This window comes from Streptomyces sp. PA03-5A, assembly GCF_033792725.1.
Taxonomy (GTDB): Bacteria; Actinomycetota; Actinomycetes; order Streptomycetales; family Streptomycetaceae; genus Actinacidiphila.
The window spans coordinates 1-56,103 of sequence record NZ_JARAVL010000033.1; the positions used below are offsets into that span (position 1 = coordinate 1).

Here is a 56,103-nt window from a genome sequence, read left to right on the forward strand (position 1 = left end):
GGAAACGCCCGGTTACATTCCGAACCCGGAAGCTAAGCCTTTCAGCGCCGATGGTACTGCAGGGGGGACCCTGTGGGAGAGTAGGACGCCGCCGAACAAATTTTGAGCCTCAGCCCCCGAGTTTCGACTCGGGGGCTGGGGCTTTTCTGCGTTGTCCCGCAATACGCAGAGCCGGCCGGATCCGGTGCCCGACTACAGTGGGGCGGTGCGCTACGACCTGGTCATCTTCGACAACGACGGCGTGCTCGTGGACAGCGAGCCGATCGCCAACCGCATCCTGGCGGGCCTGCTGACGGAGTTGGGCCACCCCACCACGTACGAGGAGTCCGTCCGCGACTACATGGGCTCCGCGATGCACCGCGTCCACGACCTCGTCGCCGAGCGCACGGGGCAGCGGCTGCCGGAGGACTTCGACGCCACGTACTACGCACGGGTCTTCGAGGGCTTCCGGCGTCAACTGGAGCCGGTACCGGGCGTGGCGACCGTGCTGGGGAAGCTGGCGGCGGACGGGGTGGCGTACTGCGTCGCGTCCTCGGGCAGCCACGAGCGGATCCGGGTGGCGCTGAAGAAGACCGGGCTGTACGGGTACTTCGACGAGGAGCGGATCTTCAGCGCCCAGGACGTCGGGTGCGGGAAGCCGGCACCCGACCTGTTCCTGCACGCGGCGCGCACGATGGGCGTGGCGCCGGAGCGGTGCGCCGTGGTGGAGGACAGTCCGCTCGGGGTGCAGGCCGCGGTGGCGGCCGGGATGGACGCGTACGGCTTCACGGCGATGACGCCGGCGGAGAAGCTGGCGGGAGCGGGAGCCGGGGCGCGGGAGTTGTTCGCGGACATCGCGGAGCTGCCCGCGAAACTGTTCGTGTGATCGATCTACCCGTCCGTAGCCTGCGGCCCTACGCTGCACGCTCATGGACGGCATCGACGGCGGATTGCGCCACGGACGGGCCTCGTTGGCCGTCAGTTTCTTCGCGCAGGGGGCGGCGTTCGCGCTGCTGGTGACCCGGATCCCGGCGCTGCAGGACCGTTACGGCATCAGTGACGCGCTGCTGCCCGTGTTCCTGGCCGCGGTGCCCGTCCTGGCGGGCGTGGGCAGCGTCGTCACCGAGCACCTGGTCAAGCGGGTGCGGCCGAGCGTGGTGCTGCGCTGGGTGCAGCCCGTGGTGTGCCTGGCGCTGCTGGGCGCCGGCGCAGGGGACGCGCTGTGGCAGCTGGCGACGGCGCTGGCCGTCTTCGGGATATGCGTCGGCGCCCTGGACGCGTCCATGAACATGCTCGGGGTGAGCCTGCAGCGCGCGTACGGGCGCAGCATCATGCTGGGCTTCCACGCCGCGTACAGCTTCGGCGGCATCCTGGGGGCGTCGCTGGCCTGGGCGGGGGCGCACTGGCACCTGTCGCTGGCGGTGCTCTACGGGCCGGTGGTCGCGGTGCTGATCCCGCTGACGCTGGTGGGCAGTCGCTGGTACGTCGACCAGAAGGCCGATGCCCCGGACGGGCAGGACGGGGCGGCTTCGCCGGCCGCGACCGCGGTGGCGATGCGGCTGCTGCTGCCGCTCTGCATGGTGATGGCCTTCGCGTACATCGGGGACTCCACCGTCTCCAACTGGAGCGCGAAGTACTTGCAGGACGTGCTCGGCAGCTCCGAGCAGTTGGCGACCGTCCCGTACAACGTCTACATGGTCACCACGCTCCTGGGCCGCGCGGTCGGCGACCTCGGGGTGCGGCGCTTCGGGGCGGCGGCGGTGGTGCGCGCGGGCGCGCTGGTGGCGGCGGCGGGCTTCGCGGTGGTCGCGGGCGCGCCGGGCGCGTGGGTGGGGATGGCAGGGTTCACGCTGCTGGGCCTGGGGCTGTGCGTGATCGTGCCGCAGACGTTCGCGGCCGCCGGGCGGCTCTTTCCGGGGGCGTCGGACACGGCGATCGCGCGGTTGAACATCTTCAACTACGTGGGATTCCTGGTCGGTTCGCCCCTGGTGGGCGCGCTGGGCGACGTGTGGAGCTACCGGGGGGCGATGCTGGTCCCGATGCTGCTGGTGACGGCGACGCTGCTGTACGCCCGCTCGTTCGGGGCGGAGCCCGCCCGATACGGTGTCGACCATGAGCGGCCGCGCACAGCTGATGTGGGACGAGCAGGTAACGGGCTATGACTTCGGTCGCGGCCATCCGATGGACCCGGTGCGGCTCGCACTGACCATGGGGCTGGTCCGGGCCTTCGGTCTGGACCGGGCGGTGACCGTGGCCGCGGCCCCCGCGGCCGGCGACTCGACGCTGCGCCTGGTGCACGACGCGGAGTACGTGGCGGCGGTACGCCGGGCCTCCGCCGACCCCAAGGGCATGACGGAACTGGCGTACGGCCTTGGCACCGAGGACACCCCGGCGTTCGAGGGCATGCACGAGGTCTCGGCGCTGATCGCGGGCCAGTCGGTGGGGGCGGCCGAGGCGGTGTGGCGCGGCGAGGTGACGCACGCCGTGAACTTCGCGGGCGGGCTCCACCACGCGATGCCCGGGATGGCCTCGGGGTTCTGCGTCTACAACGACGCCGCGCTGGCCGTCGCCCGGCTGCTGGAGCTGGGCGCGGAGCGCGTCGCGTACGTGGACGTGGACGTGCACCACGGGGACGGCGTCCAGACGGCCTTCTGGGACGACCCGCGCGTGCTGACGATCTCGCTGCACGAGCACCCGCGCACGCTCTTCCCGCAGACCGGCTGGCCGGAGGAGACCGGCGGCCCGGAGGCGGAGGGCGGCGCGGTGAACGTGGCGCTGCCGGCCGGCACCGGGGACGAGGGCTGGCTCAGGGCGTTCGACGCGGTCGTCCCGGAGCTGCTCGCGGCCTTCCGGCCGCAGGTGCTGGTGACCCAGCACGGGGCGGACACGCACTTCGAGGACCCGCTGGCGCACCTCGCGGTGAGCCTGGACGCGCAGCGGGCGGTCGCGGAGGCGCTGCACGGCCTGGCGCACGAGCACGCCGAGGGCCGCTGGGTCGCCCTGGGCGGGGGCGGTTACGCGGTGGTCGACGTGGTGCCCCGGACGTGGACGCACCTGGTGGGCATCGCCGCCGGGCAGCCGGTCGCGCCGGAGGCGGCGACGCCCGAGGAGTGGCGGGCGGAGGTGTACCGCAGGACGCGGCAGATGGGGCCGCTGCGGATGACGGACGGCCGGGACGCGGCGTTCACCGGCTTCCACGACGCGGGGTACGACCCGGCGGACCGGCTGGACCAGGCGATCCTGGCGACCCGGCGGGCGGTCTTCCCGCTGCACGGGCTGCTGGCCTAGGTGTACTCGGTCAGGCCTTGGGCACGGCCGGGCCCTGCGAGGGGCGGTCGGGCGCCGGCCCGCAGCAGCTCCGCCGCACGTTCGGCGATGGCGTAGACCGTGGCGTTGGTGTTGGCCGAGACCGGGGCCGGCATCACCGAGGCGTCGGCCACGCGCAGACCGTCGACACCGCGCACCCGCAGGGCGCGGTCGACGACGGCGTACGCGTCGGTGCCGATGCGGCAGGTGCCCGCGTAGTGGTTGCAGGAGCGCAGGTTGCGGCCGAGGTAGGCGCGCAGCTCGGTGCCGCCGGTGGTGTCCGGGCCGGGGAGGACCTCCTCGCCGTACCAGTCCGCCAGCGCGGGGCCGGAGGCGAGCTCCCGGGCCGCGTCCAGGCCCCGCACCATCGTGTCGAGGTCGCGGATGTCGGCGTAGTAGCGGGGGTCGATGAGCGGTGGGGCGCCGGGGGCGGTGCCGGAGAGCCGGACGGTTCCGTGGCCGTACGGCGCCATGAGGGCGACCGTGATCGTCCAGCCTTCGCCGACGGCCGGCCCGGGCAGGCTCTCCTCGCGGATCGGGACGTCGACGACCTGCAACTGCACGTCGGGGCCCGGTGCGTCGGGCCGGGTGCGGATCAGGCCCTGGACCTCGCCGTGGTTGTTGGCGCCCGGCGGGACGGGGCGGGGGGCCCGTACGACGACGCCGCAGGCCACGTGGTCCAGCAGGTGGGAGCCGACGCCGGGCAGGTGCACGGCGGTGGGGATGCCCCAGTGGCGCAGGTGGTTGCGGGGGCCGATGCCGGAGAGCATGAGCAGTTGCGGGGTGCCGACCGCGCCCGCGGCCAGGACCACCTGCCCCGACGGGGAGCAGCGGGCGGTGCGCAGCCCGCCGTCCACGGCGTACTCCACGCCCGTGCAGCGTTCCCCGGTCAGGAGGACCCGGTGCGCCAGGGCCCCGGTCAGCACGTGCAGGCCCGGCCGGTGCCGTGCCGGGCGCAGGTAGGCCGTGGCGGCGTCCTGGCGTACGCCGTCGGCGATGCTGAGGTCGCCCCAGCCGAACCCCTCCTCCAGGCCGCCGGCGAGGTCGCCCGCCTCCGGGTGGCCGGCGTCGACGGCGGCGCGCAGGAAGTCCCGGGCGACGGGGTGGCGGTCGGCGGCGGGGCCGACCCGCAGGGGTCCTTCCATGCCGCGCAGTTCCGGGTCGCGGCCCGGGACGCCGGTGAGGTCCTCACTGCGGCGGAAGCAGGGCAGCAGGTCGTCCCAGCCCCAGCCCTCGGCGCCCTCGGCGGCCCAGGCGTCGTAGCCGGAGCGGTGGCCGCGCAGGAAGTTCATGGCGTTGATGGCCGAACTGCCGCCCAGGCCGCGGCCGCGGGGCCACGGCACCGCGAGGCCGGTCCCGGTCTGCGGCACGGTGCGGTCCGCCCAGTCCAGGGGGGTGCCGAGCAGGCCGGGCCAGGCCGCGGGGACGGAGACCTCCGGAGGGCGGCCTGCCCCGCCGGCCTCCAGGAGCAGCACGCGGGCCGTGTCGTCCTCGGAGAGGCGGGCGGCGAGCACGCACCCCGCGGATCCCGCCCCCACCACGACGTAGTCGAACTCGCCCGTGTCGGAGGAGATGTCGGCCACGGGGGCTCTCCCATCGCTGTCGCGCGCTATGTCCGTATTGTACGGAGGGTTTCGCCGGGTACGCCGACCCGAACGGCCGCCCCCCGGGAGTGATGTCCGGGTCGTTCCGGCACGTGAGGGGGGCGGGGGAGGCCACCATCGGCGCGTGGTGACTGTCGGCGCGCTGCGGGCGCATCTGGTGGGGGCGGGTATCGCGGGGGTCGTGACGACACCGCGGGAGAAGAGCCTGCGCAGCTATCGGCTGTTCGCCGCGGGTGATCCGCGGCAGACGCTGGGGCTGGAGCCGGCGCGGGCTTGGACGCAGTCCGGTCTCCTGCGGTTGATGGCCGACCGATGTGGGGTTTCGCCTGACCCGGGGCACACTTCCGGGCAGGATGTGATCGACCCGGACCGCACGCTCGCGGGGCTCGAGGCCTTCGCCGGCCGGCTGAAGGAGGCCGCGCGGCGCAGGGAGCCCGTGCTCATCGGTACTGGTCACCCGCATCGGCTGCTCGGCTTCTACGCCGGATTGGCGGCCGGGTTGTCGGCGGCGGGATGTCCCGTCCTCACCCCATCGCATGGCCGATGTATCGACATGGCGACGCAATTCGGCCTACGCACGCACAACCTCTGGTACGTAGGGGGCGTCGCGACGGTCCGGGATGCGCCGGGTGAGGGCGCCCGTGGTGCGCCGGCGGTACACACGCACTCCCCGCTCCCGGTTCGGGCCGCGCTGGCCGGTGCGGCAGGACGCGGGGGACTGCTGCCGAGCCTCGTGGTGGGAGACCACGGCTGGGTCTGCGGAGCAGGTCAGCTGGGCATCGAGGCCATCGGGCTGGCCGATGCGGACGACCCCGCGGTCTTCGTCGCCGAGGCGGAGGGCAGGGTTTCGGTCGTGGTTCCGCTTGATGACGCTGTGCGGTCCGATTACTACCGACCGCTTACGCGCTATGTACTCAATCGAGCGTGTCTGTCACAGTAGTCAACCGATCGCTACTCCTCTTCCCCACTTGCATCACCCGCACCTAATCTGGGGAGGAGCGCACGTGCGAGAGGGAGTCACCGGAGGGGAAGCCGGTGCCCGTCATGTGCGGAAGGTTCAGGTGTGTCATGGCTTCAAGCGAGAGGCCTCTCAACGAGGTCGTGTTCCTGACCGTGGCAGAGGTCGCCGCGGTGATGCGAGTGTCCAAGATGACCGTGTACCGGCTGGTGCACAGCGGTCATCTGCCGGCGATCCGGGTGGGGAGGTCCTTCCGGGTGCCGGAGCAGGCCGTCCATGACTATCTTCGGGAGTCCTACGTGGGGGTGGGGGAAACTGCCTGACGACCGCCTCGGTTTCTACTCGGCGCTTGCGGACGGGTAGGCTGTGCCGACGTAGGTCGTGTGGGCTCGGACGCCCCGCACCGAGTGAAAACGAAGCGAGGGTAGTCGTGGGCTCTGTCATCAAGAAGCGGCGCAAGCGTATGGCCAAGAAGAAGCACCGCAAGCTGCTGAAGCGTACGCGTGTGCAGCGTCGCAACAAGAAGTAAGCGAGCTACGCGTCGCACTTCACTGCCCTCCCGCCCCCACGGACCGTGGGGGCGGGAGGGCAGTCGCGTTCCCGGGGGGACCGCCGGCCGGGCCCTCCTTGACGGTGCTCGTACGTTCGGGCGTCATCACGGCGCAACATCGAACCGATACGGTGCGTACATGCGGTGCGAGGGAAGGCGCTGATCTTGGGCAAAGTGGTGCTCGTGACCGGAGTCGCCCGCCAGCTCGGCGGCCGGCTGGTACGACGCGTGATGCGCGACCCCGACGTCGACCGGGTGATCGGGGTCGACACGATGCCGCCCCCGCACCATCTGGGCGGCGCGGAGTTCGTCCGTGCCGACATCAGGCACCCGATGATCGCGAAGGTGCTGGCGGAGCGCTCGGTGGACACGGTGGTCCACATGGACGTCAGCGGCACGCTGCCCGGCCGGAGCAGCCGGACCGCGGTCAAGGAGACCAACGTCATCGGCACGATGCAGCTGCTGGGCGCCTGCCAGAAGGCCCCGACGGTGCGCCGCCTGGTGGTGAAGTCCACGACGAGCGTGTACGGCTCGGCGCCCCGTGACCCGGCGGTCTTCACCGAGTCCATGCCGCCCAAGTCGCTGCCCAGCGGCGGCTTCGCCAAGGACGCGGTCGAAGTCGAGGGATACGTACGCGGCTTCGCACGGCGTCGCCCGGACGTTGCCGTATCGGTTCTGCGGTTCGCCAACATCCTCGGCCCGCGGGCCGACACCCCGCTCGCCGAGTACTTCGCGCTGCCGGTGCTGCCGACCGTGCTCGGCTACGACCCGCGGCTGCAGTTCGTGCACGAGGACGACGTCGTCGACGTCCTGATGCTGGCCCTGCGCGACGAGCGCAACGGGACGATCAACAGCGGCACGTTCAACATCGCAGGTGACGGGGTGCTCCTGCTGTCGCAGACCGCGCGACGGCTGGGGAAGCCCACGGTGCCGGTGCTGCTGCCCGCCGTCACCTGGGTGGGCCAGATGCTGCGCACCGCCGGCGTCACCGACTTCTCGCGCGAGCAGATCCGGCTGCTCACCCACGGCAGGGTCGTGGACACCACGCAGATGCGCGAGACGCTCGGCTTCACCCCGAAGTACACCACCGCCGAGACCTTCGGCGACTTCGCCCGCAGCCACGGCCACGGCCTGCTGCCGCCGGACCGGCTCGCCGAGGCCGTCGACCGGCTCGCCGCGCTGGTCCCCGCGGGCGGCCCCCGAGGACTGAGCTCGTGAGCAATGCTGCGAGGAGGAACCGCACCATGGCGGACGCCAAGGTCATCCCGTTCGATGAGGACACGCGGACGCGGAGGGGGGCACCGCGGTCGCGTGGGCGGGCCGCGGCCCGCGGAAAGGCGGGCGGCGACACCGGGAACGCGGTGGCCGCGCTGCCGGTGGAGGAGCGTGCCGTACGCGTCGCCGCGGAGCCCGACGCCGTCCAGGACGCCGTGACGGCCTCTGCGGACACCCCCGGCACCGATGGTGCCGGTGAGGCGTCCGAGGGCGTGCAGGCCGCGGCGGAGGGCGCTGAGGGGCACCCCGGCACACCGGGCGGCCCGCTGGTCGCCGCGCTCGGCTCGGCCGCGGACCGGCTGCTGGGCGGGCCCTGGGAGCGCCGGGTGGCGCACGGTCTGGCCTTCCTGCGCCGCCGGATCACCGGCGACTACGAGGTCGACGACTTCGGCTACGACGAGGAGCTCACCGACCAGGTCCTGATGTCGCTGCTCCGGCCGCTGTACGAGTCGTACTTCCGGGTCGAGGTCAAGGGCATCGAGAACATCCCGGCCGAGGGCGGTGCCCTCGTGGTGGCCAACCACTCCGGGACGCTGCCGATGGACGGGCTGATGATGCAGGTCGCCGTCCACGACCACCATCCCGCGGGGCGGCACCTGCGGCTGCTGGCGGCGGACCTGGTGTTCGTGCTGCCGCTCGTCAACGAGCTGGCCCGCAAGGCCGGGCACACCCTCGCCTGCGCGGAGGACGCCCAGCTGCTGCTCGAACGCGGCGAGGTGGTCGGCGTGATGCCCGAGGGCTTCAAGGGGCTCGGGAAGCCCTTCTCCGAGCGCTACAAGCTGCAGCGCTTCGGGCGGGGCGGCTTCGTCGCGACCGCGCTCAAGACCGGGGTGCCGATCGTCCCGTGCTCGATCGTGGGCGCGGAGGAGATCTACCCGATGGTCGGCAACGCCAAGACGGTGGCCCGGCTGCTGGGCTTCCCGTACTTCCCGGTGACGCCGACGTTCCCGTGGCTGGGGCCGCTGGGCATGGTGCCGCTGCCGACGAAGTGGACGATCCAGTTCGGCGAGCCGATCCCTACGGACGGCTACGCGCCGGAGGCGGCCGAGGACCCGATGCTGGTCTTCAACCTGACCGACCAGGTACGCGAGACCATCCAGCACACCCTCTACAAGCTGCTGGTGCAGCGCCGCTCGGTCTTCTTCTGAGGTTCCGGGCCTTCCGTCCGGCCCGCAGGAGCCGGACACGGCGGTGGGCCGGGGCATGGCGCCCCGGCCCACCGCCGTGAGGTCCCCGCTCAGTCGCCCCTGTCGTCCTCGGCGCTGAGCCCGAGACCCGGGAGCAGCCCGGGCAGCAGCGGCGGGAGGGTGACCGACGGCTGGGTGCCGTCGCCGCCCGAGGTGCTGCCGGTCGGCGTGGGGTCGAGCAGATCGCCGGTGCCGCCGATGAGGCCGCTGTCCGAACTGCGCGACGCCGAAGGGCTGGCCTTGTCGCCGCCGCGCTCGTCGGCGGACCCGCTCGCGGAGCCGCTGACCGAGGGCGAGGGCCCGCGGGTGCCGCTCGCGGAGCGGTCGCCGCTGCCCGGGACGCCGTGGCCGTCACCGTGGCCGGAGCCGGTGGAGGGCGGCAACAGCCTCTGCAGCGGGGCCACTTCGTCCTCTATGGCGTCGAAGACGGAGGTGACCTTGTTGCCCACGTCGTCGAGCCGGGAGGGGAGCTTGCCGCGCAGCTCGGTCCAGCCCCTGCGGTGGTTGCTGGAGAACGCGGAGAGCGTCTCGATCGGCTGCAGCGAACCGTCCTTGCGGTACGCGGCGGCGAGCAGCCGGTGGCCCTCGGAGGCCTCCTGCTGCATCCCCGACAGCGCCCTGCGGATCTCGCCCACCGACTCGTCGTCGAGCTCGCCGCCCCGGCCGCGTTCCATGAGGCGGCGCGCCTCCTGGAGCCGGGTGGAGGCGAGGTCGAGGTAGACCTTGCCGCGGTCGGCGTCGTCGTCGGCGAGGTTGAGGCGCATGTCCTCCATGCCCCGTTTGAGGCCGTAGAGGGTGTCGCCGGGCAGCGCGTCCGTGCTCGCGGCGGCGACGCCGCCGAGGGCGCCGGCCGCCACACCGACGGAGAGGCCGCCGGCGGCGAGCCTGCGCGACCACGCGGAACGCGGCTTCAGCTTGCCGAGACCGCGGCCGTCGGCGCGGTGCGCGCCCCGGCCGCCGTCGCGTTGTACGGGAACCGTCAGGGTGCCGTCGGCGAGCGCGGCCTCCATGGCGGCGATCAACTGGGCACGCTGGACGGTCTTGGTCTCCGGGTCCAGCGTCGGTCGCGGTACGTCCCGCAGGGCGTCCGCCAGGGCCAGGAACGCGCCCTGGCCCGGATCCGCATGCCGGTCCGCGGCGTGGGCGCCGTGCTGTACGCCGGCACCCGTCTGGGGGCCTTCGCCCTCGAGGGCGTCGGCGAAGGCGTTAGCCCGCCGGTGCGCCGTTGGATTCGCGATCACGGGCGGCACCTCCTCTCGTCATCCACCTCGACTCCCCGTAGTGCCTTCAAGGTTGTGCACCTTGAGCCTTTCCACCCGATCGAGTGATCGGAAGCGGGCAGAGCACGGCATTGGGGGGTCCGCATGTGATGCAACGAGTGCCGCCCGAGTTGGGTTACGCAGTCATGATGATCGGACCGTGGAGGCAGTCGCAAGATGAAGATCCATCCATCGCGCTATCGCGCGTCGTCGGGGAGGAGCCGGGCGAGGGTCCGTACGGCGCGGTACTGCAAGGTCTTGATCGCGCCCTCGTTCTTGCCCATGATGCGGGCCGTCTCGGCGACCGAGAGCCCCTGCAGGAAGCGCAGCGTCACGCACTCCTGCTGTTGGGGGTTGAGCTTGCGGACGGCCCTGAGCAGCGACTCGTTGGACAGCGCCTCCAGGACGCAGTCCTCCGGGCTGGGCTCGACCTCGTTGGCGTCGAGCATCTCCCCGGTGGTCACCTCCAGCCGGAAGCGGCTGGACTTGAAGTGGTCGGCCACCAGGTTGCGCGCGATGGTGACCAGCCACGCGCCGAAGTCACGCCCCTGCCAGGTGAAGGTGCCGATGCGGCGCAGGGCGCGCAGGAAGGTCTCGCTGGTCAGGTCCTCGGCGGTGGCCTTGCCCCCGACGCGGTAGTAGATGTAGCGGTAGACGGTGTCCGAGTAGTGGTCGTAGAGGCGCCCGAAGGCCTCGGTCTCGCCGGCTTGGGCGCGCTCGACCAGGTCCATCATGCGTCCGCTGTCACTGTCGGCCGCCGGCCGGCGCGGGGTGGCGCCCGTGGACCGGTCGGCCTGCTGGGTGCTGCGGGACCGTCTGCCGACCGTGGCCCGGCCGTCGGCCAGCGCGTAGGCGCGGCCGGCGGGCGCTGCCGCCGTGGCGAGTGCGGGGACGAGCACGGCGTGCGCGGGGACAACGCGCAGCAGGTGCTCGGCCACCAGTGCGCGCAGCGTAGCCAGGCCAGAGGCGTCAACCCCGGTGTGTGGGTACACGGGACTCCCAGAGGCAGAACTTCCATCACGTGCAGTACGGAACCGTTCACCCGTCGTAGGGACGTGTGGGTACCGGCTTGCGTCTGAGGAGAATAACGCTTCGTACAGGCGACGCTACACCGAGTTGCTGAAATCGTCGGTTCCGCCCACTCTCTGGCGGAATGGTGATCGATCAATTATCGAACACCGGAACAGTGTTGACCACATAGCGTCGTGAAATGCTCGCGTGGAGAGCGTGTTGTGGCTGTGTGGCTCACCGTGAACTGACGGGGCGCCAGGGGGGTGACCCGGGCGTGTCGCCCGCGTCCCTAGCGGCGGCGGCGCTGCAGGGCCATCGCGGCGGCGGCGCCGCCCGCCACGGCGCCCACGCCTGCGGCCGCAGGGATGCCGATTTTCACCGCCTTGCGACCGGTGCGGTAATCGCGCAGCCGCCAGCCCTTTTCGCGCGCGTGTTTGCGCAGCCGCGTATCGGGATTGATCGCATATGGATGTCCGACGAGCGACAGCATCGGGATGTCGTTCGACGAATCGCTGTACGCGGCGCAGCGCGAGAGTTCGAGTCCCTCCGCGGCGGCGAGGGCCTTGACGGCCTCGGCCTTGGAGGGGCCGTGCAGGGGCTCGCCGACCAGCCGGCCGGTGTAGAGGCCGTCGACGTGCTCGGCGACGGTGCCGAGGGCACCGGTGAGGCCGAGCCTGCGGGCGATGATCGTGGCCGTCTCCACCGGGGCGGCCGTCACCAGCCAGACCCGCTGCCCGGCGTCGAGGTGGGCCTGGGCGAGCGCGCGGGTGCCGGGCCAGATCTTGTCCGCCATGTACTCGTCGTAGATCTCCTCGCCGATGGACATGAGTTCCTCGACGCGGTGCCCCTTGATGATCGAGAGCGCGCTCTCCCGCACCTCCTGCATGTGCTCGGGGTCCTCGGACCCGGCGATCCGGAAGTACGCCTGCTGCCACGCGAAGCGCGCGAGGTCACGGCTCTGGAAGAACTTCCGCTTGTACAGGCCGCGCCCGAAGTGGAAGATCGCGGCGCCCTGCATCACGGTGTTGTCCAGGTCGAAGAAGGCGGCCGCGTGCGGATCGCCGACCACGGGGAACGCGGGGACGCCCGCCAGGTCGTCCTTGTTCTCCACGGGTGCCGCGAGCGCGGCCTCCGCCGCGGCCTCGCCGGCCAGCACGCTGCGCGCGGTGGCGGAGCGCTTACGGGGGGTGAGCCATCGCAGAGCGGCCATGGGGCGAGCATAGCCAGTCCGTTGGGCAACTCCGGTGCACCGATGGAGCAGGTGAATGAACTCCTCGCGACGAGGGTGTTACCGCGGGTCGGGAGTTGACGGAGGCAGAATGGCCGGCATGAGCCCTCTGTTCGGACGCGATGCCCGCAATGCCCGGAGAAACCCGGCGGATCGGACGGTCACGCTGATCGCCAAGCCCGGCTGCCACCTGTGCGACGACGCCCGGACGGTGATCCGCAGGGTCGTCGACGACCTGGGCGCGCGCTTCGAGGAGAGGGACATCACGCGCGACGAGGAGTTGCACGACCGGTACTGGGAGCAGATCCCGGTCGTCCTCATCGACGGGGAACAGCACACCTTCTGGCGTGTCGACGAGGGCCGGCTGCGGCGCGGGCTGGGCGCCTGAGGGCCCTGGTGCGACAGGTGGGCGATTTGCGCGTGTTCCTCTGGACGCGGGTGCTCGATTACCATCAAGGCGTTTTGTGTAGTGCGGGGGTGCGTGAGTAAGGATGGTGACTGCGTGCTCCCGGGCAGACTTCAGGCGCGCGGCGGCTTCGCCGTGGTCGATCTGGAGGCCACCGGTTCCAGTTCGCGGCGCCACCGGGTGGTCGAGCTGGCCGTGGTGCTCCTCGACAGCGACTTCGGGCACGAGGGCGAGTTCTCGACCCTCGTCGACCCCGAGGGGCCGGTCGGCCCCACCCACATCCACGGCATCGAGCCCCGCCACGTCGAGGCGGTCGGCGCACCCCTGTTCGGGCAGATCGCCCCGAGGCTGCTGGGGCTGCTGCGCGGGCGGGTGCTGGTGGGGCACAACGTCGGCTGCGACCGCGCGTTCCTGGCGGCGGAGTACGCCCGGCTCGGCGTGGAGTTCCCCGTCGTCCCCGAACTGTGCACCATGCGGATGGCCGCGCTGCGGGAGACCGCCCCGGGCGGGCTGAGCCTGCTGGCGTGCGCCGAGGCGGCCGGACTGACCGGCTGGACCGCGCACACGGCGCTGGGGGACGCCCGTACGACGGCCCGGCTCTTCGCCTCGTACGTCCCGGACCACCCGGGTGGACCCGCGCAGACCGAGAAGGCGCTGGCGCGCGCGGCGGTGGTCGAGTGGCCGCAGTTGGCCGGAGCGGACGCGCTGTGGGTGGGGCGCCGGGGTGCGGACCGGGCGCCCGCGTGGAACGTTCCGTCGCAGCAGAAGGTTTCTTACGCCCGTAATGGGGGTGCGTGATGCCGGTCACTTCCCCCGGGCAAATCGGACACCATCTTTGTGCACGCGTTCACAAAGACATAGCCTGGCGTGCACGGGGCGGTCCCAACGACGGGTGCCGCCCGCAGCCCAGCTCTACCCGCAGGAGCATCGTGGCAACTGGCCGAACTCACCGACCGGCGACCCGCAGCCGAGGGATTCCCGAGGCCACCGTCGCCAGGCTCCCGCTGTACCTGCGGGCCCTGACCGCGTTGTCCGAGCGATCGGTGCCCACCGTGTCCTCGGAGGAGCTCGCGGCCGCCGCCGGGGTGAACTCGGCCAAACTGCGCAAGGACTTCTCCTACCTCGGTTCGTACGGAACCCGCGGGGTCGGCTACGACGTCGAGTACCTCGTGTACCAGATCTCCCGCGAGCTGGGCCTCACCCAGGACTGGCCGGTCGTCATCGTCGGCATGGGAAACCTCGGGGCCGCGCTCGCCGGGTACGGCGGCTTCGCCTCCCGGGGCTTCCGCATCGCCGCGCTCATCGACGCGGACGTCCAGCTCACCGGACGGCTCATCGCCGGGCTGCCCGTGCGGCACGCGGACGAGCTGGAGGGCATCGTCCACGACAACCAGGTGTCCATCGGCGTGATCACGACGCCGGCCGGGGCCGCCCAGGAGGTCTGCGACCGCCTGGTGGGCGCCGGGGTCACCTCGATCCTCAACTTCGCCCCGACCGTGCTGACCGTCCCCGACGGGGTCGACGTCCGCAAGGTCGACCTCTCCATCGAGCTGCAGATCCTCGCCTTCCACGAGCAGCGGAAGGCCGGCGAGGAGCTGGAGGGCAGCCTCGCGGCGCCCCCGGTGGCGGCCAAGGCGGCCCGCGACGGCGGCCGCCGTCCAGGACCTGACGGGGACGTCCCCGCCGTGATGCCGGCATGAGCCTCCTCGTCGTCGGACTGAGCCACCGCACCGCCCCCGTCAGCGTCCTGGAGCGCGCGGCGCTCGGTGAGGACACCAAGGGCAAGCTGCTGCTGGACGTCATGGCCGCCGAGCCCGCCGGTGAGGCCGCGGTGCTGTCCACCTGCAACCGCATCGAGCTGTACGCGGACGTCGACAAGTTCCACGCCGGTGTCGCCGAGCTGTCCACGCTGCTGGCGCGGCACAGCGGGGTCGGTCTCGACGAGCTGACCCCGCACCTGTACGTGCACTACGAGGACCGGGCCGTCCACCACCTGTTCTCGGTCGCCTGCGGCCTGGACTCCATGGTCGTCGGCGAGGGCCAGATCCTCGGCCAGATCAAGGAGACCCTGGGGCTCGGCCAGGAGCTGCACACCGCGGGCCGGTCCCTGAACGACCTGTTCCAGCAGGCGCTGCGGGTCGGCAAGCGCGCGCACTCCGAGACCGGGATCGACCGGGCCGGGCAGTCGCTGGTCACCTTCGGCCTGGAACAGATGGCCGAGGCCGTCGGCGGCGTCCCCTTCGAGGAGTGGGGCAAGGGCAAGCGCGCCCTGGTCGTCGGCGCCGGCTCGATGAGCTCGCTCGCCGCGGCCACCCTCGCCCGCGCGGGGGCGGGCGAGATCGTGGTCGTCAACCGCACGCAGGAGCGCGCCGAGCGCCTCGCCGAAAGCGTCGGCGGCCGCGCCGCGTCCATGGAGGACCTGGCCGGCGAGCTGTCGTACGCCGACATCGTCGTGTCCTGCACCGGGGCGACCGGCCTGGTGCTCACCGCCGACACCGTCGCCCGCGCCACGCTCTCCCGGGCCCTGCGCTCCGGCGGCGAGACCGTCGCGCCCATCGGGATGCTCGACCTCGCCCTGCCGCGCGACATCGACCCGCTGGTGCACTCCCTGGACGGCGCCCACGTCACCGACCTGGAGACCATTGCCGCGGCCGCTGCCGACGCCCCGATGGCCGCCGACGTCGACGAGGTGCGAAAGATCGTTTCCGCTGAGGTGGCCGCCTTCGGTGCCGCCCAGCGTGCCGCGCACATCACGCCGACCGTCGTCGCCCTGCGCGCCATGGCCGCCGACCTGGTCGCCACCGAGCTGGCGCGCCTCAACGGCCGCCTCCCCGACCTGGACGAACGGCAGCGCGCGGAGGTCACCCAGACCGTGCGCCGCGTCGTCGACAAACTCCTGCACGCGCCTACTGTGCGGGTCAAGCAGCTCGCGGGCGAGCCCGGCGGGGCCGGGTACGCCGACGCGCTGCGTGAACTCTTCGACCTGGACCCCCAGGCGGTCGCCGCGGTCAGCAGGGCCGACTCACCGGGCACGCCGGTGATCCCCTCCGCGGCCGTCCCGCCGGCGGTGTCGGCTGCTTCAGCAACGAGTGACTCGAATCGAGGGCGGGCATGACGAGCCCAACCGCACTGAAACTGGGAACCCGGCGCAGCGCGCTGGCGCTGGCGCAGTCCGGCATGGTGGCCGAGCAGGTCCGCCGGATCACCGGCCGTGACGTGGAGCTGGTGGAGATCACCACCTACGGTGACGTCTCGCGTGAGCACCTGGCGCAGATCGGCGGTACCGGCGTCTTCGTCTCCGCCCTGCGCGACGCGCTGCTGCGCGGCGAGATCGACTTCGCCGTCCACTCCCTCAAGGACCTCCCGACCGCCGACCCCGAGGGCCTCACCCTCGCCGCGGTCCCGCTGCGTGAGGACCCGCGCGACGCGCTGATCGCGCGCGACGGCCTCACCTTCGAGCAGCTGGCCGCCTCCCCCCGGGGCGCCCGCATCGGCACCGGCTCGCCGCGCCGCATGGCGCAGCTGAACGCCTGGGCCCACTCGATGGGGGTGCGCGTGGAGACCGTGCCGATCCGCGGCAACGTGGACACGCGCATCGGATATGTTGCCTCAGGCGACCTCGACGCCGTCGTGCTCGCCGCTGCCGGACTCAGCCGGCTGGGCCGCCTCGCGGAGGCCACCGAGCTGATCTCCTGCGACGTCGTGCTGCCCGCTCCCGGACAGGGGGCGCTGGCCGTCGAGTGCTCTGCGGACGACGCAGGGCTCGCCGGCGTGCTCGCCGAGCTCGACGACCCGTTCACCCGGGCCGCCGTGACCGCCGAGCGCGCACTGCTCGCCGCCCTCGAGGCCGGCTGCTCCGCGCCCGTGGGCGCGCTGGCCGACCCCGTCGTGGACGGGCAGATCACCGAGCTGCGCCTGCGCGGTGTCGTCGGGACCACCGACGGCTCCTCGCTGGTGCAGATGTCCATCACCGGTCCGACCCCCGCCTCCCGGGACGAAGCCGTGGCCCTCGGCCACGAGCTCGCCACCGAGATGCTCGCCAAGGGTGCGGCCGGTCTTATGGGGGAGCGCGAACTTTGAGCCCCACCGCCGCCGCAGCGACCAACACGACCGCAGACGCCACCGCGGCCGGGCCGGCAGGACCGGCCGGAACGGCAGGCAGTACGGGTACCGCGGGAACCGCGGGCCACACCGGGACCGCGGGCACGGGTACGCCGCGCTCCGCCCACGGGCACGTCACCTTCCTTGGTGCCGGGCCCGGTGACCCCGGGCTGCTGACCCTGCGCGCCGTCGAGGCGCTCGCCCACGCCGACGTCCTGGTCGGCGACCAGCACGTACTGGACGTCGTACGGACCCATGCCCGGCCGGGCGTGGACACGGCGCAGCCGGGCGACGCCGAGGGGGAGTTGAGCCCTTCGGCCGCCGCGGCCAAGCTTTTCATGGCCTCCGCGCGCACCGGCAAGCGGGTCGTCCGTGCGATCGCGGGCGACCCCGGACTCGACGCCGCGGCCGCCACCGAGATGCTCGCCTGCGCGCAGGCGGGCATCCCCTTCGAGGTCGTCCCGGGCGTGGCCGCGGCCGTGGGCGTGCCCGCGTACGCCGGCGTGCCGCTCAGCGGCGACGTGCGGTTCGTGGACGCCGCGACCGCGTCCGGACGGTGCTGGAGCGAGGTGGGCACGAGCGACGCGACCCTGGTCGTCTCCACCACCCTGCAGACCGTCGCCGCCAACGCGGCGGAGCTGGTCTCGGGGGGCCGCAAGCCGGACACCCCGCTGACCGTGACCGTCGCCGGTACGACGACCCGCCAGCGCACCTGGTCGGCGACCCTGTCGACGATCGCGGCCGAGCTGAAGGCGACGAAGGCGCTGCCCACCCCGGAGGGCCCGATCGCGGCGATAGCCGTGGTCGGCGAGCCGACCACGCGGCGCGACCTGCTCTCGTGGTTCGAGACCAAGCCGCTGTTCGGCTGGAAGGTGCTCGTCCCGCGCACCAAGGAGCAGTCCGCGTCCCTCTCCGACCAGTTGCGCTCCTACGGTGCCGTGCCGCACGAGGTGCCCACCATCGCGGTGGAGCCGCCCCGTACGCCGCAGCAGATGGAGCGCGCGGTCAAGGGCCTGGTCACCGGACGGTACGAGTGGATCGCCTTCACCTCGGTGAACGCGGTCAAGGCCGTCCGCGAGAAGTTCGAGGAGTACGGGCTCGACGCGCGTGCCTTCGCCGGGATCAAGGTCGCGGCGGTGGGCGAGCAGACCGCCCGGGCGCTGGTGGACTTCGGCGTGAAGCCGGACCTGGTGCCCAGCGGCGAGCAGTCCGCCGCGGGCCTGCTGGAGGACTGGCCGCCCTACGACCCCGTCTTCGACCCGATCGACCGGGTCTTCCTGCCGCGCGCCGACATCGCGACGGAGACCCTCGTGGCGGGCCTCGTGGAGCTCGGCTGGGAGGTCGACGACGTCACCGCCTACCGGACCGTGCGGGCGTCGCCGCCGCCGGCGGAGACCCGTGAGGCGATCAAGGGCGGCGGGTTCGACGCGGTGCTGTTCACCTCGAGCAGCACGGTGCGGAACCTGGTCGGCATCGCGGGCAAGCCGCACAACGTGACCGTGATCGCCTGCATCGGCCCGGCCACCGCGAAGACCGCGGAGGAGCACGGGCTGCGGGTGGACGTGATGGCCCCGGAGCCGTCCGTCCACGCGCTCGCGCAGGCGCTGGCGGACTTCGGCGTCCGGCGGCGCGAGGCGGCGATCGCCGCGGGCGACCCCGTGACGCGTCCCAGCGAGCGCCGTCCCGGGTCCCGGCGCAGGGCCCGCGTCTGACCGGACCCGGCCGTGTTCTCCGTGCCCCCGGCTCCCTCCGTGGAGCCGGGGGCCGTCGCGTTCCGGGGCCGACACCGGGTCGGCATGAGCACGGCGCACACGGGCGTACCGTGGAACGCGGAAACGGCCCGGGACGGAGAAAGGCGCGGCGCGGTGATGAGCGGAAACGGAAGCGGATACGGTCAGTTCCCCGGTACGAGGCCTCGCCGGCTGCGCACGACGCCCGCGATGCGCCGCCTCGTCGCGGAGACCCGGCTGCACCCCGCCGAGCTGATCCTCCCGGCCTTCGTCCGCGAGGGCATCGACGCGCCGGTGCCGATCTCCGCCATGCCGGGCGTCGTCCAGCACACCCGTGACACCCTCCGCAAGGCCGCCGTGGAGGCGGCCGAGGCGGGCGTGGGCGGGATCATGCTCTACGGCGTGCCGCTGGACGAGAAGAAGGACGCCGTGGGAACGCCCGGCACGGACCCGGACGGGATCCTGCAGGTGGCGATCCGCGACGTGGTCGGCGAGGTCGGCGACGCCCTGGTGGTCATGTCCGACCTCTGCCTGGACGAGCACGTCGACCACGGCCACTGCGGCGTGCTGGACGCCGAGGGCCGGGTGGACAACGACGCGACGCTGGAGCGGTACGCGGAGATGGCCCGGGTCCAGGCGGACGCCGGCGTCCACGTCGTCGGCCCCAGCGGCATGATGGACGGTCAGGTCGGCGTGATCCGGGGTGCCCTGGACGCCGCCGGGTACCAGGACGTGTCGGTGCTGGCGTACACGGCGAAGTACGCGTCGGCGTTCTACGGGCCGTTCCGGGAGGCCGTCGGATCCTCGCTCAAGGGCGACCGCAAGACCTACCAGCAGGACCCGGCGAACCTGCGGGAGTCGCTGCGCGAACTGGCGCTGGACGTCGCCGAGGGCGCCGACATGGTGATGGTGAAGCCCGGGCTGCCGTACCTGGACGTGGTGGCGAAGGTCGCCGAGTCGGTGGACGTGCCGGTGGCGGCGTACCAGGTCAGCGGCGAGTACGCGATGGTCGAGGCGGCCGCCGAGCGCGGCTGGATCGACCGCGACCGGGCGATCATGGAGGCCCTGACCGGCATCCGCCGCGCGGGCGCCCAGCTGATCCTCACCTACTGGGCGACCGAGGTGGCCGCGCAGCTCTGACGGCTCCGTCGGCTCTGACGGCTCTGACGGTGGCCCATCGGCCGCCGTCAGGGCCGTCTTCGCGCACCGGGCGCCGCTCCCGGTGAACAGCCGCGCCGGGCAGGCGAGTCCGGTCATGGCCGCGATCGGCGGCAGAGCGCCGGGACGCCCCACCTGACCCGCTGTCACCCCTCGCCAAGCGGGTCGCTTCCCCGCGTGCATCGCCGGTACTGCCGTTCGGCAGGTGAGGCAACGTCCCGCGGTGCCCGTGCCGTTCGGGTCCGGTCGGGGCGTGATCGGCGGCAGAGGAGTGATCATGCTCGGCCGGGTCTGCAGCCGGGGCGGTCACCTGCCGAAGGAGGGGTGGCGGCGCTCTTCCCGCCTGCTCGGGCGTGGTGCCTTCAGATGATCGCGCGCAGGACGCGGAAGCGGACGGCGTGGTTCCAGGCTGCGCGGCATTTCATTACATCAAGTGTCTTTGGTCGCGATTCGGACTTAACGGCTGATGTGGGTGGCAAATTCACAGCAAGTCCACAGCAGGCGGAGGCGCAAGGGCCTCCGCCGTGAAAGGAGAACCGCGATGCGGATTCCCCGATTCGCCGCCGCGCTGGGCGTCGCGGCCGCCGTCCTTCTGGGCGGGGCCGGTGCCGCCGGCGCCGCAGCGCCGCCACCGGCGGCGGTGTCGCACACGACCCAGGCGACAAACGACCGGGGCGGCGAGTACCGGCACGACGGTGACCGCGGCCGGGGCGGCGAGTACCGGCACTACGGTGACCGCGGCCGGGGCGGCGAGTACCGCCGTGACCGGGGGCGTTACGGCCGCTGGTACCACCGCCACCACCGGCACCACCCCCGTTGGCACCACCGCCACCACCGTCACGACCACCGCTGGCACTTCCACCGCTGAGCGGTACTGACCGGGTCGTCTCGGGGGTGTCCTTCCACCGCGGGGAAGGACACCCGTACCTCGGGCCCGGCAGGGAATCCCTCTAGTCCCACCAGAAGGACCAGGTGGGCACGCCCACCAGGGACTCGGCGTACGCACGGAGCGAACCGCTGCCCTGGGTGATGTTGTCCGGGCAGAAGGCGAAGTGCTCGGCGGCCACGGCCTCGGCCTCCCGCACGGTGGCCGGCGGCGCGGCCACGGACAGCACGAGCACGTCGAAGGCGAGGGCCACGACGCGCACGCCGAAGCGCTCCTCCCAGGAGCGCAGCACCGAACAGAGCCGGGCCACGTCGTTCTCGTGGTTGCACGGCCCCGTCCAGCCGATGGCCGCGGGGACGTCGGCGCTGCGCCGGGCGGGGACGAGGGCCGCTCGGGGGTCCTTGAACCACCCCGCCTCGACCACGGTCGCGGCGACCTCGGCCGCCCTGACGTCCGGGTCGGCCTCGAACTCCCGCGCCGGGGCGAGGCCGGGCCACGCCCGGCCGAACGGGGCGACCAGGTCCGCCGCGTCCTCGTCGGGGGCCTCGTCCTCGTCGTCCTCGTCCTCGTGGCCCCAGAAGTCGGCCAGCACCTCGTCGGCGTCGTGGTCGCCCGGGTAGGACATCATCCCCGGGTCCAGTTCCGCCGTGGCAGGCAGCGCCGCGTCCATGGAGAGCAGCACCGGGTGCAGTCCCGCCGTCATGCGCGCGGGGAGCAGCCGTTCCCAGGAGCCGGGCCCGGCGGTCTCCTCCGCGTGCCAGAGCAGCGGTTCGGGCCACCGGCCGTCGCTCGTGGCGTCGACGAGCGTGCCGGGCGGGAGGTCGAGGCCCAGGGACCGGCCGTCCGGGTCCTGTGCGAGCTTCGGGAGCTGGTTGGGGAGCATCGCCATGGGCGTGAATGTAGGGGTGCCCACTGACAACGGCGGCCCCGGGGGGAGTGCCGACTCCCGCCGGGGCCGCCGTCGTACGGACGCGGGGCGCGTCAGAGGCGCTCGGGCGTGCGGATGCCGAGCAGCGCCATCCCCTGGCTCAGGGTGCGGGCGGTCAGGTCGCAGAGGAAGAGGCGGTTCTCCTTGACATCGGGAGCCGGCTCGGGCTTCACGACCGGGCACTGGTCGTAGAAGGTCGTGAACGCCGAGGCCAGCGCGTAGAGGTACGAGGCCAGCTTGTGCGGCTCGTACGTCTCCGAGACGGCCGCCAGGGTCTCCGCGAACTCGTCCAGCAGCAGGCCGAGCGCCCGTTCGGCCGGGGCCAGCGGCAGCTCGGGGTGGGCGGCCGGCTTCGCGTCGCCCGCCTTCCGCAGGATCGACTGGATACGGGCGTACGCGTACTGCAGGTACACGCTGGTGTCGCCGTTGAGCGAGACCATCCGGTCCAGGTCGAAGACGTAGTCCCGGCCGAGCGAGGTCGACAGGTCGGCGTACTTGATCGCGCCGATGCCGACCTCCTTGGCCCGGTCGGCGACCTCCGCGTCCGTCAGCTCCGCGGACTTCTCCCGGATGACGGTCGCGGCCCGCTCCACGGCCTCGTCCAGCAGGTCCACCAGGCGGAACGACTCGCCGGACCGGGTCTTGTACGGCTTGCCGTCCTTGCCGAGCAGCGCGCCGAACGGGATGTGGAGCGCCTTGACCTCGTCGGTCAGCCAGCCGGCCCGCCTGGCCGTCTCGAAGACCATCTTGAAGTGCAGCGCCTGCCGGAAGTCCACGACGTACAGGAGGGTGTCCGCGTGCAGGTCCGCGGTGCGGTTGCGGATCGCGGACAGGTCGGTCGCGGCGTAGCCGAAGCCGCCGTCGGCCTTCTGCACGATGAGCGGGACCGGCTCGCCGTCCTTGCCCTTGACGTCGTCGAAGAACACGCACAGCGCGCCGTTGGAGCGCACGGCGACACCGGACTTCTCCAGCAGCTCGCAGGTCTCGACGAGCATGTCGTTGTAGCCGGACTCGCCGACGACGTCCTCGTCGCGGATCTCGATGTCGAGCTTGTCGTAGACCGAGTTGAAGTAGATCTTCGACTCGTCCACGAACCGCTGCCACATCGCCAGCGTCTCCGGCTCGCCCGCCTGCAGGTCCACGACCCGCTTGCGCGACCGGGTCTTGAAGTCGTCGTCGGAGTCGAACACGGCCCGCGAGTCCTTGTAGAGCCGGTTGAGGCGCGACATGGAGGCCTCGCCGGCCTCCTCGCCCGCGTCGGACGCGTCGTGGTCCAGCTCGTGCGGGTGCTCCACCAGGTACTGGATGAGCATGCCGAACTGGGTGCCCCAGTCGCCGATGTGGTGGCGCCGGATCACCGTCTCGCCCTCGAACTCCAGGATCTTGACGAGCGCGTCGCCGATCACGGAGGACCGCAGGTGGCCGACGTGCATCTCCTTGGCCACGTTCGGCTGCGCGTAGTCGATCACCGTGACGCCGGGCGTGGCCTTGGCGGGCACGCCGAGCCGGTCGTCGGCGGCCCGGGCGGCGAGCGTCCGGGTGATCGCGGAGTCGGCGACGGTGATGTTGAGGAAGCCGGGGCCGGAGACCTCGACGGAGGAGATCAGCCCGTCGTCCGCCGGGAGGGCGGCCACGACCTCGGCGGCCAGCTCGCGCGGGTTCGCCTTGTTCCGCTTGGCGAGGCCCAGCACACCGTTGGCCTGGAAGTCGGCCCGGTCGCTACGTCGCAGCAGCGGGTCGGCACCGAGGGCGTCAGCGACGCGCTGCTGGATCGAGGCGGAAAGCGAGTTGACCGAGGCCATGGGATGGGTGCTTCCTGAGAGGGATCGGAGATCAACCCTCAGTATCCCACGCGCTACCACTCATTTTTCTCTGGGACAATTGCCGGGTACCGCGCTACCCGCTGCACAGGTGGAAGGAAGTCGAGACAGTGGCTCAGAGCACCGAGGCCGACTGGGTCGCCCGCTTCGCGGACGACGTCATCGCGGAAGCCGAGCGGCGGGCTCCGGGCAAGAAAATCGTCGTCGCCTCCGGGATCAGCCCCTCCGGGCCGATCCACCTCGGCAACCTGCGCGAGATCATGGTCCCGCACCTGGTCGCCGATGAGATCAAGCGGCGCGGCGTGCCGTGCGAGCACATCCTGTCCTGGGACGACTTCGACCGTTACCGCAAGGTGCCGGCCGGCTACGACCCGTCCTACGCGGAGCACATCGGCAAGCCGCTGACCTCCGTGCCCGCGCCCGAGGGCAGCCCGTACGAGACGTGGTCGGACCACTTCAAGGCCCCGTTCCGCGAGGCGCTGGCGGCGCTGGGCGTCGAGGTCACCGAGATCAGCCAGACCGTCGAGTACACCTCCGGCACCTACCGCGAGCAGATCCTGCACGCGATGCGCGAGCGCCGGCGGATCGACGAGGTGCTCGGCCGCTACCGGACGAAGAAGAAGGGCGGCGAGGAGCAGGACGACGAGGAGGCCTCGCTCGCGCAGGCCCCCGAGTACTTCCCGTACAAGCCCTACTGCTCGGCCTGCGACAAGGACCTGACCACGGTCGTCGCCTACGACGACGACACCACCGACCTCACCTACGAGTGCCAGGCCTGCGGCAACCGCGAGACGGTGCGGCTGAGCGAGTTCGACCGCGGCAAGCTGGTCTGGAAGGTCGACTGGCCGATGCGCTGGGCCTTCAAGGGCGTGGACTTCGAGCCCTCCGGCGTGGACCACCAGTCGCCCGGCTCCTCGTGGATGGTCGGCCAGCAGCTCGTCCGCGAGATCTTCGGCGCCGAGCCGCCCATCGGCCCGATGTACGCCTTCGTCGGCATCAGCGGCATGGCCAAGATGTCCAGCTCCAAGGGCGGCGTGCCGATCGCGGCCGACGCCCTGCAGATCATGGAGCCGCAGCTGCTGCGCTGGCTGTACGCCCGCCGCCGGCCGAACCAGGCGTTCAACATCTCCTTCGGCGACGAGATCTCCCGCACCTACGACGAGTGGGACGCGCTGGAGCGCAAGGTCGCCGAGGGCACGGCCGCCCCGGTGGACCTCGCGGTGCACTCGCGGGCCGCGCGCACCGCCAGCGGTGAGCTGCCCACCACCCCGCACAAGCTGCCCTACCGCACCCTCGCCTCGGTCGTGGACATCACGACCGGGGACGAGGAGCAGACGCTGCGCATCCTGCGCGACTTCGACCAGGAGCAGCCGCTGGCCTCCCTGGACGAGGCCCGGCCGCGACTGGACTGCGCCGAGCGCTGGGTGAACACCCACGTCGAGCCCGAGGCCCGCACCCGGGTGCGTACCGAGCCCGACGCGGAGGCCCTGGCGGCGCTGTCCGGCGAGGAGCGGGAGGCGCTGAAGCTGCTGGTGGACGGGCTGCCCGAGCACTGGTCGCTGGACGGGCTGACCACCTTGGTCTACGGCGTGCCGAAGGTCCAGGCCGGCTTCGCGCCCGACGCCAAGCCGACGCCGGAGATGAAGGTCGCCCAGCGGTCCTTCTTCGCCCTGCTCTACCAGCTGCTGGTCGGCCGGGACACCGGGCCGCGGCTGCCCACGCTGCTGCTGGCGGTGGGTCAGGACCGCGTGCGGGAGCTGCTCGCGGCGAGCTGAGCCGGACTCAGATGTGACGGCGGCGGGTGGCGATGCCACCCGCCGCCGTCGTCGTGCGGGCCGGCGAATATTCGAACGCGGCGGTGAGCGGCGCGCGCTATGGTCATCGGGCGCGGGGCGGCTCACGGTGTGCTTCCTTCTCTCACTTTCCCTGAACCAGGGCACCGGCTTCCCGCCCCGCCCACGCAAACCGGCTCACCGGCCCGGACATGGGGACCGGGCACGGGACCGGGTCCCGGGCGGCTCCCGGGCGTGCTTCCTTCTTCTGCGAAGTCGCTTTCCGCGATGGATTTCAGCGCGCCCAATTCCCGCCCCGCACATCGACCAGGGGGAGACAAGGATGTCCACGGCCACGACCGCAGCCACCTCCACCGCGCCGCGCACGCTCGCGGCCGTACTGCTCTCCCGCCGCGGAGCCGTCTACCTGCCGGCCGCCCAGGCGGAGTCGTCGTTCGACGCCGTCGCGGGCGTGGCGCTGCTGGAAGCGGACCTCCTCGACCGCGGTCACCTGATGGCGCCCGCGCTGCGGGCCGCGCTCACCGAGCGGAGCGAGGCCGCGCTGACCGCGGCCGGGCGGGCCCTGCTGGCCGACGTCGACCAGGCGCTCGGCGCCGACCGGCCCCACGAGCCGCTGTTCCGCGACTTCCCCACCAGCACGCCGCGGGACACCTTCGCCTTCTACGTCGACCGTGTCCTCACCCTGCTCTTCCAGCACCCGGAGCAGCCCTGCGTGCTGTGCGGCACGGAGGGCGCCGTCCACGCGGTCTCGCCCTGCGCGCACCTGGTGTGCCGGTCCTGCTTCGACGGCGCGGACTTCTCCGCGTGCCCCGTCTGCCACCGCCGGATCGACGCGGACGACCCCTTCCTGCGACCGCGCCGGCCGCGGCGCTTCGGCGGGCTGCGACGCGCGTTGCCCGAGCGGCTGCGCGTGCTGCAGTACGGCGGCGACCTCGCCGCCCGGGACGCGGACGCCACGGAGGAGATCCGCGGGCTCCTCGCCCGTACCGGCGCCCTGGGCCCGCATGACGCCGACGACCTCACGGCCCTGCTGGAGACCCGCGACCGGGCCGCCCCGGCGTGGCTGCCCGAGCAGATCCCGGGCCGGGAGACCAAGGCCCGGGTGCTGGCCTGGCTGCTGGCCGATCCCGCCGCGTACGAGACGAGCCTCCCGGCCGTCGCGGCCCGCGTCGACACCGCGACGGACGTGCTGCGGCTGCTCGCCGTGCGCTCGGGCGGCGACCCCGGCCTGGTCGACCTGCCGCGCTTCGGCGCGGTGCCGAGGCCGCTGCGGCGCGCCTTGCTCGGGGTGCTCGACGGACTCGCTCCGGACCTGGTCGCACAGGACATGCGCCGGCACCGGCACGCCTGGCTGCGGGCGGCGGAGCTCCTGCACCCCTTCGAGCACGCGGGCCGTTTCCCGCGGGCGGCACTGGCCGTCGCGGCGCTGCGCGACACCCGGCTCGCGGACGGCGACGCGCTGACCGCGACCCTGCGGACGGCGGCCGACGGCGCGCCGCGGATCGACGCGACGGGGACGACGGTACGGGTGCACGGCTGGGCGGGCGGGGTCGAGGCCGCGCTGGACGCCATGGACGTACCGGCGGCCGTCGCGCTGCTGGGCCGGCGGCCGGGCGAGTTCGTACGCCGGCTCGACCACCTGCTGCGGCTGTCCGAGGCCGCGGAGGCGGACGTGGTGCTGTCGGCGCTGGAGACGGCGGTGCCCCGGGTGTCGCCCGCGGTGCTGCTGTCCGCGCTCGGCGCCCTCCGCAGCCGTCCGCACGCGGACGGCACCCGGGTGTTCTTCCCGAAGGGCGGCAGCGCCAAGGCGCACCTGGCGGACGACGACCGGCTGCCGATCGCGGCCGACGTGGTCGGGAAGGCCGTGGCCGTCCTCCACGCCGAGGTGCTGCGGCGGGCGGCGGAGCGGGAGGCGGTCGACGTCGCCGTCGTGGACGCGGGCCTGGACGGCCTGATCGCGCCGTTCACCGAGCGCACCGCCTCACGCGCCCTGGTGACCCTGCCGCGCGGCAGCGAGCTGCCCGTGCCGGACGGGAGGACGGTCCGGCTGTTCCTGCACTGGATGGAGAGCGAGCGGTCCGGACGGACCGATCTCGACCTGTCCACCGCCCTGTTCGACGCGGAGTGGAACCCGGTCGGCCACTGCGACTACACGCGCCTGCGGTTCGCGGAGGACGCCGCCGTGCACTCCGGCGACCTCACCAGCGCCCCCGCGCCGCAGGGCGCCAGCGAGTTCGTCGACCTCGACCTGGACAAGCTGGCGGACGCCGGGGTCCGCCACCTGGTCGCGGTGGTCTTCTCGTACAACAACGTCCCCTTCGAGGACCTGGCGGAGGGCTTCGCCGGGCTCATGGCGCGCGACGAGCCCGGGGACGCCGGGCCGGTCTTCGACGCACGCGCCGTGGAGCAGCGCTACGACCTGACCGGACGGGCCCGCGCGAGCGTGCCGCTGGTGATCGACGTGGCGGCCCGCACGATGCGGTGGCTCGACGTGGTCAAGGGCGTCACCGGCACCGGCCACTGCGTGGCGCGGCACGGCGACGACCTCGCCGCGCTCGGCAAGGCCCTCACCACTGTGTTCGCCTCCGGGGCCCGCGTGGGGCTGGGCGAACTGGCCGTCTGGCAGGCCGCGGCGCGCGCCGCGACGGTCCTGATCCGGCACGCGGACGGTTCCACGACCGCCTACCGGCGCCGGGAGGCCGAGTCCGCGGCGGAGTTCGCCGCGCGGATCGGGACCCCGTCCGGCGACCCGGCGGACGGCGCCGTGCCGGAGGCGGCCCGGCTGGCGTACCTGCTGCGCGGCGACGTCGCCGTGGCCGAGGGCGGCGAGGTGTTCGCGCTGCACCCGGCGGCCCTCGACGCGGCGAAGGCGCGGCTGCTGTCGGCGTCCGACGTGGTCGCCTCGCTGGCCCCGGCCCCGGCCGCCGGCTGAGGCGCTACGACGCGTACTGGCCGTCGAGTTCGAGGCGGCGGCGCAGGTCGCGGACGTAGGGGCGCAGCGTGCTCTCGCTGAGGGGGCCGCCGTTGGGGCTGGAGATGCCGTACCGGTCCTGCAGGATCAGGCCGAACTGGCGGGCGTTGGGGAAGTTGCCGAACTGCTGGTGGTAGGCCCGGAAGGCGCGGTCGTATATCTCCTCGCGGGAGGTGTCCTCCGTGACGGGCTCCGGCTCCGGCTCGGGGTAGTAGTCCGGGTCGGGCTCCGGGGCGAACTCGCTGCGGGGAGTGGGGATCACGCCGTTGCCGTCGGCGAGGGCGCGGCGTCGGTTCCCTGCGCCGACCGGGGCGGTGATCGGGGCGGTGACCGGGTCGACCGCGGGGGCGGGCGCCTGGTACGGCTCCGGTGCCTGGTACGGCTCAGGTGCCGGTTCCGGCGCGGGAGCGGGGGCCCGGTACGGGACCTGCGGTTCGGCCAGGACCGGTTCGGGGGCCGGTGCCGGGGCCGGGACGGGCTCCTCGGGTGCGGGCGCGGGTGCCGGTGCGGCCTCCGGGGCGGCCTCCGGGGCGGGCAGCGCGGCGACGGCGGGGGCCGGCAGCTCGATGCCCGCCGCGGCGAGGCCGATGGCGGCGGTCTGCTCCATCGGCACCCCGTACCGGGCGAGCTTCAGCGGCATCAGGGCCTCGACCGGGGCCTTGCGGCGCCAGGCGCGGCCGTAGCGGGCGCGCAGCCGGGCCCGGTAGACGAGACGTTCCTGCTCGACCCGGATGACCTCGTCGTAGCTGCGCAGCTCCCACAGCTTCATGCGCCGCCAGAGGCGGAAGGTCGCGAACGGCGCCAGCAGCCAGCGCGCGAGCCGGACCGACTCCATGTGCTTGTCGGCGGTGATGTCGGCGACCCGGCCGATCGCGTGCCGGGCCGCCTCCACCGAGACGACGAAGAGGATCGGGATGATGCCGTGCATCCCGACGCCGAGCGGGTCGGGCCAGGCCGCCGCGCCGTTGAAGGCGATCGTCGCCGCCGTCAGCAGCCACGCCGTCTGGCGCAGCAGGGGGAACGGGATGCGCAGCCAGGTCAGCAGCAGGTCGAGCGCGAGCAGGACCACGATCCCGGCGTCGATGCCGACCGGGAAGACGTTGGCGAACCAGCCGAAGCCCTTGCGCAGCGCCAGCTCGCGCACGGCCGCGTACGAGCCCGCGAAGCCGATCGCGGCGATGACCACGGCGCCCGTGACGACCACACCGATCAGGATCCGGTGCGTCCGGTTCATGCGTATCGCGGACACCCGCGACCCTCCCAGGCTCGGAAACTGGCCTGCCCAGCCTGCCACACGGGGCAACGGGCAGGTTGCCCAAACGTGGTGAATCGGTACAGCGGATCCCGCAGTTGTTACGCGTTCGCCGCCGCGACCGCGGCGGCCGCCTCCTTGGCCGCCTTGAGCGCTCCGGACCTCAGGCCGGACTCGGCCGGGGTCTTCGCGTCCTCGAGGCCCGCGCCGTTGTAGGTGAGCACCAGCACGGCGTTCCCGGTGCGGGCGACGACCGTGACGTCCCGGTACTCCTCCTTGTCCTTCTTGACCGACGAGGTGACCGCGGTGCCCGCGTCCCACACGCCGTCCACCGTGACCGGCGTGCTCTTGGCGCCCTTCGCCTTGCCGGCCTCGGCGACCTGCTCGGCGTAGCGCTCCTTCGCCTGCTCCTCGGCCGAGCCGAGGCCCGCGACCGCGTCGTAGCGCTGGAGCGAGACGTCCAGCCAGCGGTACTGGTAGCCGTCCAGGCCGTTCCAGGAGCAGCCGCCGCGCTCGTCGCGCTCGGCCGAGTGCGCGGGGGTGCCCGCCGGCTTCTTGGCCTTCGGAACCAGGGACTTGACGGTCTTGGCGCCGATGACCCGGCACGGGTCGGGGAGTTCGGCGTACCTGGCGGCGACGGCGCTGGGCGACGGTGACGCGGACTTCGACGCGGGGGCGGATGCGGCCGCCTTCTGCGCGTCGTCCTTCGACGAGTCCGAGCCGGAGGAGCAGCCGGCGACGAGCATCACCGGCACGGCCGCGCCGACGAGCAGGCGGGCGAGGTGCGGGGCTGATCGGTGCATGGGTCCTTCGCTCATTTCGGTGCGTGTCATGTCATGGCACAAACGGCCAGACTACGCGCTTCGCCTCATTCGTCGAGTTGATCTGCGAGCTCCGCCGCGACCTGGCGGGCCCCCAGCTGCAGCTCCTCGCTGGGCGGTTCGACCGATTTGTCCGTTGACCACTGCGAGAGTTCGACGGTGACCAGGACGTTCGCCATGCGGAAGACGACGGTGACGTCGCGGTGGAGTCCGGGGCCCTGGTCCTTGAGGACGTCGTCGAGGAAGGCCCCGTCGCCGAGGTCGTCCAGGGTGCGCGGGGCGGTCTCGCCGGTGGCCGTCACGGACGGCGAAGGGGAGTCCGGAACCGCCGGGCTCCCGGCCTGCGAGCTGGGCTGACCCGCGGTGGCCGACGCGGACGCGACGGCGTCGGCCGGCGCCGCGGCGGCCGGGATGTGGGCCTCCGCGGCCCGGCTGTCGTAGTCCGCCGTGGCCTGGCTCTCGTCGCTGACGGATGTGTCGTACGACACGACGCGCTCGAGGTCGATCCGGAGGTAGCGGTTGCCGAGGTCGGTGCGGCCGGTCCACTTGCAGCCCACCTTGCGGTCCGTGTCGAACGTCACGGTCGCCTCGCCCGCGTCGTCGTCCGCGTCCGGGACGAACTTCCCGAGGGTGTCCGCGGCGACCGAACCGCACGGCTCGGGCAGCACCCGGTAGCGGCCGGGCGGGGCCGCCGGGGTGGACTGCCTGCCGTCCGCGGTGTCGCCGTTGCGTGCGCCGTCCCCGGAGCCGCCCGACCCGCTGCACCCGGCCAGTGCGGCGACGGCGAGCGCCGTCGTGCACGCCGCGGCCAGCAGGCCCCGGATCCGGTGGACGCGGTCTCCCGTTGGCTGCACTGAGGTGGCCCCTTCCTCCGGCGGTCGGTCCGGCGCCCGTGTAAATCCCTTGGCGGGGGTGGGCGACGGGTAGACACAATGTCTACCGCACGCGCTGCGGCCGTCGCCGGATCATGGGGCTGTATGGCTGACTTCACCCTTTATTTCGCTTTCCATTAAGACGTGTTGTTTGTGTTGCCTTGATGGATTCCACCGTCCGACCCAGGGGGGAACGAGATGTCGTACACCGAAGTGCCCGGAGTGCAGGTACCGATCCGCATGTGGACCGACCCGGCCGCGGTCGAGGGCGTCGCCATGCAGCAGTTGCGCAACGTCTCCTCGCTGCCGTGGATCAAGGGACTCGCCGTCATGCCCGACGTCCACTACGGCAAGGGCGCGACGGTGGGCTCGGTGATCGCGATGCACGGCGCGGTCTGCCCGGCCGCGGTCGGCGTGGACATCGGCTGCGGCATGAGCGCGGTGCGGACCTCCCTGACGGCGAACGACCTGCCCGGTGACCTCTCGCGGCTCCGCTCCAAGATCGAGCAGGCCATCCCGGTCGGCCGCGGCATGCACGAGGAGGCCGTCGACCCCGCCCGGCTGTACGGCCTGCCCTCGGCCGGCTGGGACCGCTTCTGGGACGGCTTCGACGACCTGGCCGAGCCCGTCAGGTTCCGGTACGAGCGCGCGACGAAGCAGATGGGGACGCTCGGCTCCGGCAACCACTTCATCGAGGTCTGCCTCGACGAGGAGGGCGCGGTCTGGCTGATGCTGCACTCCGGTTCGCGGAACATCGGCAAGGAACTCGCCGAGCACCACATCGGCGAGGCCCAGAAGCTGCCGCACAACCAGGGCCTGGTCGACCGCGACCTGGCCGTCTTCGTCGCGGACACCCCGCAGATGGCGGCCTACCGGCGCGACCTGTTCTGGGCCCAGGACTACGCGAAGCGCAACCGCGCGATCATGATGGCCCTGTTCCAGGAGGTGCTGCGGCGCGAGTTCCGCAAGGCCAGGGTCACCTTCGACGAGGTCATCTCCTGCCACCACAACTACGTGGCGGAGGAGCGCTACGACGGCATGGACCTGCTCGTCACCCGCAAGGGCGCGATCAGGGCGGGCAGCGGCGACCACGGCATCATCCCGGGCTCCATGGGCACGGGTTCGTACATCGTCCGCGGGCTCGGCAACACCGACGCCTTCAACTCCGCCTCGCACGGCGCGGGCCGCAAGATGAGCCGCAACGCGGCGAAGAAGCGGTTCTCCACGCGGGACCTGGAGGAACAGACCAAGGGCGTCGAGTGCCGCAAGGACTCGGGCGTGGTGGACGAGATCCCGGGCGCGTACAAGCCGATCGAGAAGGTGATCGAGCAGCAGCGGGACCTCGTGGAGGTCGTCGCGAAGCTCAAGCAGGTCGTCTGCGTCAAGGGTTGAGCCCGGGCGGGTGGGTCCGGGGCCGTGCGCGGCCGCCGGACCCGCCGGTCCCACGGCGACGGTGGGTGCAGCGGTGACGCCCCCGCCGGGCGGTTACGGCTCCCGGTGCACCCGGTGCTGGGCGGCCTGGGCACGGGGGCGGACGACCAGCAGGTCGACGTTGACGTGGGACGGGCGGGTGACCGCCCAGGTGACCGTGTCGGCGATGTCCTCGGAGGTGAGGGGCTCGGCCACCCCCGCGTAGACGGCGGCGGCCTTCTCCTCGTCGCCGTGGAAGCGGGTGAGCGCGAAGCCCTCGCTCTTGACCATGCCGGGGGCGATCTCGATCACGCGGACCGGCTCACCGAGCAGCTCCAGGCGGAGCGTGCCGGCGAGCGCGTGGGTGCCGTGCTTGGCCGCGACGTAGCCGCCGCCGCCCTCGTACGGGGTGAAGGCGGCGGTGGAGGAGAGCACGACCACGGTCCCGTCGCCGGAGGCGATCAGCCCGGGCAGGAACGCCTGGACGGTGTGGAGCACGCCGAGGACGTTGACCTCGTACATCGTGCGCCACTCCTCGGGGTCGGCGGTGGCGACCGGGTCCGCGCCGAGGGCACCGCCGGCGTTGGCGAACAGGACGTCCACCCGGTCCAGCGAGGCGGCGAGCGCGTCGACGGCGCCGCGGTCGGTGACGTCGAGGGCCACGGCGGCGGCCGAGTGGCCCGCGGCGGTGATCTCCTTGGCGAGCGCCTCCAGGCGGTCTGCGCGGCGGGCGGTGAGCACGACGTGGTAGCCGGCTTCGGCCAGCCTGCGGGCGGTGGCGGCACCGATGCCGCTGCTCGCGCCGGTCACGACTGCGGTACGGGGGCTCATGGTCGTGCTGCCTTTCGCCGGTCGGGAGGTCGGGAGGTCGGGAGGGGCAAGTGCCCGCCTACGCTTGCAGCATAGGCGCGGTGGTGCCGAGCGCTCTCAGGGCGGTCCGCCGGGTGAACCACGGAAGGAACACCGGCTCCCCGCCGCTGAACTCGGCCGCCCGTACCGTGCCCGGCGGCCGTCAGCTGCGGATGCCCGCGGTCGGCCGGGTCATGTGCCCTGCCTCCCCGGCCCACGCGGTGAGGGCGGCGTCGTGGTCGCCGCCGGCGGCGCCGTCGGCGGCCCAGGCGACGTAGCCGTCGGGGCGTACGAGCAGCGTGGTGCGGCCACCGTCCGTACGGGTGACGTGGACGGCGCGCGCGTCGGCGGGTCCGGCCGCCGCGCCCTCGGGGGCGACGAGCACGAAGCGGCCGGCGCGCAGGGCCTCGTACAGCCGGCCCTCCCGCAGCGGCAGGTCGGGGGCGCGCCCGCCGGTCAGGGGGTGGGCGCCGCGCGGGGCGGGGTAGGCGATGCCGATGCCGGTGATCGCGCCCAGGGCCCTGCGGCGCAGCGGCGGGAGGTGGCCCACGGCCAGGGAGACCAGGTCGCGGAAGGTCCGCTGGAGGGCGTTGTGGGCCATGGCGAGCCGGATGATGCCGCCGCTGCTGCGCAGCACCGTCGCGCCCACCGGGTGCCGTTCGGCCTGGTAGGTATCGAGCAGGGCGTCGGTCGCGTGGCCGCGGACCACGGCGGCGAGCTTCCAGCCGAGGTTGGCGGCGTCCTGCAGGCCGGTGTTCATCCCCTGGCCGCCGGCGGGGGAGTGGACGTGCGCCGCGTCGCCGGCGAGCAGCACGCGACCGACGCGGTAGACGGGCACCTGGCGTTCGTCGCTGTGGAAGCGGGAGAGCCAGCGGGCCTCGCCCATGCCGTGGTCGGTGCCCAGGGCGCGGCGCGTGATGGCGCGGACCTCGTCGAGGCCGACCGGGTCGCTGTCGGGCCGCTCGCCGGTGCGGTCCCAGCACATCACGCGGTACCAGCCGTCGCCGAAGGGCGCGAGGAAGGCGAAGGCGTCGCCCGTGCCGCCCACGGTCAGCAGTTCCGCGGGCGGTTCGGCGAGCCGGACGTCGGCGAGCACGATCGACCGGATGACGGACCGGCCGGGGAAGGGCAGGCCCAGGGCGGTCCGGACGGCGCTGCGGTGGCCGTCGGTGCCGACGGCGTAGGCGGCGCGCCGGGTGGTGACGGCGCCGTCCGCGGTGCGGACGTCGAGTGCGACGCCCTCGTCGCCCTGGCGTACCGCGAGGACCTCGGCGCCGTGCTCGAAGCGCACGCCCGCGGCGCGGGCCCGGCGCTCCAGCAGCCGCTCGACCTCGTACTGGGGGGTGATCAGCAGGTACGGGAAGCGGGAGGGCAGCTCCGCCAGGTCCAGCGACAACCGGCGGAAGAGCCGCAGGCCGCGCAGCCGGTGGCCGGTGGCGACCAGCTCGTCGGCGAGGCCGCGGGCGTCGAGGAGCTCGAGGGTGCGGGCGTGGACGCCGAAGGCCCGGCTCAGGTTGCCGTGCCCCGGGCCGCGGCGCTCCAGGACGGTGACGGGGACGCCGGCGGCGGCCAGGTCCCCGGCGAGCAGCAGGCCGGTGGGGCCCGCGCCCACGACCAGGACCCCGGCCGGGTGCTCCCCGGTGCCGGTGGCGGTGCGGGTGGCGGTGCGAGTGGCGTCGGTGCGGTTCTCGGTGGTCACGGCGGTCTCCTCGGATGCCAACGCTTGTAGGCCAACGCTTGTAGGCAAACGTAGCCCCGCCGCTCTGGCGATGTCAACAGTCGTTGGCCTACAGTTGTGGGCATGACCACGACGTCCCCCGCCCCCCGCCGTTCCGACGCCACCCGCGCGGCGATCCTCGCCGCGGCTCGCGACCGCTTCGCCGCCGACGGCTACGAGCGGGCGACCATCCGCGCCATCGCCAAGGACGCGGCCATCGACCCCTCGATGGTCATGCGCTACTACGGCAACAAGGAGGGGCTCTTCGCCGCCGCTTCCGAGTTCGACCTGCGCATGCCGGACGTGACCGCGGTCGCGACCGAGGACGTCGGGGCCGTCCTGGTCGCGCACTTCCTGGAGCGCTGGGAGGAGGACGAGACGCTGACCGCGCTGCTGCGCGTCGGCGTCACCAACCCGGCCGGCGCCGAGCGGATGCGGTCGATCCTGCAGCGGCAGCTCGCACCGGTCGCCGCCGCGGTGTGCCCGGACCCGGAGCCCGGCCGCGCCACGGAACGCGCCGTGCTCGTGGCCTCGCAGATCCTCGGCATGGCCGTCAGCCGGTACGTGCTCCGCTTCCCGCCGGCCGTGGCGATGCCGCGCGAGGAGGTGGTGGCCTGGCTGGCGCCCACCGTCCAGCGGTACCTGACGGCTGCGGCGCCCTGACCTCCGCGGAGGGGCCCGCGGACATATCCGCGAACGAAGGAGTGACGACGCATGGAGCCGAAGAACGTCCTCGCGGTCGTGGCGCCGCACGTCGGGGGCCGCCGCGTCGGTGCCACCCTGGCCCGGCTCTTCGAGGGCCGGGCCGTCGTGACCGTCGTGGAGTCCGCCGACGAGGACCCGGCCGCCCTGGCCGCGGCCCACGTGATCATGACCGCGCTGGGCCCCGTGGCGGCCGGGCACCTCGCCTGCGCGTCCGCCCTGGAACTGGTCCAGTGCACCGGCCACGGCCACGAGCACGTGGACGTCGCCGCCGCCCGCGCCCGCGGGGTGCCCGTGTGCACCATCGGCTCCAGCGGGGCCGAGACGCAGAGCGTCGCCGAGCAGGCCTTCGCGCTCATGCTCGCGCTCGCCAAGCGGACCGTCCCCGCGCACGAGGCGCTGTCCCGCGGCGAATGGCCGCTGCCCCGCCTGCAGCGGTCACTGACCGAGCTGGACGGCAGGGTCCTCGGCGTGATCGGCCTCGGGGCGATCGGGCAGGCCGTGGCCCGGCGGGCCGCCGCCTTCGGGATGACCGTCCGCTACACCTCGCGCCGGCCCGTACCGGCCGCGACCGAGCAGCTGCTCGGGGCCCGCCGCCTCCCGCTGGAGGAGCTGCTGGCGACCGCCGACTACGTGTCCGTCCACGTCCCGCTGACCGACGCGACCCGGCATCTGCTCGACGCGCGACGGCTGGCGCTGCTCAAGCCCACCGCCTTCCTGGTCAACACCGCGCGGGGCGCGGTCGTCGACCAGGACGCGCTCGCTGACGCGCTGGAGGCCGGGCGCCTGGCCGGTGCCGGGCTCGACGTTTTCGACCCCGAACCGCCGCCGGCCGGGATGCGGCTGCTCCACGCGCCCAACGTCGTCCTGTCCCCGCATGCGGGGGGCGCCACCGGGGACACGGTGGCCCGGATCGCGCTCGCCGCCGTCCGCAACGTCGTGGACTTCCTCGACGGCCGCCCGCCACGCGACGTGGTCCCCGCCACGGAGGACTGAACCGGCCCGGCTCAGGCGCTCTGGTCGCCCTCGACGTTGGTGCCCGGGCCGAGCCCGGCGAGCGCGTCCTTGGCCACCGCCAGGGCACCGTCGCGGACTTCGGACTCGTCCGGCGCCTTCTTGTTCTCGAAGTCGCTGCCGTTGTAGGTGACGGTCACGACCGCGTTCCCCTTGCGGAACACCACGACCGCCTCGCGCGTCTGCTGCTTGTCCTCGGTCGTCAGCTCCACGGACACGGAGGCCTCGTCACCGATCCCGGACGCCGTGGCCGCCTTCTTCAGGCGCTTGTAGGAGGCCTTCGCCGCCGCCTCGCCGTCCTGGCCGCCACCGGTCGTGGACACCTCGAAGGTCACGTCGAGCCAGCGGTAGTCGAAGCCCTTGAGGGCGTTCCACGAGCAGCCCGTGCGGTGCGAGGGGTCCGTGAGGGACAGTTGCTTGCCCGTCGTCTTGGCCTCGGGGACCAGCTTCTTGATGGTCGCGGTCTTGATCGCGGTGCACGGCGCGGGCGGCTTGGAGTACGTGGCGGGCGCGTCTTTGGAGCCGTCCGAACCGGAGCCCGAGCCGGAACCGGAGTCCGAACCCGCGCCGGAGTCCGACCCGGACGGCGCGGTGGAGCCGGTCCGGGATCCGTTCGCCGACGTGCGGCCGGGGTCCTCGTGGGACGAGGAGGCCATCGTCCAGCCGACGATGGCGAGTATGGCGGTGGGCAGCAGACGAGCCGCCAGGGTGAGGGGCAGGGACGCCACGGCGGTCTTCTCTTCGTCGATCCTGAGGAACCTGGGGCTGAGGAGGTGAGCGTGGGGGACGTGGGGCCTGAGCGTACGACGTGAAGATGAGATTGCCATATGAAAGTGGCCCGGGAACAGACCAGGCGCGTAGGGGTTGCGGTACCGGGCGTGACGGGTGTACCCGCGCGCCCCCGAAAATCCGGGCGCGCCGTGGACGCGCCGACGTCGGAACGGGTGCCGTGACGGACCGGCCCCGCGCACGACCGTGACAGCGTGGGAGCGCTCTCATAGCATGCGGGGACATGAAGAGCCTGACCAAGCGCGCCCTCACCGCCGGACAACTGGCCGCCCTGCTCCGGGAGTCGGCGGGCCTCGGCTGCAGCGTGGAGGCCGAGCTCACGGACGGCTGGTTCAACGCCGCCTACCGGGTGCGGCTCGACGACGGGCGTCCGGCGGTGGTGAAGATCGCCCCACCGCCGGACGCCCTGGTGCTGCGCTACGAGCGCGGCATCATGGCCACCGAGGTCATGGCGCACCGCCGGATTGCCGCCCTCGGCGATGTGCCGCTGCCGGAACTGCTGCACGCGGCACCGGACTTCATGGCGCTGTCGGTCCTGCCCGGCACCCCCTGGGACAAGGCGGCGGACCGCCTCCCCGCGGACCGGCAGGCCGCGCTGCGCCGTGAACTGGGCCGGATCGTGGCGCGGCTGCACACGCTCGCCCCGGAGGACGGCCGGTACGGCTACCCGGCCCCCGAGGCCGGGCTGTCGGCGGCGGACTGGCCGACGGCCTTCGGCGCCATGGTGGAGGCGATGCTGGAGGAGGCCGTGCGCTGGAGCACCCCGCTCGGCGTCGCCCCCGACGAGGTCCGCGCGCTCGTCGCGGAGGGCGCGGACGTCCTGGCGGAGGTGACCGAGCCGCGGCTGGTCCACTTCGACCTGTGGCCCGGCAACGTCTTCGTCGCCGACGACGGCTCCGTCGTCACCGGGCTCATCGACCACGAGCGGGCCTTCTGGGGCGACCCGGTGGCCGAACTGGTCTCCCTGGCCTTCGGTGGCGACACCGGCCCCGACAGCGACCTCGTCGCCGGCTACCACGAGGCGGGCGGCACCCTGGACTTCGGGCCCTCGACGCTGCACCGGCTGGCCCTCTACCGCGTCTACCTCGGTCTCATCCTGGTCGTCGAGTGCGGCCCGCGGGGCTATCCCGCCGACCACGCCGACCACGTCCGCGACGTCCTCGGCCGCTGGGTCGCGGAGCTCCGGGCCGTGCGGCGGGGCTAGGTCGTGTCGTCAAAATGAGCTCCCCCAGCTCCGCTGGGAGGTGCCCCCAGGTGCGGTGCATCGCAAGGCGGAGAGTCGTCTCGTAGTGGGCTACTTGGACGATTCGACGACTCCCCCGGGCCGAAGGCTGGGGAGTGCCGTGCCTGGGGCACCTCCCAGCGCCGGCTGGGGGAGCGGCGCGGGGTGGGGGCACCCCCGGCCGAAGGTTGGGGGAGGGCATGTGACGACACGGCCGAGTACAACCCCGGCGGCCCCTCGTGGGTCTCCCCACCGCGGCAGCCGGGTCACGTACACGGCGTTCGGGTCGGGCCGGGCGGGCTAGCCTCCCAGCCGCACCCCGCGGTTGAAGCGGAAGAGGTCGCCGGGGTCGAGGGCCGCCTTCAGGCGGGCGAGGCGTTCGGCGTCCGGCGCCGGGTGGCCGGAACCGAACTGGGCGGGGGTGGCCCCCGCCCCGTCGCCGTAGACGAAGGTCAGGCAGCGCCCGGCCGTCCGGTCGGCCACCTCGGCCAGGACGCGGCGCTGCACCGCCCGGACCGGCTCCATCTCCGGCGCTGCCGCCGAGATCACCCGCAGCAGGAACCGCCCGTCGCGGTGGCCGGTCGCGCCCGGTACGGCGGGCGGCCGGGACAGGGCGCCCCCGAGGTGGCGCAGGTCGACGACGGTGCCGGCGGCCGCCGCCAGGACCCGGCGCAGGGCGGCCGCGTCGACGTCGCGCAGCACGGCGTTGTCGGCGGCGTAGGCGTGCGGCCGCGGTGGGTCGCGGTGGATGGCGCCCGACTCGGTGTACGGCACGGGCCGCAGGTCGTCGGTCGTACGCGGCCCGGTCGCGCGCAGCGGCGCCACCAGGCGTTCGCCCTCCGCCGCCGGGCCGTTGAAGGCGATCCGCACCGAGGCGAGGTGCCGTCCCCCGGGCCCGGCCGGGACCAGGGCCACCGAGGACGTCAGCTCCTCGGGCACCTCCCGGGTCCAGCGCAGGTACGCCTCCAGCACCTCCTCCGTCGCCCCGGCCGGGAAGACCAACTGCCCGCCGTACAGCGCCGGCACGGGCAGCAGCCCGATCTCCATCCCCGTGACCACGGCGAGGCCGTGGCCGGAGCCGCGCAGCGCCCACGAGAGTTCCGGCTCGCTCCGGGCGGTGACGTGCCGGGCCCGGCCGTCCGCCGTGACGACGTCGAAGGCCCGTACGTGGTCGCAGGCCCAGCCGTACTGGCGCGCCGTCAGGCCCAGTCCGCCGCCGAGGGTGTAGCCGACCGCGCCCACGTCCGGCGAGGAACCGCTCGGCGGCGCCAGCCCGAAGGGCGCGGCCGCCGCGACGACGTCCGACCAGCGGGCACCCGCCCCGACGTACGCGGTGCCCGCAACCGGATCCACCCGGACCGCGCGCATGCGGCGGGTGCTGATCAGCACACCCCGGTCGGCGGCCACGGACAGGCCGTGCCCGGTGGCCTGGACGGCGACCGGCAGCGCGCGGGCCGCCGCGTGGACCACCGCCGCGCGGACGTCCTCGGCGGTCCGGGCGGCGACGATCAGGTCGGGGCGGTGGAGATAGGCGGTCTGGAAACCGGAGCGCTCGGCGTCGTACCCCGCGTCGTCCGGGGTGATCAGGGTGTCCTCGTGCGTGTTCGTCCACATGGGGACGACGCTAGGAGCGCTTGAGGACACATCCTGTCCCCAGGCTGTGGAAATCTCGGCGCATGACGACGGACCGCCCGACGATGCCCGCCCGGATGCTGCGGCTGCTCTCGCTGCTGCAGAGCCGCCGCACATGGTCCGGCGCCGAGCTCGCCGGCCGTCTCGGCGTGACCGGCCGCACCGTGCGCCGGGACGTCGACCGGCTGCGCGAACTGGGCTACCCCGTGCACGGCACCACGGGCACGGCCGGTGGCTACCGGCTGGCCTCCGGCCGCGACCTGCCGCCCCTGCTGCTGGACGACGACGAGGCGGTGGCGATCGCCGTCGGACTGCGCACGGCCGCCGCGGGCGGTGGTGTGGCGGGCATCGAGGAGACGTCGGTGCGTGCCCTGGCCAAGCTGGAGCAGGTGCTGCCCGCGCGGCTGCGGGCCCGGGTCGCCGCCGTCGGCGCGGCCTCCGTCCGCGTCCCGGTCGGGCAGCCGCTTCCGGAGGCCGATCCGGACGCACTGGCCGTCCTCGCCGCCGCGTGCCGCGACCACGAGGTGGTGACCTTCGACTACCGCGGCCGCGCCGCCGCCCCGGAGCGGCGCCGTGCCGAGCCGCACAGCCTCGCCACCGCGTACGGGCGCTGGTACGTCATCGCCTACGACACCGACCGCGCGGGCTGGCGGGTGTTCCGGCTGGACCGGCTCACCGGCCCCGCCCCCGTCCACCGCCGCTTCACCCCGCGGGACCTGCCCGGCGGCCCGGGTGCCGACCCCGCCGCGTACCTCGCCGCGACGCTGACCGCCGCCCCCTACCGCTTCACGGCCGCGGCCACGGTCGGCGCGCCGGCCGCCGAGGTGCTGGCCCGCCTCCCGGCGCCGCTGCCCGGGCGGGTGACGCCGCTGGACGAGGGCCGCTGCCGGGTGACCTTTGGCGCGGACTCGCCGGACCTGATCACGCACGACCTCGTGGCGCTGGCCGGGCTCCCCGTCGTCCTCGACGAGGACACCCCGGCCGCGCTCCGCGCCCATCTGCGGGACGTCGGGCGCGCGCTCGCGGCGATGTGAGCGGTTGCCGGGGGAGCGGTTGCCGGGGGAGCGGGGAGCTACCCGGCGGCGGTCGTGGGCTGCTCCACGACGTTGCGGCCACCGAGCGGCGCCATCCTGCCCGGGTGCTCGGGCTGCTGGCCCGGCATGAGCCCGGTGCCGGACGCCGGGGCGGAGGTGTGCGCGGAGGTGTGCGCGGAGGTGTGGGCCGAGGCGTGCGCGGAGGTGTGGGCCGAGGCGTGCGCGGGGGCCGCATGGGTGGGAGCCGCGTGGGCGCCCCCGGACTGCTGCGCGGCACCCGGCGCGATCGCCATCGGGGCGGCGGAGGAGGGCACCGCCGCGGTGACCGCACGGCTCGCCTCGGTCTTCGGGTGCTCGTCCTTGTCGGGCGCGTGGCTCACCCCGAAACGGGTCCGCAGATGGTGCCCGGCCGCCTCGTCGAGGCTCACCGGTCGCTGCAGCCGCACCGCCAGCCGGCTCGCCTCACGGCCCAGCGCCGCGAGGTCCTCCCACCGCAGGTGCACGACGAGCGGCAGTTCCGCCTCGCCGTCGGGGAGCGCTTGAAGGCCCTGGAAGGGGACGTTGCTCTGAGCGTTCATCGGCCGGTCCTCACCATTGGCTGCAGTGCGGTACGGCAGGGGATACGCACCCCGGCACCGGAACGTTCAGCCGCGCCCCGCCGCGCCCGCCGCGCGGCGGGGATGATGGGACCGTGCGCACCCTCGGGATCGACCTGGCCGCGAGCCCCCGGACGACCGCGGTCGCGGTTGTCACCTGGCCCGGTGACGGTACGGCCGTCGTCTCCCCGCCGCTGCTGGGGTGCGCCGACGACGTGCTGGCCGACCTGCTGTGCGGACTGGAGCCGGGGGAACGCGCCGGGGTGGACTGCCCCTTCGGCTGGCCGATCCCGTTCGTCGAGGCCGTCGCCGCGCACGCGGCGGGCACGCCGTGGCCCGGGCGGGGCACCGACGCCTCCGCGTACCGGGCGACCCTGCGCCACCGCCGCACCGACGTCCTGACCCACGAGGAACTCGGCGGCCGGTGGCCGCTGTCCGTCGCCTTCGACCGGCTGGGCGCCACCGCCGCCCGCTGGGCCCACCTCGCCGACGAACTCGCCGCCCGCGACCGCCCGGTGGCCCGTGACGGCTCCGGTCGGATCGCCGAGGTGTACCCGGCGGCGTCCCGCAGACGATGGGGCCTGGGCCCCGAGCGCTCGACGGCCGAACTCCGCGCGGCCGCCCCCTGGCTGCGGTGCGGCCCGGCCGAACGCGCCGCGTACGACGGCAGCGAGCACGCCTTCGACGCGCTGGTCGCCGCCCTCGCCGCACGGGCCGTCCAGCGCGGACTCACCCGCGGTCCCGCCGGCCCGGAGCAGATCCACGCGGCCGCCGTCGAGGGCTGGATCCACCTCCCCGGTGAGGGCACGCTCCCGGCCCTGCCGTGAGCGCGGATGCGGGTGCGGGCGGCAGGGTGGACGCGGCGACGTGACCGTGGTGGCCGGGGTGCGTGGGCATCCCGCGCCGGGGCCGGGCCCCCTGGAGGCCCCTTGGGTACGAGTCAACGGCGCCGCCACGACTCGTACTTGGGCAACGGCTTTGCGCCGCGGGCCGCCGGAGGCGTGCTCGGGTGCCGCGCGGCGTCCCGAGCCGCCTGGCCCCGCCCGGGCGCCGCCCGCTCAGTGGAGGCGGATCGCGAGGGTGACGACCGCGCCGACCGGGCCCGTGGCGATCGTGAGGTGGTCGGTGACCAGGCGGGCGAGCCACAGGCCGCGCCCGCAGCGGGAGTCGAGGCCGGGCAGCAGCTCGGGGATGACGGCGGCGCTGAAGCCGGGGCCGGCGTCGGTGATCCGGCACTGCACCTCGCCGTCGGTCCGGCGCAGCATCAGGCGGCCGCGGCCGCCGCCATGGGTGATCGCGTTGGAGGCCACCTCGTTCACCGCGAGGACGAACTCGCCGCGGCGTGCCGCAGGAAGTCCCGCCCAGATCGCGAACTCCTCGGCCAGTACCCGCAGTCGGGGCAGCTCGCCCTCCGTGAAGTCGCGTTCCAGCCAGCAGCCCCCGGCGGCCGGATCGCCGGCGGAGGGTTCGTGCAGCTCCTCCAGCATCAGCCGCTCACCTCGATCAGTGTCAGCCCCGGCAGGGACGTCGCGCCCAGCGTGCGCAGCAGCGTCAGGTGGAAGGCGGAGCAGCGGACCTCCACCCGCACCCCCCGCTCCCCGGCGGCGGCCACCAGCGTCAGGAGTTCCGTCGCGCAGCCGACGCCGAGGAAGTGCAGGTCGCGCAGGGCCAGGACGAGCCGCCCGCCCTCCACGGTCCGCCGCAGCGCGTCCTCGACCACGCCGTGGAACCGATCCCGCGTGCTGAGGTCGGCCTCGCCGAGCAGCCGCAGCAGGCCCTCGGTGCGCGCCGCGTACAGCGCGCCGAGCCGGGTCAGCAGGTTGCGCGGGTGGGCCTGCGCCATCGCGTCGAGCACGTCCCCGGTGAACCACCGGCGGTCGTAGGCGCAGATCTCCGCGTACGGCCGTCCGGTGAAGAGGTGGTCGGCGTGGGTCTCGCGGTGCACCATTGCGTCGATGGGCGCGCCCATGTCGCGCACCCAGTGCATGTCGATGTACGCGCGCAGGCCCGCGTACCCCTCGCGGACCGCGCGGTCCGTCTCCTCGGCGAGCCGGCCCTGCTGCCGTACCGCCGTGAACGCGAGGTCCGGACGGATCAGCTCGCGCATGCTGCTCAGCACGAGCTGCCCGCGCCGGTGCGCCGACTCCACCCGTGCGTCGGCGTCCCCGGGCCGCCCGGCGTCGTCGGCCGGACCCAGGTGGGCGAGCACCTCCCGGTCCGGCACGCCGGGGGCGGCGAAGACCATGACCCGCTCGCCGGCCGCCAGCCCGAGCCGTGCGAACGCGGCCAGGACGTCCCAGCGTGTGTCGTCGCCGTCGTAACTGACGAACGCGTGGTCGCCGGGCCGCATCCGCTGCACCGGCACGACCCGCACATCCGCGGCAGGCATCGGTCCTCACCCCCTGGTTTCCGAGCTGCCGAGGGTAGGAGCGCGCACCGCGGGACCGCCAGGCGGGACCGACTCTGGCCGGGATCGCGCGGGGAGCGATCGCGGGCACGCCGGAGCTGCCCGGAAGCGCCCGTCCGTCAACGCGATGTGACGGACGGGCGATCAACGCACCGGCCGCCCGGACGCCGGCCCGGCCGTTCTGCGTGACGTCACCCGGATGCGCCGTGAAGCCGGTGTTCGCGTCCCTGCCGTGGTCCAGTAGGGAGCGGAGGTCCCGCCCCGCAGCAGGGAGCGGCTGCCCGTGCCAAGCTGGGGTCCGTCGGGTCTGTGGCGTGCGTCACACATGGTGGTCCCGCTTCCCGCCGGCCGGACAGCATCGGCCGGGGACGCCACGGGCGGCGTACGTGCCCCGGCCCGACCGCCGGGCGAGGGCCGGTGCACGGCATGGGGATTGTCGGATCGGCCGTGGGAAGGAGGTGGCGGCGACGCCCCGCCGGGCCCGGCACGACTGTGAGAGCGGCCACGTACGCCCCTTTCGGCGGGCTGTGGGGATTAAGCGCGGGTAAACTCCCTGTTCGCCATTTGTGACGCCGGGTGAGGGGCCCCAGGCCACGGGCCGTCCGGTCCGGACGGCCGCGGTACGGGGACGCCGGGCGTGCGCCAGTCGCGGGGACGGTCCCGCGCGCCGGGACACCGTGGTCCCCGGCCGGCCGGTCGAGGGGCACCGGCGCCGCAGTGGTCCTGAGTTCTTGGAGGGTTTGACATGCGTCTGTCTCTGGCCGTGAGCGACCGGAACAAGGTGCCCGGCGCGTCCGCGGCGGCGCCACCGACCCCCGGCTCGGCCGAGCCGGGGAGCACCGTATGACCCTCGTCGAATCGCCCATCCCGCTCCTCGAGGACCCCGCGCCCGCCGGTGTCGCCGGCACCTCCGGCGTCCTGTGCCCCGCACGGGCGGTCTTCCGGGCCGGCGACGCAGCCCCCGGGCGCACCCTGCTCGGGGTCCTGGCCGCCACCGCCCGGGCGCACCCCACCGCACCCGCCGTCGACGACGGCACCACGACGCTGAGCTACCGGGCCCTGGCCGTCGCGACCGAGCGCCTGCGCCGCCGCCTGGCGGAGGCCGGCATCGGCGCCGGCGACCGGGTGGGCGTACGGGTGCCCTCGGGCACCGCCGACCTGTACGTGGCGGTCCTCGCCGTGCTCTCCGCGGGCGCCGCCTATGTGCCGGTCGATGCCGAGGACCCCGAGGAACGCGCCCGGCTGGTCTTCTCCGAGGCGGAGGTGTGCGCCGTCATCGGCGAGCACCTCACGGTCACCCCGTGCGCCGAGCCCCGCGGCACCGTCGGCCGCCATCCCGGGCCGGACGACGACGCGTGGATCATCTTCACCTCCGGTTCCACCGGCAAGCCCAAGGGCGTCGCCGTCACCCACCGTTCGGCCGCCGCGTTCGTGGACGCCGAGGCCCGGCTCTTCCTCGCCGAGGAGCCGCTGGGACCCGGCGACCGGGTGCTGGCCGGGCTCTCGGTGGCCTTCGACGCCTCCTGCGAGGAGATGTGGCTGGCGTGGCGGCACGGCGCCTGCCTGGTGCCCGCGCCGCGCTCCCTCGTCCGCACCGGGCTGGACCTCGGCCCCTGGCTCGTCGAGCAGGGGATCACGGTCGTCTCCACCGTGCCCACCCTGGCCGCGCTGTGGCCCGTCGAGGCGCTGGACGACGTCCGCCTGCTGATCTTCGGTGGCGAGGCCTGCCCGCCGGAACTGGCCGAACGGATGGCCGTCGAGGGGCGTGAGGTGTGGAACACCTACGGCCCCACCGAGGCCACCGTCGTCGCCTGCGCCGCCCAGCTCACCGGCGAGGGCCCGGTCCGCATCGGACTGCCCCTGGACGGCTGGGAGCTGGCCGTCGTGGATGCCCACGGCGAACCGCTGCCCATGGGCGCGACCGGCGAGCTGGTCATCGGCGGGGTCGGCCTCGCCCGCTACCTGGACCCCGCCAAGGACACCGAGAAGTACGCGCCGCTGCCCGCCCTCGGCTGGGACCGCGCCTACCGCAGCGGCGACCTGGTCCGCGCGGACGCGGAGGGCCTGGTCTTCGTCGGCCGCGCCGACGAGCAGGTCAAGCTCGGCGGGCGCCGCATCGAACTGGGCGAGATCGACGCCGCGCTGCAGGCGCTGCCCGCCGTCGCCGGCGCGGCCGCCGCCGTCCGCACCACCAAGGGCGGCAACCAGATCCTGGTCGGCTACGTCGCGGTGACCGGTGACTTCGACCAGGCCGACGCGCTCGCCCGGCTCCGCGAGGCGCTGCCGGCCGCCCTCGTCCCGCTGCTCGCCGTCGTGGACACCCTGCCCACCCGGACCTCGGGCAAGGTCGACCGGGACGCGCTGCCCTGGCCGCTGCCCGGGCTCGACGCGCCCGCTGCGGAACTGGGCGGCACCGAGGGGCTGCTCGCCGGCCTGTGGGGCGAGCTCCTCGGCGCGCCGGTGACCGGGCCGGACGCCGACTTCTTCGCGCTCGGCGGCGGCAGCCTGACCGCCGCCCGCCTCGTCTCGCAGCTGCGCACCCGCTACCCCGCGGCCGCGGTCGGCGACGTCTACCAGCACCCCACCCTCGGGGCGCTCGCCGCGCGCCTGGACGAGGCCGACGCCCGCCGGGCCGCCGCGCGCCCCGTACGGCCGGTGCCCAGGCGCGCCGCGGCGGTCCAGCTGGCGCTGATGCTCCCGCTGTTCGTCCTGGCCGGACTGCGCTGGGGCGTCGTGGCGGCCGCGATCGGCAACGCGCTGCGCCTCCTCGGCCCGTTCCCGTGGGTCCCGGCCGTCTCCTGGTGGTGGGTGCTGGCCGGCTGGGCGCTGCTCATCAGCCCCGCCGGACGGGTCGCCGTCTCCGCGGGCGGCGCCCGGCTGCTGCTGCGCGGGGTGCGCCCGGGCACCTACCCGCGCGGCGGGGCGGTGCACCTGCGTCTGTGGGCCGCCGAACGCCTCGCGCAGGTCAGCGGCGCCGGCAACCTCACCGGTGCCTGGCTGAGCCACTACGCCCGCGCGCTGGGCGCCAAGGTCGGCGACGGCGCCGACCTGCACTCCCCGCCGCCGGTCACCGGCATGCTCAAGCTCGGCAAGGGCAGCGCCGTGGAGCCCGAGGTCGACCTGTCCGGGCACTGGCTCGACCGCGACCTGCTGCACATCGGCAAGATCCGCGTCGGCGCGGGCGCCACGGTCGGCTCCCGCAGCACCCTGCTGCCCGGCGCCCGGATCGGCAAGCGCGCCGAGATCGCCCCCGGTTCCGCGGTCGTGGGCGCCGTCCGGGCCGGACAGCGCTGGGGCGGTGTGCCCGCCGTCCGCACCGGCAAGGCCCCGCACCGCAGCTCCGACTCCCGCCCGCCGCGACGGCTGCGCTGGTCGGCGGCGTACGAGGCGACCGCCTTCGCCCTGGACCTGCTGCCCGCGGTGTCGGCGCTGCCCGCCCTGCTGGTGCTGGCCCGGTTCCTGCGCGGCGCCGGCGCCGCGCCGCTGCCCGCCGCGGTCGCGGCCGTGCCCCTGGCCACGCTCGCCTGGCTGCTGACGTACGCGCTGCTGGTGCTGGCCGGGGTGCGGCTGCTGGGCGTCGGGCTGCGCGAGGGCCACCACCCCGTGCACGGCCGTGTCGCCTGGCAGGCGTGGACGACGGCCCGGCTCATGGACCGGGCCCGCGCGCACCTGTTCCCGCTCTACGCCAGCCTGCTGACGCCGGTGTGGCTGCGGGCGCTCGGCATGAAGGTCGGCCGCCACGTCGAGGCGTCCACCGTGCTGGCGCTGCCGACGATGACCACCGTCGGCGACGGGGCCTTCCTCGCCGACGACACCATGGTGGGCAGTTACGAGCTCGGCGGCGGCCTGATGCGCATCGCGGAGGCCCGGATCGGCAAGAAGGCCTTCCTCGGGAACTCCGGCATGACCGCCCCCGGCCGCTCGGTGCCGAAGAACGGCCTGGTCGGCGTGCTCTCGGCGACGCCCAAGGGGGCCAAGGCGGGCAGTTCCTACCTGGGCATGCCGCCGATGCGGCTGCCGCGCGTCCCCGAGGCGGGCGACCGCAGCCGCACCTTCGCGCCGCCCCGGCGGCTCGTGCTGGCCCGCGCGGCCGTCGAGCTGTGCCGGGTCGTCCCCGTGATGTGCGCGGTCGCGCTGGTGGTGCTGGTGCTCGCCGGGTACGCGGCGGTGGCCGACCGGTACGGGGCGCCCGTGGCGCTCGCCGCCGGCGGTGCGCTGCTCGCGGGCGCCGGTGCGGTCGCCTGCGCGGTGGCCGTGGTGATGAAGTGGCTGCTGGTCGGACGGGTGCGGACGGGCGAACGGCCGCTGTGGAGCTCGTTCGTGTGGCGCAACGAACTGGCCGACACCTTCGTCGAGGTGCTGGCCGTGCCGTGGCTCGTCGGCGCGGTCGGCGGCACCCCGCTGATGAACCTGTGGCTGAGGTGCCTGGGGGCGCGGATCGGACGCGGCGTATGGTGCGAGACGTACTGGCTGCCGGAGGCGGACCTGGTCCGGGTCGGGGACGGCGCGACCGTCGGCCGCGGCTGCGTGGTACAGACACACTTGTTCCACGATCGGATCCTGCGGATGGACGAGGTCGTACTCGGGGAGGGCGCGAGCCTCGGCCCGCACGGCATCGTGCTGCCCGGGGCCACGGTCGGGGCCCGGAGCGCGATCGGTCCCGCCTCGCTCGTCATGCGGGGCGAGAGCGTGCCCGAGGGCACCCGCTGGCTCGGCAACCCGATCTCCGCCTGGCACACAGAGGGGGCCCGCACAGGGTGAGCAACGGCAAGCGCGTGCGTGGCGGGGCCGCCGTCCCCGCCACGCCCGGGGCGGAGGTGTCCGCGGACACCTACTTCCCCGAGCACGGCAACGGCGGCTACCGGGTCACCCACTACGACCTGGAACTGGAGTACCGCCCGGCGGCCAACCGCCTCTCGGGCCGGGCCCGGATCTCCGCGCTGGCGGACCGGGCCCTTTCCGCGTTCAGCCTCGACCTCGGAGCCTTCCGTCTGGACCGGGTCCTCGTCGACGGGCGCCCCGCCCGCTACACGCACCGCGCGGGGAAGCTCCGCATCAAGCCCGCGAAGGCGCTGCCCGAGGGCCCGTTCGCGGTCGAGGTCCGCTACGTCGGCAACCCGAGGCCCGTCCGCTCCCGCGACTGGGGGGAGCTGGGCTGGGAGCAGCTGGAGGACGGCGCGCTCGTCGCCAGCCAGCCGATCGGCGCGCCCTCCTGGTTCCCCTGCAACGACCACCTCGGCGACCGGGCGGGTTACCGGATCACGGTGACCGCGCCCTCGCCGTACACGGTCGTCGCCAACGGCAGCCTGGAGTCGTACCGGGTCGGCGCCTCCACGACGACCTGGGTGTACGACCAGCCGCGGCCGATGCCGCCGTACCTGGCGACCGTGCAGATCGGCCTGTACGAGCTCATCGACCACCTCGGCGGTGCCGTACCCCAGCCGGCCGCCGTCCCGCCGCGCCTGACCGCCGACTTCGACCACGACTTCGGGCGCCAGCCGCGGATGATGGAGGTGTTCAGCGAGCTCTTCGGGCCCTACCCCTTCGGCGAGTACGCGGTCGTCGTGACCGACGAGGAGCTGGAGGTCCCGGTCGAGGCGCACGGGCTGTCCGTCTTCGGCAGCAACCACCTGGACGGCCGCCGCGGCTCCGAACGCCTCGTCGCCCACGAGCTCGCCCACCAGTGGTTCGGCAACAGCCTCGCCCTCGCCGACTGGCGGCACATCTGGCTCAACGAGGGCTTCGCCGCGTACGCCGAATGGCTGTGGGCCGAGTCCTGCGGCGAGGCGCCCGCCGCCCGCAACGCGGCCCGCGCCCACGCCAGGCTCGCCGCCCAGCCCCAGGACCTGCGGCTGGCCGACCCCGGTGCCCGGAACATGTTCGACGACCGGGTGTACAAGCGCGGCGCCCTCACCCTGCACGCGCTGCGCACGGTCATGGGGGACCCGGCGTTCTTCCGGCTGCTGCGGGCCTGGGCCGCCGCCCACCGCCATGGCACCGTGACCACCGGGCAGTTCACCGCCCTGGCCCAGGAGCACACCGACCGGCCGCTGGAGGCGCTGGTCTTCCACCCGTGGCTGCACGGGACGCGGCTGCCACGCCTGCCGAGCGGGGGAGCATGAGTGGCGCGCACACGGACGGGGGCGGGATCGTCGTCCACCGGCGGCCGGGCTGCCCGTTCTGCAGGAAACTGCGGGCGCAACTGCTGTTCACGCGGTTGCGCCACACCACGGTCGACATCTGGCGCGATCCGGACGCCGCCGCCTTCGTGCGCTCTGTGGCGGACGGGAACGAGACCGTGCCGACCGTCACCGTGGCGGGGCGGCCCCTGGTCAACCCCTCGCTGCGGCAGCTCAAGGAGGCGGTCAGGGCGTACGCCCCGCACCTTCAGGCGAACCGCGACACGTAGCGGCGCTGCCAGGGCGTCTCCACCGCGCGCCGGGTGTAGTGCTCCCGGACGTAGGCGACGGCCTCACCGGACGGCACCCCGTCCAGCACCGCCAGGCACGCCAGGGCCGTCCCCGTACGGCCGAGCCCGCCACCGCAGGCGACCTCCACCCGCTCGTCCGCAGCACGCTGCCACGCCGCGCGCAGCGCCTGGGCGGCGTCCGCACGGTCCGCGGGCAGCCGGAAGTCCGGCCAGCGCACCCAGCGGCTCTCCCAGGCCACCGCCGGGGGTTCGTGGCCCAGCAGGTACAGCCCGAACACGGGGACGGGACCGGCCGGCAGCGGGTGCCGCAGCCCCCGTCCACGCACCAGCCGCCCCGACGGCAGCCGCAGTACCCCCGGGGCGCCCGGCTCCCAGCCGGCGGCGGGCTCAGCGCCCATGGCCGCCGCACGCCGCCGGGTAGAGCACGGCGCCGGCCAGCTCGCCGCCGTCCGCGGCGTCCGCCGCCAGGCCGGACAGGCGCAGGCACGCCTCAGCGGTGGCGTCCACGGGAGGGCACTCGACGCCCACGGCGCCGACCGCGGTCACCGAGCCGTCGTGGTGGAGTTCGCCGCCGGAGGACGGCGCGGGCAGCCCGCCCTGCAGGATGCCGAGGGCGACGATCTCGCCCGACGCGCCCGACGCGCCCGAGGCCTCACGGATGTCGAAGCGCCAATGGGCGTCGCTCGCTTTGAGGAGGTATTTCCCGGACCTCCCGCATTCCGCCAGGGAATCCCGGCGGGCGCGGACGAGTTCGGCTATCGCGCAGCACAACGGGGCGTCATGTCCGGCCGGCGTGCGGAAGCGGCTGAAATCGGCGAGCGGCGCGGACCGCATCGCGCCGTCGAGGAGGACGACCGCCGACTCCCGTGCGTGCGGATGGCCCTGCTCGGCGATGTCCAGCAGAAAGGGGGCCGCGACCACGGCGCCGGGGAGCACCTCGCCGGTGCGTCCGCGCAGCAGGGAACTGCTGGTCAGGGCCGCCACGGCGGAGGCGACCCCCTCGAGGTCGCGGGCCGCGGCCAGTGCCCTCAGCCCGGCCGCGGGGTCGGGCCGTTCGGCCCGCGCCCCGTCCCGGGCGTCGGCGGTCCGAGGGCGCGGCCGCGGCGTGGGAATGGCATTCCAATTGACGGCGTCGATCTCGGTGAGCAGCATCCGCACATGATTCCACCCGCTCCGGAATTTCGGGGTTCCGCATGCGGGACAAGCGTTCGAGCGGCTATGCTCCGCCGCCTCAAGCGGTATGACGCAGATACAGCGCGCCACAACTGTGGCAGAAGGGCTGCGCCGCCGGCGTTCCCCATACGTCCTCCGCCTGCACGGCCGCGGCGGGGGAGAGCTCCCGCCCGCACAGCCCCGTCGCGGCGCCGTCCTCCACCATGTGCCACGCCCTCAGCGGGCTTCCGTCGGCCGGGCCGCCGTCCTCGGTGTCGTACTCGGCGCGCATCTCGTACACGGGCATCGTGGTGCCTCCGGGTCGGTCATGCCCTTCTTGGTGCCGGTAGTCCAGTATGTCCGGGCTCCGCCCGCGCGGCGATCGCAGCCCCGCGCGGGGCGGGACGTACCGCAGCCGGCGGGCCCGGGGCTCGGCCCGTCGTACGACCGGCGCGGGCGGGAGGGCGTGCGCGGACCGGCGCGGCGGCGTCCCGGCGGCCACCGGCCGTCGCCGGCGTCACTGTGGGCCCCGCCGGGCCCGCCGGTGCCCCGGGCGCCGATTGACAGGCCGGGACCGGCGTCCTTGAGTGTGGGGCGCCAGGCAGGAGCCTCAGGGGGAAGCGTCATGCCGAGCCACCGTCAGCCGCCCGCACCGCAGCCGCCACTGCCCGGAGTGCCGCCCGAGCGGCTGTGCGGGGAACTGCTCGGCGCGAGCGACGCCGCCGCGGACGCGGGGGACCTCGCGACCGCGGCGGTCCACGCACGTACCGCCGCGATTGTGGCGGCCTCGGCGGGGCTGCCCGCGCTGTTGCGCGCCGCGCAGTGGCAGCATGGCCGGCTGGCGCTGCTCGCCGGTGACCGGGAGGCCGCGGACGGCTGGTTCCGGCAGGCCGGCCCTTCCGGCGCCGCCGCTCCCGCCGGCCCTTCCGCTCCCGCCGGCCCGGTCCCGTCCGGTGGCGACGCCGGCGGCGCCCGGCTGTGGGCCCGCTTCCGCCGCGGCCCGCGCGCACCGGAACAGCCACCGGACCGTCCCGCCGCGCCGCTGCTGGCGGTGGGCCTGCTCGGCTCGCTCAGCGTCAGCGTCGACGGTTGTTCCGGCCGAGGGCTGGCACGGCCACCGCACCCGTTCCCTGCTCGCCTTCCTGCTCACCCACCGAGACCCCTGGCCGCACCGGGAGACGCTCATGGACGCCTTCTGGCCGGACTCGGCCCCCGGGGCGGCGCGCAACAGCCTCGGCGTCGCGATGCACCAACTGCGCCAGACGCTGGGTACCGCGACCGGCGAACCCGTGGTCGTCTTCCGCTGCGGTGCCTACCGGCTGGGTCCCGGGCTCGGCCTCTGGCTGGACTGCGACGAGTTCGACCTGCTGCTGCGCACCGCCCGGGAGGCGGAGGACCGGGGCGACCGCACCGGCGCGGCCGAGGAGTACGAGCGGGCGCTCGCCCTCTACCGGGGCGAGTTCCTCGCCGAGTCGCCGTACGAGGAGTGGACCGTCCTGCACCGGGAGCGGCTGCGGCTGGCCCACCTCGACGCCCTCGCCCGGCTGAGCGAACTGCACTTCACCGCGGGCCGCTACGCCCCGTGCGCCGAACTCTGCCGCCGCCTGGTCGCGTTGGACCCGTGCCGGGAGACCGCGCACCGGCGGCTGATGCGCTGCCTGAGCCGGATCGGCCAACCGCATCTGGCCATCCTCCAGTTCCGGGCCTGCGTGCGGACGCTGCGCGAGGAACTCGGCGTGCCGCCGCAGCGCGAGACCGTCGAGCTCCACCAACGGCTGCGCGACGACCTGCCGGTGTGAGCGGCGCGCCCGCGCTTATCGCGTCGCGGCCGCCGGGTTAAGCGACGGCACGGCGGCCGGTTAAGCGCGGTGCGGAAGAACGGACGCCGAGCGCGGCAGCGACCCGCCGCCGCGCCGGCGCCCACCTCGCAGGGGAGAGAACATGCCCGCACAGCCCGACCTGAACAACCCCGTCCTCGGCATCGACACCCGCGACATCCTGGTGACGGACAACGACGCCGTCCCCTCCGGCCTGGTCCTCACCGCGTCCCTGCCGATCACCGTCAGCGTGACCTTCGAGGTCGGTGGCCTCACGCTGCCGTTGCTCCACGACACGCCCTTCAGGGTGACCTACGCCTTCGCCTCGCTCTCCGGCACCAGCGACGTCACGCGCTTGGTGGACGGGCGCCTGGTCACACGTCCGGCGCCCGCGAAGACGGTGTACAGCGGCGCCGACACCGACGTCGTCCTCCCGGCCGGAACGCTGCGGCCCGGGCTCTACCAGGTCTCGGCGATGGTCCAGTTCCCCGGTGCCCGGGGCATGGGCGCCTTCACCACGCTGCCGGTGATCGAGGTCGTCGAGGGGCCGCGAACGAGGACGAGCTGACCCGGATCGACGGCGTCGGTGCGACCACCGCGCGCCTGCTGGCCGCCGCCGGGATCCGTACGTACGCCGAGCTGTCGGCCGCGTCCACGGACGAGGTGATCGCCGCGGTGCGCGACCTGCGCGTGGTCTCCGCGGTCCGGGTCGAGCAGTGGCGCAAGGACGCCGCGGAGCTGGCCTCGGCGGTCCCGCCGCCGGGGCCGGCGCCGGAGGCGGAGCCGGCGGACGCCGGGTACGAGAGCTTCGTGCTGCGGGTGCGGCTGGACCGGGGGCGGATCCGGGCGACGGAGATCCGCAGGGTGCGCACCGGGGAGACCCGGCACTGGCCGGAGTGGGACGCCGGAGCGCTGCTCGCCTGCGTCCTGGGCCGCCCGGCCGGTCCAGGTCCAGGTCCCGGTCCCGGTACTGGTTCCGTTCCCGATCCCGTCCCCGGACCCGGACGGGCGACCGGGACCGGGGCCGGAACCGCGACCGGGGGCGACGGCGATCCCCGTGCCGGAGTCGCCCCGCCGGTCACGCTGCTGGCCGAGCCGCTGCTGGCGGTCGCGGGCGGCGCCGTACGGCCGGGGGTGCCGTTCACGCTGGACGTCACGCTGGCCCTGCCCCCGGCCAGCGGTCCCGGGGCGTGCTTCGCGTACTACGCGGCCGTCACCGCGAGCCCGGGCGGCGCGGGCCGTCGCGTGCTGGCGGACGACCGGGGCGTGCTGCGGGCCGGCGATCCGGTCGTACGGCTGTCGCTGCCCGGCCTGCCGCCGGGCACCCACCGTCTGGGGATCGCGGTGAGCCTGCGCGAACCCGGCGGGCACCGTCCCAGCGCGCTGGCGGCCACGGTGGACGGGCTCGTGCTCACCGTGTGACGTGCCACCGCGTCACGCGGCCGAGTCCGTGTCCTCGTCCCACTCGACACCGATCTCCCGCAGCCAGCGCCGGTCCTCCGGGCCCGGAGGACCGGGCAGCCCGGCCAACGGCTGCGGGGGGCCGGTGAGTTCGGTGCCGGTGAGCGACACCCCGCCCTTGCCGCCCGCGTGCGCGACGCTCTCGTCACCGCGTTCGAGGATTAGGGCTTCGTAGTGGGGCGGCCACCGCAGCAGGATCCGCCGCCGGCAGACCGGGCAGTACCACTCCTCGGCGCCGGAGCTCCTCGTCTCCGCCAGCCGCATCTCGTGGGTCTCGCTCATGCTCGTCTCCGTCCGCGCGAAGGGCACAGGGGAGGGCGGCGAACCGCCCCGCGTACCGGGTTGATGCCCGATCCGCCCCGATCAACCCCGGTTGTACGGGCGCCTCGTGTGACCGGCGGACGACGGGCCGTCACCGATTTCGTCACCCTTCGTGACCGGAGAAGTTCCCACCGCATGAATCGAGTCCGAAATTAGGGGATTTCACCCTATGTATTGACTGCGGGGAGTAATGGAACTTAAGGTTCATGTCAGGGGATGCTCCTATGAGCCGCATCCCGTCCGACATTTCACGTCTGTGATGGTGCGTCCGCACCTGAGACCCGGACGCACCCCCCGTCGCACCCGTGCCACGCGCACCGGCCGGTGCGACCCGCGCCCGGTCCCCCACGGCCGGCGCCTACGTTCCGCATCTCGAAGGGAACGACCATGCGCGTCACGAGCACGACCATCCGCCGGGTCGCCGCAGCGGCACTCGCGGCCCCGATCCTCGCCCT

51 protein-coding genes and 1 rRNA gene (1 of these 52 only partly in view) are annotated in these 56,103 nt (G+C 74.0%); 32 read left to right on the plus strand and 20 right to left on the minus strand.

Features of this window, described 5'->3' with window-relative positions; genetic code table 11:
- The 4 genes from rrf to PV410_RS32935 all read left to right on the plus strand — a co-directional run.
- Positions 1 to 97 (plus strand): 5S ribosomal RNA (gene rrf / locus PV410_RS32920); the annotation flags it as partial.
- 108 nt (positions 98 to 205) lie between these two features.
- Positions 206 to 865: an HAD family hydrolase gene (locus tag PV410_RS32925; RefSeq protein WP_500329415.1), complete on the plus strand. Its 660-nt coding sequence runs from the start codon at positions 206 to 208 to the stop codon at positions 863 to 865.
- A gap of 43 nt (positions 866 to 908) precedes the next feature.
- Positions 909 to 2,141, plus strand: a complete 1,233-nt coding sequence (locus tag PV410_RS32930) for an MFS transporter (protein WP_500329416.1) — start codon at positions 909 to 911, stop codon at positions 2,139 to 2,141.
- Complete coding sequence (locus PV410_RS32935) at positions 2,092 to 3,267, plus strand: acetoin utilization protein AcuC (RefSeq protein ID WP_500329417.1); 1,176 nt, start codon at positions 2,092 to 2,094, stop codon at positions 3,265 to 3,267. Before PV410_RS32930 ends, PV410_RS32935 begins: the two co-directional genes overlap by 50 nt.
- On the opposite strand, the gene PV410_RS32940 is transcribed toward PV410_RS32935, so the two are convergent.
- Positions 3,264 to 4,859 (minus strand): GMC family oxidoreductase, encoded by a 1,596-nt coding sequence (locus PV410_RS32940; protein WP_500329537.1) that lies wholly within the window; start codon positions 4,857 to 4,859, stop codon positions 3,264 to 3,266. The two genes, PV410_RS32935 and PV410_RS32940, sit on opposite strands and share 4 nt — an antisense overlap.
- A gap of 154 nt (positions 4,860 to 5,013) precedes the next feature.
- Between PV410_RS32940 and PV410_RS32945 the strand changes: the two genes are divergently transcribed.
- From PV410_RS32945 to PV410_RS32965, 5 genes are all read left to right on the plus strand, one after another.
- Positions 5,014 to 5,829 (plus strand): phosphatase, encoded by an 816-nt coding sequence (locus tag PV410_RS32945; protein WP_500329418.1) that lies wholly within the window; start codon positions 5,014 to 5,016, stop codon positions 5,827 to 5,829.
- A 128-nt stretch (positions 5,830 to 5,957) separates the two neighbouring features.
- The gene (locus tag PV410_RS32950) at positions 5,958 to 6,170 is read left to right on the plus strand and encodes a helix-turn-helix domain-containing protein (protein ID WP_018558718.1); all 213 of its coding nucleotides are present in this window, start codon (positions 5,958 to 5,960) and stop codon (positions 6,168 to 6,170) included.
- Positions 6,171 to 6,277: 107 nt separating this feature from the next.
- Positions 6,278 to 6,376, plus strand: a complete 99-nt coding sequence (locus PV410_RS32955; RefSeq protein WP_003948845.1) for a 30S ribosomal protein bS22 — start codon at positions 6,278 to 6,280, stop codon at positions 6,374 to 6,376.
- Between the two features lie 186 nt (positions 6,377 to 6,562).
- Positions 6,563 to 7,615, plus strand: coding sequence for an NAD-dependent epimerase/dehydratase family protein (locus tag PV410_RS32960; RefSeq protein ID WP_500329419.1), 1,053 nt, complete (start codon positions 6,563 to 6,565; stop codon positions 7,613 to 7,615).
- A gap of 26 nt (positions 7,616 to 7,641) precedes the next feature.
- The gene (locus tag PV410_RS32965; RefSeq protein WP_500329420.1) at positions 7,642 to 8,820 is read left to right on the plus strand and encodes a lysophospholipid acyltransferase family protein; all 1,179 of its coding nucleotides are present in this window, start codon (positions 7,642 to 7,644) and stop codon (positions 8,818 to 8,820) included.
- An 89-nt stretch (positions 8,821 to 8,909) separates the two neighbouring features.
- Here the strand turns inward: PV410_RS32965 and PV410_RS32970 are convergent, their stop codons facing one another.
- The 3 genes from PV410_RS32970 to PV410_RS32980 form a co-directional block, all read right to left on the minus strand.
- Positions 8,910 to 10,100 (minus strand): DUF5667 domain-containing protein, encoded by a 1,191-nt coding sequence (locus tag PV410_RS32970; protein WP_500329421.1) that lies wholly within the window; start codon positions 10,098 to 10,100, stop codon positions 8,910 to 8,912.
- Positions 10,101 to 10,315: 215 nt separating this feature from the next.
- The gene (locus PV410_RS32975) at positions 10,316 to 11,110 is read right to left on the minus strand and encodes a sigma-70 family RNA polymerase sigma factor (RefSeq protein WP_499513264.1); all 795 of its coding nucleotides are present in this window, start codon (positions 11,108 to 11,110) and stop codon (positions 10,316 to 10,318) included.
- Between the two features lie 308 nt (positions 11,111 to 11,418).
- The gene (locus tag PV410_RS32980; protein WP_500329422.1) at positions 11,419 to 12,339 is read right to left on the minus strand and encodes an HAD family hydrolase; all 921 of its coding nucleotides are present in this window, start codon (positions 12,337 to 12,339) and stop codon (positions 11,419 to 11,421) included.
- 109 nt (positions 12,340 to 12,448) lie between these two features.
- Here PV410_RS32980 and PV410_RS32985 point away from each other — a divergent pair, with 109 nt between their 5' ends.
- The 8 genes from PV410_RS32985 (at position 12,449) to PV410_RS33020 (ending at position 20,620) form a co-directional block, all read left to right on the plus strand.
- Positions 12,449 to 12,745 carry a glutaredoxin family protein gene (locus PV410_RS32985; protein WP_499513266.1) on the plus strand — a complete coding sequence of 99 codons (297 nt, stop codon included), beginning with the start codon at positions 12,449 to 12,451 and terminating at the stop codon, positions 12,743 to 12,745.
- Between the two features lie 114 nt (positions 12,746 to 12,859).
- Positions 12,860 to 13,561, plus strand: a complete 702-nt coding sequence (locus PV410_RS32990; protein WP_500329423.1) for a 3'-5' exonuclease — start codon at positions 12,860 to 12,862, stop codon at positions 13,559 to 13,561.
- A gap of 131 nt (positions 13,562 to 13,692) precedes the next feature.
- A complete protein-coding gene (locus tag PV410_RS32995) occupies positions 13,693 to 14,463 on the plus strand; it encodes a redox-sensing transcriptional repressor Rex (RefSeq protein ID WP_499513268.1) in 771 nt (256 codons plus the stop codon).
- The gene (locus PV410_RS33000; RefSeq protein ID WP_500329424.1) at positions 14,460 to 15,878 is read left to right on the plus strand and encodes a glutamyl-tRNA reductase; all 1,419 of its coding nucleotides are present in this window, start codon (positions 14,460 to 14,462) and stop codon (positions 15,876 to 15,878) included. Before PV410_RS32995 ends, PV410_RS33000 begins: the two co-directional genes overlap by 4 nt.
- Positions 15,875 to 16,843 carry a hydroxymethylbilane synthase gene (gene hemC / locus PV410_RS33005; RefSeq protein WP_500329425.1) on the plus strand — a complete coding sequence of 323 codons (969 nt, stop codon included), beginning with the start codon at positions 15,875 to 15,877 and terminating at the stop codon, positions 16,841 to 16,843. Before PV410_RS33000 ends, hemC begins: the two co-directional genes overlap by 4 nt.
- The gene (locus tag PV410_RS33010; protein WP_500329426.1) at positions 16,840 to 18,576 is read left to right on the plus strand and encodes a bifunctional uroporphyrinogen-III C-methyltransferase/uroporphyrinogen-III synthase; all 1,737 of its coding nucleotides are present in this window, start codon (positions 16,840 to 16,842) and stop codon (positions 18,574 to 18,576) included. Before hemC ends, PV410_RS33010 begins: the two co-directional genes overlap by 4 nt.
- Positions 18,577 to 18,732: 156 nt before the next feature.
- Positions 18,733 to 19,734, plus strand: a complete 1,002-nt coding sequence (gene hemB / locus PV410_RS33015) for a porphobilinogen synthase (RefSeq protein ID WP_500329427.1) — start codon at positions 18,733 to 18,735, stop codon at positions 19,732 to 19,734.
- Between the two features lie 559 nt (positions 19,735 to 20,293).
- Complete coding sequence (locus PV410_RS33020; RefSeq protein ID WP_500329429.1) at positions 20,294 to 20,620, plus strand: hypothetical protein; 327 nt, start codon at positions 20,294 to 20,296, stop codon at positions 20,618 to 20,620.
- Between the two features lie 82 nt (positions 20,621 to 20,702).
- Here PV410_RS33020 and PV410_RS33025 read toward each other — a convergent pair whose 3' ends face one another.
- Positions 20,703 to 21,527, minus strand: coding sequence for a DUF4253 domain-containing protein (locus PV410_RS33025; RefSeq protein ID WP_500329430.1), 825 nt, complete (start codon positions 21,525 to 21,527; stop codon positions 20,703 to 20,705).
- Between the two features lie 92 nt (positions 21,528 to 21,619).
- Positions 21,620 to 23,368: an arginine--tRNA ligase gene (gene argS, locus PV410_RS33030; protein WP_500329431.1), complete on the minus strand. Its 1,749-nt coding sequence runs from the start codon at positions 23,366 to 23,368 to the stop codon at positions 21,620 to 21,622.
- Positions 23,369 to 23,496: 128 nt separating this feature from the next.
- On the opposite strand from argS, the gene lysS reads away from it, so the two are divergent.
- A complete protein-coding gene (gene lysS / locus PV410_RS33035) occupies positions 23,497 to 25,161 on the plus strand; it encodes a lysine--tRNA ligase (protein ID WP_499513276.1) in 1,665 nt (554 codons plus the stop codon).
- Between the two features lie 340 nt (positions 25,162 to 25,501).
- Positions 25,502 to 28,111, plus strand: coding sequence for an MXAN_6230/SCO0854 family RING domain-containing protein (locus PV410_RS33040; protein ID WP_500329432.1), 2,610 nt, complete (start codon positions 25,502 to 25,504; stop codon positions 28,109 to 28,111).
- 4 nt (positions 28,112 to 28,115) lie between these two features.
- Here PV410_RS33040 and PV410_RS33045 read toward each other — a convergent pair whose 3' ends face one another.
- The 3 genes from PV410_RS33045 to PV410_RS33055 form a co-directional block, all read right to left on the minus strand.
- On the minus strand, positions 28,116 to 29,384 hold the full coding sequence (locus tag PV410_RS33045) for a DUF2637 domain-containing protein (protein WP_500329539.1): 1,269 nt from the start codon (positions 29,382 to 29,384) through the stop codon (positions 28,116 to 28,118).
- 119 nt (positions 29,385 to 29,503) lie between these two features.
- Complete coding sequence (locus tag PV410_RS33050) at positions 29,504 to 30,205, minus strand: DUF3558 family protein (protein ID WP_500329433.1); 702 nt, start codon at positions 30,203 to 30,205, stop codon at positions 29,504 to 29,506.
- Positions 30,206 to 30,270: 65 nt separating this feature from the next.
- Positions 30,271 to 31,077, minus strand: a complete 807-nt coding sequence (locus tag PV410_RS33055; RefSeq protein ID WP_500329434.1) for a hypothetical protein — start codon at positions 31,075 to 31,077, stop codon at positions 30,271 to 30,273.
- A gap of 216 nt (positions 31,078 to 31,293) precedes the next feature.
- Between PV410_RS33055 and PV410_RS33060 the strand changes: the two genes are divergently transcribed.
- The gene (locus tag PV410_RS33060; protein WP_500329435.1) at positions 31,294 to 32,487 is read left to right on the plus strand and encodes an RtcB family protein; all 1,194 of its coding nucleotides are present in this window, start codon (positions 31,294 to 31,296) and stop codon (positions 32,485 to 32,487) included.
- A gap of 93 nt (positions 32,488 to 32,580) precedes the next feature.
- On the opposite strand, the gene PV410_RS33065 is transcribed toward PV410_RS33060, so the two are convergent.
- Together PV410_RS33065 and PV410_RS33070 are read right to left on the minus strand one after the other, a co-directional pair.
- On the minus strand, positions 32,581 to 33,336 hold the full coding sequence (locus tag PV410_RS33065; protein ID WP_500329436.1) for an SDR family NAD(P)-dependent oxidoreductase: 756 nt from the start codon (positions 33,334 to 33,336) through the stop codon (positions 32,581 to 32,583).
- A gap of 181 nt (positions 33,337 to 33,517) precedes the next feature.
- A complete protein-coding gene (locus tag PV410_RS33070; RefSeq protein WP_500329437.1) occupies positions 33,518 to 35,053 on the minus strand; it encodes an FAD-dependent oxidoreductase in 1,536 nt (511 codons plus the stop codon).
- A gap of 102 nt (positions 35,054 to 35,155) precedes the next feature.
- On the opposite strand from PV410_RS33070, the gene PV410_RS33075 reads away from it, so the two are divergent.
- Positions 35,156 to 35,734, plus strand: coding sequence for a TetR/AcrR family transcriptional regulator (locus tag PV410_RS33075; protein ID WP_500329438.1), 579 nt, complete (start codon positions 35,156 to 35,158; stop codon positions 35,732 to 35,734).
- 51 nt (positions 35,735 to 35,785) lie between these two features.
- Complete coding sequence (locus tag PV410_RS33080; RefSeq protein WP_500329440.1) at positions 35,786 to 36,769, plus strand: 2-hydroxyacid dehydrogenase; 984 nt, start codon at positions 35,786 to 35,788, stop codon at positions 36,767 to 36,769.
- 11 nt (positions 36,770 to 36,780) lie between these two features.
- On the opposite strand, the gene PV410_RS33085 is transcribed toward PV410_RS33080, so the two are convergent.
- Positions 36,781 to 37,515 (minus strand): hypothetical protein, encoded by a 735-nt coding sequence (locus tag PV410_RS33085; RefSeq protein WP_500329442.1) that lies wholly within the window; start codon positions 37,513 to 37,515, stop codon positions 36,781 to 36,783.
- Between the two features lie 284 nt (positions 37,516 to 37,799).
- Here PV410_RS33085 and PV410_RS33090 point away from each other — a divergent pair, with 284 nt between their 5' ends.
- A complete protein-coding gene (locus PV410_RS33090) occupies positions 37,800 to 38,780 on the plus strand; it encodes a phosphotransferase family protein (RefSeq protein ID WP_500329444.1) in 981 nt (326 codons plus the stop codon).
- A gap of 318 nt (positions 38,781 to 39,098) precedes the next feature.
- Here PV410_RS33090 and PV410_RS33095 read toward each other — a convergent pair whose 3' ends face one another.
- A complete protein-coding gene (locus tag PV410_RS33095; RefSeq protein WP_500329446.1) occupies positions 39,099 to 40,412 on the minus strand; it encodes an FAD-binding oxidoreductase in 1,314 nt (437 codons plus the stop codon).
- Between the two features lie 62 nt (positions 40,413 to 40,474).
- Here PV410_RS33095 and PV410_RS33100 point away from each other — a divergent pair, with 62 nt between their 5' ends.
- Positions 40,475 to 41,464, plus strand: a complete 990-nt coding sequence (locus PV410_RS33100; RefSeq protein WP_500329448.1) for a helix-turn-helix transcriptional regulator — start codon at positions 40,475 to 40,477, stop codon at positions 41,462 to 41,464.
- A 38-nt stretch (positions 41,465 to 41,502) separates the two neighbouring features.
- Here PV410_RS33100 and PV410_RS33105 read toward each other — a convergent pair whose 3' ends face one another.
- The gene (locus PV410_RS33105; protein ID WP_500329449.1) at positions 41,503 to 42,042 is read right to left on the minus strand and encodes a hypothetical protein; all 540 of its coding nucleotides are present in this window, start codon (positions 42,040 to 42,042) and stop codon (positions 41,503 to 41,505) included.
- Positions 42,043 to 42,155: 113 nt separating this feature from the next.
- Here PV410_RS33105 and PV410_RS33110 point away from each other — a divergent pair, with 113 nt between their 5' ends.
- On the plus strand, positions 42,156 to 42,887 hold the full coding sequence (locus PV410_RS33110) for a DUF429 domain-containing protein (protein ID WP_500329450.1): 732 nt from the start codon (positions 42,156 to 42,158) through the stop codon (positions 42,885 to 42,887).
- A 231-nt stretch (positions 42,888 to 43,118) separates the two neighbouring features.
- Here PV410_RS33110 and PV410_RS33115 read toward each other — a convergent pair whose 3' ends face one another.
- Both PV410_RS33115 and PV410_RS33120 read right to left on the minus strand, forming a co-directional pair.
- Positions 43,119 to 43,547 carry an ATP-binding protein gene (locus PV410_RS33115; protein ID WP_500329451.1) on the minus strand — a complete coding sequence of 143 codons (429 nt, stop codon included), beginning with the start codon at positions 43,545 to 43,547 and terminating at the stop codon, positions 43,119 to 43,121.
- Entirely contained in the window at positions 43,547 to 44,449 is a 903-nt protein-coding gene (locus tag PV410_RS33120; protein ID WP_500329452.1) for an MEDS domain-containing protein, read from the minus strand. Before PV410_RS33120 ends, PV410_RS33115 begins: the two co-directional genes overlap by 1 nt.
- Before the next feature lie 861 nt (positions 44,450 to 45,310).
- Here PV410_RS33120 and PV410_RS33125 point away from each other — a divergent pair.
- The 3 genes from PV410_RS33125 to PV410_RS33135 are packed head-to-tail and all read left to right on the plus strand — an operon-like array spanning position 45,311 to position 50,876.
- Entirely contained in the window at positions 45,311 to 49,228 is a 3,918-nt protein-coding gene (locus PV410_RS33125; protein WP_500329453.1) for a Pls/PosA family non-ribosomal peptide synthetase, read from the plus strand.
- Entirely contained in the window at positions 49,225 to 50,589 is a 1,365-nt protein-coding gene (locus tag PV410_RS33130; protein WP_500329454.1) for a M1 family metallopeptidase, read from the plus strand. The genes PV410_RS33125 and PV410_RS33130 overlap by 4 nt, the downstream gene beginning before the upstream one ends.
- Positions 50,586 to 50,876: a glutaredoxin domain-containing protein gene (locus tag PV410_RS33135; protein WP_500329455.1), complete on the plus strand. Its 291-nt coding sequence runs from the start codon at positions 50,586 to 50,588 to the stop codon at positions 50,874 to 50,876. The genes PV410_RS33130 and PV410_RS33135 overlap by 4 nt, the downstream gene beginning before the upstream one ends.
- On the opposite strand, the gene PV410_RS33140 is transcribed toward PV410_RS33135, so the two are convergent.
- The 3 genes from PV410_RS33140 to PV410_RS33150 form a co-directional block, all read right to left on the minus strand.
- Complete coding sequence (locus PV410_RS33140; RefSeq protein WP_500329457.1) at positions 50,855 to 51,295, minus strand: protein-tyrosine phosphatase family protein; 441 nt, start codon at positions 51,293 to 51,295, stop codon at positions 50,855 to 50,857. The genes PV410_RS33135 and PV410_RS33140 overlap by 22 nt on opposite strands.
- The gene (locus PV410_RS33145; RefSeq protein WP_500329458.1) at positions 51,285 to 52,049 is read right to left on the minus strand and encodes a hypothetical protein; all 765 of its coding nucleotides are present in this window, start codon (positions 52,047 to 52,049) and stop codon (positions 51,285 to 51,287) included. Before PV410_RS33145 ends, PV410_RS33140 begins: the two co-directional genes overlap by 11 nt.
- 79 nt (positions 52,050 to 52,128) lie before the next feature.
- Positions 52,129 to 52,356: a hypothetical protein gene (locus PV410_RS33150; RefSeq protein WP_499513299.1), complete on the minus strand. Its 228-nt coding sequence runs from the start codon at positions 52,354 to 52,356 to the stop codon at positions 52,129 to 52,131.
- A 523-nt stretch (positions 52,357 to 52,879) separates the two neighbouring features.
- Here PV410_RS33150 and PV410_RS33155 point away from each other — a divergent pair.
- From PV410_RS33155 to PV410_RS33165, 3 genes are all read left to right on the plus strand, one after another.
- The gene (locus tag PV410_RS33155; protein ID WP_500329459.1) at positions 52,880 to 53,848 is read left to right on the plus strand and encodes an AfsR/SARP family transcriptional regulator; all 969 of its coding nucleotides are present in this window, start codon (positions 52,880 to 52,882) and stop codon (positions 53,846 to 53,848) included.
- 142 nt (positions 53,849 to 53,990) lie between these two features.
- Positions 53,991 to 54,434: a hypothetical protein gene (locus tag PV410_RS33160; protein WP_500329548.1), complete on the plus strand. Its 444-nt coding sequence runs from the start codon at positions 53,991 to 53,993 to the stop codon at positions 54,432 to 54,434.
- Between the two features lie 38 nt (positions 54,435 to 54,472).
- Positions 54,473 to 55,288 (plus strand): hypothetical protein, encoded by an 816-nt coding sequence (locus tag PV410_RS33165; RefSeq protein WP_500329540.1) that lies wholly within the window; start codon positions 54,473 to 54,475, stop codon positions 55,286 to 55,288.
- 12 nt (positions 55,289 to 55,300) lie between these two features.
- Here the strand turns inward: PV410_RS33165 and PV410_RS33170 are convergent, their stop codons facing one another.
- Positions 55,301 to 55,609, minus strand: coding sequence for a hypothetical protein (locus PV410_RS33170; RefSeq protein WP_500329460.1), 309 nt, complete (start codon positions 55,607 to 55,609; stop codon positions 55,301 to 55,303).
- Positions 55,610 to 56,035: 426 nt separating this feature from the next.
- Here PV410_RS33170 and PV410_RS33175 point away from each other — a divergent pair, with 426 nt between their 5' ends.
- Positions 56,036 to 56,103, plus strand: partial view of a hypothetical protein gene (locus PV410_RS33175; protein WP_500329461.1) — the beginning only. 241 nt of this gene lie beyond the right edge of the window; the window shows 68 of its 309 coding nt (coding positions 1-68); its start codon is at positions 56,036 to 56,038; its stop codon lies beyond the right edge, outside the window.

Excerpts from the sequence above, each read along its gene's own strand:
- PV410_RS33000 (WP_500329424.1), top strand. The coding sequence starts at position 14,460 with ATGAGCCTCCTCGTCGTCGGACTGAGCCACCGCACCGCCCCCGTCAGC.
- PV410_RS32965 (WP_500329420.1), top strand. The coding sequence starts at position 7,642 with ATGGCGGACGCCAAGGTCATCCCGTTCGATGAGGACACGCGGACGCGG.
- PV410_RS33140 (WP_500329457.1), bottom strand. The coding sequence starts at position 51,295 with ATGGGCGCTGAGCCCGCCGCCGGCTGGGAGCCGGGCGCCCCGGGGGTA.
- PV410_RS33020 (WP_500329429.1), top strand. The coding sequence starts at position 20,294 with ATGCGGATTCCCCGATTCGCCGCCGCGCTGGGCGTCGCGGCCGCCGTC.
- hemB (WP_500329427.1), top strand. The coding sequence starts at position 18,733 with ATGAGCGGAAACGGAAGCGGATACGGTCAGTTCCCCGGTACGAGGCCT.
- PV410_RS32935 (WP_500329417.1), top strand. The coding sequence starts at position 2,092 with ATGAGCGGCCGCGCACAGCTGATGTGGGACGAGCAGGTAACGGGCTAT.
- PV410_RS33095 (WP_500329446.1), bottom strand. The coding sequence starts at position 40,412 with ATGTGGACGAACACGCACGAGGACACCCTGATCACCCCGGACGACGCG.
- PV410_RS33105 (WP_500329449.1), bottom strand. The coding sequence starts at position 42,042 with ATGAACGCTCAGAGCAACGTCCCCTTCCAGGGCCTTCAAGCGCTCCCC.
- PV410_RS33170 (WP_500329460.1), bottom strand. The coding sequence starts at position 55,609 with ATGAGCGAGACCCACGAGATGCGGCTGGCGGAGACGAGGAGCTCCGGC.
- PV410_RS33060 (WP_500329435.1), top strand. The coding sequence starts at position 31,294 with ATGTCGTACACCGAAGTGCCCGGAGTGCAGGTACCGATCCGCATGTGG.
- PV410_RS33050 (WP_500329433.1), bottom strand. The coding sequence starts at position 30,205 with ATGCACCGATCAGCCCCGCACCTCGCCCGCCTGCTCGTCGGCGCGGCC.
- PV410_RS33115 (WP_500329451.1), bottom strand. The coding sequence starts at position 43,547 with ATGCTGGAGGAGCTGCACGAACCCTCCGCCGGCGATCCGGCCGCCGGG.
- PV410_RS33160 (WP_500329548.1), top strand. The coding sequence starts at position 53,991 with ATGCCCGCACAGCCCGACCTGAACAACCCCGTCCTCGGCATCGACACC.
- PV410_RS32980 (WP_500329422.1), bottom strand. The coding sequence starts at position 12,339 with ATGGCCGCTCTGCGATGGCTCACCCCCCGTAAGCGCTCCGCCACCGCG.
- PV410_RS33065 (WP_500329436.1), bottom strand. The coding sequence starts at position 33,336 with ATGAGCCCCCGTACCGCAGTCGTGACCGGCGCGAGCAGCGGCATCGGT.
- PV410_RS33090 (WP_500329444.1), top strand. The coding sequence starts at position 37,800 with ATGAAGAGCCTGACCAAGCGCGCCCTCACCGCCGGACAACTGGCCGCC.
- PV410_RS33135 (WP_500329455.1), top strand. The coding sequence starts at position 50,586 with ATGAGTGGCGCGCACACGGACGGGGGCGGGATCGTCGTCCACCGGCGG.
- PV410_RS33150 (WP_499513299.1), bottom strand. The coding sequence starts at position 52,356 with ATGCCCGTGTACGAGATGCGCGCCGAGTACGACACCGAGGACGGCGGC.
- PV410_RS32950 (WP_018558718.1), top strand. The coding sequence starts at position 5,958 with ATGGCTTCAAGCGAGAGGCCTCTCAACGAGGTCGTGTTCCTGACCGTG.
- PV410_RS33120 (WP_500329452.1), bottom strand. The coding sequence starts at position 44,449 with ATGCCTGCCGCGGATGTGCGGGTCGTGCCGGTGCAGCGGATGCGGCCC.
- PV410_RS33045 (WP_500329539.1), bottom strand. The coding sequence starts at position 29,384 with ATGAACCGGACGCACCGGATCCTGATCGGTGTGGTCGTCACGGGCGCC.
- PV410_RS33075 (WP_500329438.1), top strand. The coding sequence starts at position 35,156 with ATGACCACGACGTCCCCCGCCCCCCGCCGTTCCGACGCCACCCGCGCG.
- PV410_RS32930 (WP_500329416.1), top strand. The coding sequence starts at position 909 with ATGGACGGCATCGACGGCGGATTGCGCCACGGACGGGCCTCGTTGGCC.
- PV410_RS33155 (WP_500329459.1), top strand. The coding sequence starts at position 52,880 with ATGGCCGGCTGGCGCTGCTCGCCGGTGACCGGGAGGCCGCGGACGGCT.
- PV410_RS33040 (WP_500329432.1), top strand. The coding sequence starts at position 25,502 with ATGTCCACGGCCACGACCGCAGCCACCTCCACCGCGCCGCGCACGCTC.
- PV410_RS33100 (WP_500329448.1), top strand. The coding sequence starts at position 40,475 with ATGACGACGGACCGCCCGACGATGCCCGCCCGGATGCTGCGGCTGCTC.
- PV410_RS33145 (WP_500329458.1), bottom strand. The coding sequence starts at position 52,049 with ATGCTGCTCACCGAGATCGACGCCGTCAATTGGAATGCCATTCCCACG.
- argS (WP_500329431.1), bottom strand. The coding sequence starts at position 23,368 with ATGGCCTCGGTCAACTCGCTTTCCGCCTCGATCCAGCAGCGCGTCGCT.
- hemC (WP_500329425.1), top strand. The coding sequence starts at position 15,875 with ATGACGAGCCCAACCGCACTGAAACTGGGAACCCGGCGCAGCGCGCTG.
- PV410_RS33125 (WP_500329453.1), top strand. The coding sequence starts at position 45,311 with ATGACCCTCGTCGAATCGCCCATCCCGCTCCTCGAGGACCCCGCGCCC.
- PV410_RS32985 (WP_499513266.1), top strand. The coding sequence starts at position 12,449 with ATGGCCGGCATGAGCCCTCTGTTCGGACGCGATGCCCGCAATGCCCGG.
- PV410_RS33080 (WP_500329440.1), top strand. The coding sequence starts at position 35,786 with ATGGAGCCGAAGAACGTCCTCGCGGTCGTGGCGCCGCACGTCGGGGGC.
- PV410_RS33025 (WP_500329430.1), bottom strand. The coding sequence starts at position 21,527 with ATGGCGATGCTCCCCAACCAGCTCCCGAAGCTCGCACAGGACCCGGAC.